Consider the following 57,671-nt stretch of genomic DNA (forward strand, 5'->3'; position numbering starts at 1 on the left):
TTATTCTACCTTTACATACAAACTGATTTTCGCAAACCTCTGGTGTTTCGAGGGACTATTTGACAGGATATGCAGGGCATCCGGCGGGGAGCTCAATGCCATGATGCGCACCACATGTGCCGTCACGAAAATGGAAGGTGGAAAAGCCTTCAATGTCATTCCTCCGAAAGCATCTGTGGGAATGAACCTGCGCCTGCTCGGCAGTGATACGGTGGAATCCGCAAGAGATTATCTGGAAAAGACCATTCACAATCCGAACATTGATGTGACGGTCTATGAAGGAAGGAATCCTTCCGCAGAATCAGACACCGGATGCGAGGAATACAAACGCCTCTGTCAGGCCGTTGTGGATACTTGGCAGGATGCCATTGTCTCTCCCTATCTGATGATGGCATGCAGTGATTCCTGGCATTACTGCCGGATCACCGACAGAGTGTATAAGTTCTCGGCCATGAAGCTTTCAAAAGAGGAGCGGGGTATGATCCACGGGAATAATGAGCGTGTCCCGGTCGATACACTCGTAAAAACTGTGGAATTCTATGTACGGCTTTTAAAGAAATGTTAGCATAAGGACGGTGTAAGGGACTGTCGTTAGCCATCTTTTTCTTTTTTTGCAGAAAGTTTCAGGGGAGACCGTGGCTTATGTGAGCCACGGTCTCCCCTGTTACAACTGTCTATTTCCTGACATCCCTTTATCCATGTTGTCTTTTTGTTCCTGTCTGCTTCTATTTATCCTCATACCCCACGAGTTCTTCAATATCTTTCTCGATTTCTTCCACAGGGGCCGTCGGCTCAAACCGTTTAATGACCGTTCCATCCCGGTTCAGCAGAAACTTGGTGAAATTCCATTTTATATCATTGCTTTTTTCATATTCCGGATTTTCCTCTGAGAGGATTTCATGAAGCTTGCCGCTTAGCGGATGATCCTTGTCAAAACCTTCGAATCCCTTTTTCTCTGTCAAATACCGGAACAGGGGGTGTATATGTTCTCCCTTTACTTCTGTTTTCGAGAATACCGGAAATGTCACTCCGTAATTTTTCCGGCAGAAGGTATCAATCTCCTTGTCATCCCCCGGTTCCTGCTCCTTAAACTGGTTGCAGGGAAACGCCAGTATTTCTACGCCTTTGTCCTGGTATTTTTTGTAGAGCGCCTCTAATTGGGCATACTGCGGGGTAAATCCACACTTGCTTGCTGTATTTACGATCAGGAGCACTTTCCCTGAATAGTCCTCCATTTTCTCCTTCGTACCGTCGATCCGCGTCAGTTCGATTTCTTTTAATTCCATCTGTTACTACTTCCTTTCCCGGCTTTTAAAGCGTTCTTCCTATACGCCTGCTCTGGAAAGTATTATATATCGTATGCATGAATTTTATACGGAAACAGAATATAAAACAACTGCCTCATAAGAACGTAAGGTGCCATCTTCCGGCCCGTCCCCATAATTGCCGAGTATTTTATCATATCCACCCGTGAGTGCCGCCAGTGCCTCTTTTGATTTTACCCTGACAGCTTCCGGCCGGAAATTGCACAGCACAAGAAGTTTCTCGGTTCCCAGACTTCTTTGGTATACCATCAGGCCGGGATCTTCCTCATCGATAAACTCAATATTTCCTTCTGCAATTACAGGTTTTTCTTTCCTGAGCCTGATTAGTTTTTTATAAAACGTCAGAATCGAGTCTTCATCTTTTTCTTCCTCCCGGACATTGATTACCCGGTAATTTTCAGGCAGTCCGATCCACGGCTCTGCGTCCGAAAACCCTGCATGGTCTTCCCCGCTCCACTGCATCGGCGTGCGGCCATTGTCTCTGGAACGCCCTGCCAGAATGTCCAGTGCCTCGTCCGTGGTTTTTCCTTCTTTTAACAGGATTTCATAATAATTCAGGCTCTCTACGTCCCTGTACTGTCCGATGGACCGGTACCCGGCATTCGTCATCCCGAGTTCTTCACCCTGATAAATATAGGGGGTCCCCCGCATCAGGTGGATTGCCGCGGCCAGCATTTTCGCCGATTCCTTCCAGTACTTCCTGTCATCCCCGAAGCGGGATACGACACGCGGCTGATCGTGATTACACCAGAAGACTGCATTCCAGCCGTCCGCATTCTGCATCCCGGTCTGCCACTGCCTGAACAGTTCCTTCAGGGCTGCGAAATCCGGTTCTGCCAGTTCCCATTTGTTTCCATTTTTATAATCCACCTTTAAGTGGTGGAAGTTAAAACACATAGACAGTTCTTTTTCCTTAGGATTGGAATACCGGATACAGTTTTCCAGCGATGTGGATGACATCTCGCCCACCGTCACCATGTCTTCAATCCCGGTATCACGCACCAGTTCCTTTAAAAATTCGTGTACATGCCGCCCATCTGTATAAAACCTTCTCCCGTCGCCCTCGTAATCATCTTCAAATACTTCCGGCTTCGATATCAGGTTCACGACGTCAAACCGGAACCCTTTGATTCCTTTTTCCTTCCAGAACCGGATCACATCCTTTAATGCACCGCGGACCTTCGGATTCTCCCAGTTGAGATCTGCCTGCGTTACGTCAAACAGATGGAGATACCATTTTTTCAGATGGGGGACATACTCCCATGCCGGCCCGCCGAATTTCGAAATCCAGTTTGTTGGCAGCCGGTCTTTCTCTCCATCCCGGAAGATATAATAGTCCATGTATTCCTCACTGCCCGCCAGTGCCTTCTGAAACCATTCATGCTCCGTCGAAGTATGATTGAATACCATATCCAGCATCAGGCCGATTCCTCTTTCGTCCGCCTTTTTGATCAGCTCCTCCAAATCCTCCATCGTACCGAACCGAGGATCGATCTTTAAGTAATCTGCCACATCGTATCCGTTATCATGCTGGGGGGAAATGAAAAACGGGGTCAGCCACAGGTAATCTACACCCAGTGATTCCAGATAATCCAGCTTTTCCGTGATTCCTCTTAAATCCCCGAATCCGTCCCCATTTGAGTCTTTGAATGATTTCGGGTAAATCTGATATACTACTTTATCTTTAAAACCGGCCATGCTCTGTTCCTCCTGCTTATTCAAATGTAATCACCGCCGTATCATTTGCCTCTGCACGGATACCCGTATGGAACTGGATACCGCGCGCCTCTCCTTCATCCGTAATAATGCACACCGTTGTATCTGGATGGCCTGCCTGTTTGATTTTTTTTCTGTCGAAACAGATGAGCGGATCTCCCGTACGGACTTTATCCCCCTCTTTCACGAGATATTCAAACCCGTCTCCTTTCATGTCGACCGTATCGATCCCAACATGGAGAAGCAGTTCCATGCCATTGGAAAGCGTCAGGCCGCAGGCGTGTCTGGACTCCTCCATCAGCACCGTCACGGTCCCGTCTGCCGGGGCGCACAGTGTTTCATTTTCCGGGATCACTGCCAGTCCGTCTCCCATGACTCCTTCGGAAAACACACCGTCTCCCACTTCTTTTAACGGAATGACTCTGCCGTCCAGAAAAGCCTTTAATTCTTTTACGGGTTCTTCTGTATCCTCTGGAATCATTTCAGTTTCTGATCTTTTCATACTTTTTTTCTTTCCTACAATTACGGTAAGCAGGAACGGGACTGCGATTGCCACTGCCATGCATATTGCAAAGGAGAGCATATATTTCGGCTGGATGGAAAGGATTCCGGGGAGTCCTCCGACGCCAATTGCATTTGCCGTTGTGCCTGTTGCCACACAGATGACTGCCGCACAAGCCGAGCCGATCATCCCGCACACAAACGGGTAGAGATGTTTCAGGTTGACGCCGAAGATGGCCGGTTCTGTGACCCCGAGGTAACAGGAGATGCAGGCCGGGACGTTCACCTCCTGTGCCGCAGCATTTTTCCTCTGCAGCGTAATCATTCCAAGAACAGCAGAGCCCTGTGCAATGTTTGACAGCGCGATCATCGGCCACAGCATCGTCCCGCTGTAATCCGCAATCAGCTGAAGGTCGATGGCATTGGTCATATGGTGCAGCCCGGTAATGACGAGAGGGGCATACACGAATCCGAAGACTGCGCCGAAAATAACTTTAAAGGAGCCCGTGATTCCTGCATATACGACACTGGAAATGGCAGAACCGATCTTCCACCCCACCGGCCCGAGGATAAAATGTGCCGCGATAACTGCCAGTACGAGGCTGCAGAATGGGACAACAATCATAGAGACTACCTGGGGTGTAATCTTCCGGAAAAACTTTTCCAGATATACGAGTGTAAATGCTGCAAGTATGGCCGGAATGACCTGTGCCTGATACCCGATCATGTTGATTTTAAAATATCCGAAGTCCCAGAATGGGATATCTGCTGCCGCCGTGGAAGCCACTGCATATGCGTTCAGAAGCTGTCCTGACACGAGTGTCAGTCCAAGGACGATTCCAAGCATCTGGGTCGTTCCCATTTTTTTCGTAACAGACCAGCAGATTCCGACCGGAAGCATGTGGAATACCGCTTCGCCGATCAGCCAGAGAAAGCTGTCGATACCGGACCAGAACTGGCTGATATCGCAGAGTGTCTTTGTTCCGTTCTCGAATAAATACAAGCTGTCAATACAATTACGGAAACCTAAGATCAGACCTCCGACAATGATTGCCGGAATCAATGGTGCGAAGATTTCGGCGATCGCCGTGACCGCCCGCTGCAGCAGATTCTGATTCTTCTTTGCCGCCTGCTTTACAGCGTCCTTTGATACCCCTTCAATCCCCGCGGCTGCCACGAAATCATTATAAAAATCTGCCACTGAATTCCCGATAATGACCTGGAACTGGCCGGACTGGGTAAAGCTGCCTTTCACTGCCTTCATCGCCTCAATCTTTTTCACATCCGCTATTGACGGGTCGCTAAGCACAAACCGCATTCTCGTCATACAATGTGAGACAGCTGCTATGTTCTGCCTTCCTCCTACCAGTTCCAGAAGCTCTTTTGCGTCCTCTGCATATTTGCCCATGACTTTTCCTCCCAAACTTTTCAATCAGACTATTCGCTCAGTATCTTGTTTAAACAAGTTCTGTAATTCTTTTATACCACACTTGTTTAAACAAGTCAACCTATATTTAGAAATTTCTTAGTTTTTTCTATAAATGCATTAGCGATAGATACTTTAATCCCCACGGCTTTCTTGACTTCTTTTTTTTATCAGCTATAATAAAATCAGATGTTTAAACAAGCAAAACGCTTTAGAAAGGTGATATTTATGCCAAAGGCCAAATTTGAAACGATATATAAAGATTTAAAAAAGAAAATTGAATCTCAGGAATATCCTTATCAGGAACTGCTTCCTTCGGAGAACACGATGGTAACGATCTATGACTGTTCCCGGAATACAATCCGCAGGGCCGTGTCCGAGCTGGCTGAACAGGGGTATGTCCAGTCTCTGCACGGGAAAGGGGTGCGCGTGATTTACCAGCCGGTCGATCAGGCTTCCTTTACTATCGGTGGGATCGAATCCTTTAAAGAATCTGCTGTCAGAAATCATAAAAGGACCCGCACGGACGTTGTCCGTTTTGCCGAAATCACGGCCGATGAACGGGTTGCCGCCAATACGGGATTTCCGGTCATGAGTGAGCTGTACTATATTCAGCGTGTCCGTTATCTGGAAGATAAGGCGCTGATTCTGGATATCAATATGTTTCTGAAATCCGAGGTTCCCGGACTGACAAAAGAAATTGCCGGGAATTCCATTTATGAATATATTGAAAATGAATTGGGAATGGCTATCGTTACAAGTAAACGAAAAATGACGGTGGAGCGCGCAACAGAGATTGATGAAAAATATCTGGAGCTCAATGACTATAACTGTCTTGCAGTGATCACGGGGCAGACTTATAATGCGGACGGTATTATGTTCGAATATACACAGTCCCGGCACCGGCCGGATTATTTCTGTTTTCAGGATACGGCTACAAGAAAGCGGTGATTGGTATCCATGCCGTCTCCGGACTTTTTTATTTTGAAAGGAGTACCTGTTATGTGTGGACGTTATTATATTGATGACGAGACAGCCAGAGAAATTGAACGACTCGTCCGCCATCTCGATCAGAAATTAACCGGGGCTGGGAAAAGGGATGTCTTTCCATCCGGGCAGGCACCGGTCATTACCGGACGGGAGAATGAATTTGCGGCGGAACTTTTCACGTGGGGATTCCCGGGTTTCGGCAAGTCAAACCTGATTATCAATGCCCGTTCTGAGACTGCACTCGATAAAAAGACTTTCCGCGACAGCATCCAGTCAAGACGGTGTGCCATTCCTGCCGCCGGTTTTTACGAATGGAACAGTGAAAAGGAAAAATACACCTTCCGGAAACCGGATGGCAGGACTTGTTACCTTGCCGGTTTCTATAAAAAATTTGACAAGGGCGTACGCTTCGTCATCCTGACGACTGATGCGAATGATTCCATGAAAAACGTTCATGACCGGATGCCTCTGGTTTTAAATCAAGAAGAATTGGATGCATGGATTTTTGATGATTCGCAGACAGAACTGATTCTGCATAAAGTGCCGGGGCCGTTAAAGAAAGAAGCGGAATATGAACAGCAGACACTGCCTCTTTTATGATCTTTAAGGCGATTACAATGAATCGGCAAATATGTTTTAGTGCAATTTACACATTTCGCCTGATTTTAGGATATACCCGCTAATCTTGTTTTTTACAAAGGAGAATTTCACTATGGAACAAATGACATTATTTGATGACCGCAAACTGACGGCTCCCCTCGCCAGCCGGCTCCGCCCGGACTCTCTGGAAAATTTCGTAGGACAGGAGCACCTGCTTGGAAAGGGGAAGATGCTCAAGCAGCTCATCGAACGGGACCAGATTTCCTCCATGATATTCTGGGGGCCGCCGGGCGTCGGGAAAACCACCCTCGCCAGTATCATTGCCGGACAGACAAAGGCCGACTTTATCAATTTCAGTGCCGTCACGAGCGGGATCAAAGAAATCAAGGAAGTCATGAACCAGGCCGAGAACAGCCGGCGCATGGGGATCCGGACCGTCCTCTTTGTGGACGAGATCCACCGTTTCAATAAGGCACAGCAGGATGCATTTCTTCCTTTTGTAGAAAAAGGCAGCATCATCCTGATCGGCGCCACCACGGAAAATCCGTCCTTTGAGATCAATGCCGCCCTGCTCTCCCGCTGCCGTGTCTTCGTTTTGAAAGCACTGGAAGAAAAAGATCTGGTCAGGCTCCTGAACAATGCACTTTCCCATCCATCCGGTTTTGGCAGCCAGAACGTACAGATTTCTCCCAAACAGGTACAGGCAATCGCTGCATTTGCAAACGGAGACGCACGAACTGCGCTGAATACGCTGGAGATGGCAGTCATCAACGGAGAAATCAGTGCAGAAGGCATTACCGTAACAAACGAAGGCCTTGAACAGTGCATCAGCAGGAAATCCCTCCTCTACGACAAAAACGGCGAGGAACACTATAACCTGATCTCCGCGCTGCACAAATCCATGCGCAACAGCGATCCAGACGCCGCCATCTACTGGATGATGCGGATGCTGGAAGGTGGAGAAAACCCACTCTATATTGCAAGGCGCCTGATCCGCTTTGCCAGCGAGGACGTAGGGATGGCCGACAGCCATGCACTCCAGGTAGCCGTAGCCGCCTATCAGGCCTGCCACTTCCTCGGAATGCCGGAATGCGACGTCCACCTGACCCACGCCGTCACCTACCTCTCAATGGCCCCGAAATCCAACGCACTATACAAAGCCTGCGAAGACTGCAAAAAAGACGTCCGCGAACTCCGGGCCGAACCGGTCCCCCTCCAGATCCGGAACGCCCCCACCCGTCTGATGAAAGAACTAGAATATGGCAAAGGCTACGAATACGCACACGATACCGAAGAAAAACTAACACATATGCAGTGCATGCCGGACTCACTGAAAGACCGGGAATACTACCACCCTACCGGGCAGGGAGAAGAACAAAAAATAAAAGAACGCTTAAAAGAAATACAAACATGGAAATTGGGGACGTAGTAAACCTCAACTTTACTACGTCCCCAATTAACTTTTGTGGTGTCACTTTTTGGGATCTGCCCTGTCACTTTTTGACCTTTTCCCCATATATTGTGTCCCCATCCGAAACTTCATACCAATTATGCCCTTTCTTTTTTAAACAGTTTTATCAAAAAGCTGTTCTTCCCCTCTTTGTACTGATATGTTATCTCTCCGCCCAGTTTTTCTACGATTTTCCGGGCTATGGCGAGACCGAGGCCGGTACCTCCTTTTGAGGATCTTGCCTGGTCACCCCGTACGAATGGGTCGAACATGATTGTGTGGATTTCTTGTGCAATGGCTTCTCCGTCATCCTGAATCTGGATTTCTACTGTTTCACTGTTTTCTTTTACTGATACCCATGCACCCAGTCCGGTCTGGTTGTATTTTATGATGTTGCCGAGCAGATTTTCTATAACCCTTTTCGTTTCTTTCTGATCAATGCCGGCCCAGATCGGGGTTTCCGGGATTTCTATGTGCATTTCGATTCCTTTTGCTTCGAGGTCCTCGTAATATCCGGCGCATATGGTACGCAGCAACTCGCAGATATCTGTCTTTTTTATTTCAAATTCGTACTCGGGATTGTCCAGTTTCAACATTAGGAACATTTCATTTACAAGTTCGTCGACCCTGACTGCCTTTTTATCGATGGTCTGGTAGTATCCTCTCAAGTCTTCTTCCCTGATTAGTCCCTCCTCGAGCACATTTGCATAACTTTTAATAGTTGAGACAGGGGTCTTGATGTCGTGGGAAAGTTCCAGCAGCATCCGGTTCTTTTTTTCTTCCAGTACGCGTTTCTCTCTTTTTTCATTCTCCAGCCATTCGGTCATGATGTTGAAGCTGTCGCGGATTTCCTCGAATTCCTTCTGCGCCCGGAAATCCAGACGCACCTGGTCGACACCGTGGTTGATGACCTGTTCCATCCCACCCGTGATCTCGCTGAGTGGTTTTTTTATTTTTCGGGACAGATAGCGGCTCATCAGGTAACAATTTCCAAAGAAGAACAATGTAAACACGACGAAAAATACAGCTACGATCCTTTGCCCTGCACCGCTGCCTGCTGCATTATAGTTATATGACAGGCTCAGTATATTTCTTTCTGCTTTTACGAAATAGTAATACTTCTCCCCGTCCAGTTTTATGGTATTGATAAACCCGCGGTACCGGGCGGCCGGTGTATCCGTGTCTACCATGTTGTCTGTGACCAGGTATTCATAAATCTCATCCTGAGTATAAGACTGCGGCTTATCCTGCTTCTGCCCGTACACCTCCAGTATATGATAGTCTTCATCCAGCTTTTCGATCCACATACCGTTTCGTTCCAAAGAGCCTAAGTCTTTCACCTGCCCATTCTCATCTACCATGTCATAAGGCGCAAGCGACTCAATAGTCCCACCGCCGAGGGACAGCAGAACTCCGAACAGGCACACATACAGTCCTGCCACCAGCAGGACGGCAAATAAAATATAACTCGTTACCAGCTGTCTGAAGACACTTCCCTGTTTCTTCCTCTGCTTCATTTTGTTTCCCTTTCTATCTTATATCCAAGCCCCTTCACCGTTTTAATCAGTGTTTCCTGTCCCGACGGCTGGTCAAGTTTACTCCTCAGATTGCTGATATGTACCATGACCGTGTTGTCATCACCAGCATAATCTTCCTCCCACACCTGTTCGAAGATCTGCTGTCTTGTAAAAATCCTTCCGGGATTACTAAGAAAGAGCCTGAGTATTTTAAATTCCGTGGATGTCAGCTCCAGCGCCTTCCCGTCAAGCGTCACAACACCTTCTCCGGCATTCAGAACTACCCCCTTCGCCTGCAGAATATCCGGCTTCTTTGCCGTATCTTCATGGTAATCATAATTCCGCCTAAGCTGCGCCTTTATCCTTGCCACCACTTCCAGTGGATTATAAGGTTTCGTCACATAATCATCGGCCCCCAGCTCCAGCCCAAGTATTTTGTCATAGTCCTCGCTCTTCGCAGTCAGCATAATCGCAGGGATTTTGCTCGTTTCCCTGATTTTCCGCAGCACTGAAAAACCATCAAGCCCGGGCATCATGATATCCAGAAGCGCCAGATGGATTCCCCCTGTGCGGAAAATCTCCATCGCCTCGATTCCGTCCTTCGCCTTTCTGATCCGGATATTCTCCCTGCCCAGATACAGCTCCAGTACATCTAAAAGCTCAATCTCATCATCTGCTGCCAAAATCGTGTATTCCATTGCATCCTCCCCCGGACCATATCCGCCCTCTCCTCTTATTTTACTGCACTGACGGCCTCATCCAGCATCTCGTCCAGACTCTTGGAAAAATCCATCGTTTCCTTCCAGTCCGGGGAGAGCTGATCGAGAATCAGACACTTTGCCATCCCGATCCGGTAATACTTTCCGCGTCCGTCCTCATATTTATCCAGTGTTTCCAGATACCGCTCCTTGTATGTCTGGCCGCCTTTGTCACTGCCATTTTCTGCCTTCAAAACAATTCCTTCTACATAATACGCAGTCCCTTCGGTCAATTCACAGCGCCGCTCGGCATCAGCCGCTTCCTGCGTCATCTTTTCCCTGCGTCCGTCTTCAAGCTTCCTATATTCTAATACAGCATTCCTGACTTCGTCAATCTTTCCTTTTTCCATTGCACTTCCGGTCACGATCTTCTTAAGAAGCCTCATCTCCTGTTCAAGCTCTTTTTTCACATCCTTTTTCTGGTCCACTTCCTTTTTAAAGAAATCCTCCTCCGTTTCTCCTGCCTGACCGGAAGCCGTCTCCATATCCTCCGTGAAATCCTCGGGCGTCATTCGTTCCCCCATTATCTGGTGGCTGCTAAGCTGCCATGCATGAAACGCCTCATGCCAGATCGTGGCAGTCTGTTCTTCTTCCCCGTATCCGCTGCCCGAAGCCATCCCTTCCACACCGCCTGCAAGAGACAGCAGGCTTTCAAACCGCTTCATCGTCGGGATGATGACTTCAAAATGGTCCCCCACCGGATAGGCGGTCCCGGCAAATGTCTCCAGAACCGGCTCTCTTTTTTCGATTTCCCCATTGTAGAATACATAGTCATGTTTTCCATCATACATCGCAACCGGATAATCTTCCAGTTTAAAATCCTGAAATCCAATCTCATCCACAACCGGCTGCAGACTCGCAGCTTCTTCATATATTTTCTTATCCTCGCTGGCAATTCCTGTGTTTCCCGTCAGAATCCAGCCTGCAAGAAGCGCCGCCCCTGACAGTACCGCCGCCCCCTTACACAGGAGCTGTTTTCCTGACAGCACAGTTTTTGTTTTCTTCATCCCTACGCCTCCTTCCTGCGGAGCACAAATAAGAGCAGGCCGCACACATACAGTACAAGAAGTCCCCCCAGTATACTGTGTATCTGAACCGTTTTCCCTGACAGCAGGTTCGCTGCCTGCGATTCTGCCGCATACAGGTCAGGTACAATAAATAAGATAGCCCTGACAAGCTGTCTGGACACCCCTGACACAATCCCGGATACCGTCTCCAGAATCGGGTGCATCGTCCCTGCCAGCATAAACGCCGCGCAGAGCACCCCCGCCGCCATCGAGGGGAGCACCAGGCTGACCGCACTGGTAAACAGGCTGACTGCCGCCGTACTCACCGAAAAAATAAGAAATGCCGGAACTCCTTTTGCCAAGACGCCAGTCTCCCCTCTCACTGCCGCAAATATCATCACGCCCGCATACAGGATAAACAGTGCACCGACTGAACTGACGATATTCGCCAGTGCCAGCTGTCCGTGGTACTTCCACTGGCTGACGCCGCGGATCCAGACAAGGTGGCTCGTTTTCCGCTCATATTCATTGGGAATCGTCCGCAGGCTGAGCGCAATCGCAATTCCGCCGCCGAGCACGGAAATGACATTCATAACAAGCGGCATGACCATCTGAAACTCCGTCACCGATACCCCGTTTATTGACAGCGTGGCCGCGCCGCTCATGCACATCATGACGATCAATATTCCAATCATAATCACAACATAGATATCCTTTCTCCTGATCCGTTCCCGCAAAGCATTTTTCATAATTCCCATCTCTACATTCCTCCGATTTTCTCTACAAAAATTTCTTCCAGACTTCTGTTTTCTTTCCCTTTTTCCCACTCATAGAGCAGGTTTCCTTTTTTAATAATAATCCCCCTGTCGCAGACCCGCTCGATATCACCGAGGATATGGGAATTGATGATAATCGTCTTGCCGTCCTCCTTAAGGCTCCTGATCGTCTGCATCATTTCCACGCGTCCCAGAGCATCCAGCCCTGCCGACGGTTCATCCAGAATCAGAAGTTTTGGGTCCCCGAGCAAAGCCTGCGCCAGCGCCAGACGCTGCAGCATTCCTTTGGAATAATTCTTAACCTTCGTCCTGCTGTCCTCCAGTCCTGCCCGATCAAGCAGTGCCGGAATCTGCTCTTTCAGTTCTTTCTTCGGAATATTCTGGAGGCTCCCGTAGAATTCCAACACCTCCCTGCCATTCAGAAACGGATGGAAGTATGGTGTTTCCGGGGAATACCCGATTCTGATATTCTCCTGCTTTTCTACGTCTCCCCCGTCTTTGGGAATCAGTCCCAGAATCATTTTAATCGTTGTCGTCTTCCCTGCCCCGTTGCTTCCCAGCAGGGCAAACGCCTCACCTTCCTGCACTGCAAAACTTAAGCCATTCACAACACATTGCTTCTGGTATATTTTTTTCAGATTTCTGCATGATAACATGTTCATAAACATTCTCTCCTTCTCTTAAGATGCTTTTATTGTAGTTCATTTACTTTAAGTGAAAATAAATCCAACCTAAAGATCACCTTAAGATACTGTTTTTCCCGGCATATTTCTTCACGCCCGCGCAATATACTGTAAAAACACCATCGAAAGAGGCCGCCATGCAGACCATATCCACAAACATATGCCAGCGCACCATGTATTCACGAGGCATCCCCGTCTTCCAATACAAAATCAGCTATCCCTGTTTCCACACCACATATAATATCGCCGCAGCGAGGAAAATCAATCAGTACTATTCTCAGTATGCACGTAAAACAGAGGAGTACTGCCGCACAATCCTGTTTCCACAGGCCGCGGATAATGCAAAATATATCCCTGATAACCAGCCGCCTTTTAACAGTTACCAGTTCCTGTCCGAGTACCAGACCACCTGTAACCGGGACTGCATCGTCAGCCTGTACACCGACAGGTACGAGTATCTGGGCGGCGCACACGGCTCCACAACGCGCCTGTCCGATACATGGAACTTTAAGACCTGTACCAGACTTACACTGGAACAGTTTTTTCCCTCCGATCCTTCTTTTACCCAAGCAATTTTTCAGGAGATCGAATCCCAGATATCCGGACGCCAAAAAGAGACCCCGTCCTCTTATTTCGACGATTACGCGGTCCTGCTTCGGAAAAACTTCCATCCGGAAAATTATTATCTGGATGACAATGGGATTGTTATCTATTACCAGCAGTATGATATTGCCCCCTATTCCACTGGAATACCAACGTTTTCCATCCCCTTTCAGGAAAACTTTCCCACTTGTGCATAGAACATACGTTCTGATATAATCAGTTTAAAGCCCAAAAACGGTAAAAGGGAGGTGCAACGCCATGCAGCCAGTCATCTATCACGTCGATGTAAACAATGCCTATCTTTCCTGGGAGGCCGCCTACCGCATCCACCATCTGGGTGGTACGCTGGACCTGCGCACGATTCCCTCTGCCATTTCCGGAGATGCGGCCGCAAGGCACGGCATCATCCTTGCGAAAAGCATCCCGGCCAAACAATACGGCATCCGCACGGGAGAGACTATTCTGGAGGCCCGGCAGAAATATCCCGCCCTTTACATGGCGCCGCCCAATTACGGGCTGTATCAGAAATGCTCCGACGCCTTTATGAAAATTTTGAAGGAATACACACCCACTGTGGAACAGTACAGCATCGATGAGGCGTTTATGGACATGACGGAAACGGTCAGTCTCTTCGGCACTCCGCTTGATACGGCACTGCATATCCAGTCCCGCATCAGAAATGAACTCGGCTTCACGGTCAATATCGGGATTTCCTGTAATAAGCTGCTCGCAAAGATGGCCAGTGAAATGCAGAAGCCCGACAGGGTGCACACACTCTTTCCCGAAGAAATCCCAGATAAAATGTGGCCCCTGCCTGTGTCAGACCTCTTTTTTGCAGGAAGGGCAACCACCGCAAAGCTGTTTCGTCTCGGAATCCATACGATCGGCGAGCTTGCACAAAGTGACCCTGATCTTCTCTCCCTCCACTTAAAAAAGCACGGGAAGACCATCTGGGCCTTTGCCAACGGCCTCGACAGCTCCCCCGTGGAGCCTGCGCCGCCTCCCCAGAAAGGATACGGCAATTCCACAACGATCGCTTTCGATGTAGAGGATGCCAATACAGCCCGCCTCGTGCTCCTCGGTCTGGCCGAAACAGTCGGGACGAGACTGCGGGAGGATGGCATGCAGGCCGAATTAATGTCGGTCGGTATCAAGAGTTACGACTTAAGCTATGCCAGCCATCAGATGATTCTGAAGAGTCCGACGAATATTACGACCGAACTCTACCGCTGCGCCTGCCGGCTCTTTGACCAGCTCTGGGATCAAAAAACACCGATCCGGCATCTCGGAATCCATACCGGCCGGCTTCATGAAGGGGGCACGCTCAGGCAGATGAGTCTGTTTGATACGACAGATTATGCGAAACTAGAACAATTAGACAGGACGATAGATTCTATCCGGAAAAGATACGGGATTGATTCCGTCAGGCGGGCCGCGTTTCTCGATGTGCCCCTCGATCATATGGAAGGAGGAGTCTCCCGCGAAAAACGAAGCGTGGACTACTCCCGCCTGTTGATCGAGTAGATTACGCCGGATACAGATAAAAAGACAGATCAGATAAGGAGGTGTATCATCATGGGTATGGGCATTGGCATCAACGTCCATTCACCGGATGCAGGTAAAATCAAGGGACATCAGGAGCCCGTCGCGTGCGGGGTCTGGTATACAAGCACAGGGACGGCCATTCCTAAGATGATAAAATTTCAGGATGCGGATGGTCACATCCGCACCCTGTCAAACCTGCATGTCCGTACTTTTGAAAAAAAGAATTACTGCGGCATCCCTACTCTGGAATACGAATGCGATGCCGTAGTAAACTCCCGCAAATATATCTTTCATTTACTATATTATGTAGAGCACCAGAAATGGACCGTACTCTGGAAATCACAGAGTTTCTTTAACGGCTAATCCTGATTCTGCCGGTAAACCCGTGCGAACTCCCTCACATGTGCCTCGAGTACGTTCAGTGCCTCCTCTTCCTTTTCAGGTTCCTGATCATACTTGTTCAGCAGGAAGAAAATCGGTGCATAAAAATGAAGTGCCATTACCTCCGGGGAACTGCTCCTGAATATCCCCTGCCGGCACATTTCTTCGAACAGAGCTGCCTGGTATGTGATGCCTGCCTCCATGAAAATCTGCCTGTATACCTCATAGATTTCTCTGTCCCGGTACTGTTCGATCGTCAGCATCCTGCGGAAACGGGCGGCAAACTCATCCTTCAGGTAAAACAGGAAAATCTTCTTACTCAGGTCAAGCAGGTCCCCGAGCGTCAGCGCTCCGTATAAGGCAGCCGCAGACTCCATCCCGGCCTCATCCGGCAGACCATACCCCAGTGACATCTGCTCCATGCGGGTGGACATCTCCTGTACGATCGTGTCAAAGATTTCCTTCTTGCTTTTAAAATGTTTATAAAGCGAACTGTCCTTAATCCCAACCGCATCCGCAATATTTTTCACACTGGTCCCCTGATACCCGTTCTCCGCAAACAGGGTCAGTGCCTTTTCTATAATCAGTTCCTTTGTCGTCATATGTAATCCTCTCTGTTACGCATCCCTCTCTGATTCGGATACCAGCGCCCTTACCGCCTTTTCCTGCCCGAACAACACGCATCCCCCACTGTGTTCCCCTGTCAGGAATTCTCCATCCCGCAGCTTCACGAACAGCCGGGACTTCAATGCCTCACGCAGTCTGGTTTCTTTCAGACTGGTATCGGAAAACGGTGAGAACGGGCAGGGCTCCGCACCTCCATTTGCATTGATATGGAAAAATCCCCTTCCTGCTGCCAGACATCCGCCGGATGCCTTCTCATCCCCTGGGAACGAAATATAAAGCATCGCCTGTTTTTTCTCCCGCAGCTTCCTGAGCCTTTGTTCCATTCTGGCACGGTCTTCTTCATCCGGCGCAAGCCCCTGTGTCATTGGATCCGCCGGCACATACTCCACATAAACCACCGCCTTACATCCAGCCCCTGCCAGCCGGCATGTAAATTCATCCGAAGTCACTTCGTCCAGATTTTCCTTCGTCACCGTAATCGAGGTTCCGAACAGAATCCCCTTTTCCCTCATGCATTCCATCGTCCCCATTAATGTATGGTATACCCCTGCCCCTCTTCTGTCATCCGTCCTCTGCTGATTCCCTTCCATGCTGAAAACCGGAATCAGGTTCCTATGATCTGAAAAAAGCTTTACATAATCCTGATCCATAAGCGTCCCGTTCGTAAATACAGGAAACAGTATCCGCTTGTGCCGGGCCGCCGTCTCAATCACATCCCGCCTGACAAGGGGTTCACCGCCCGCGAGCAGTATGAATCCGATTCCAAGTTCCTCCGCCTGCGAAAAAATATCTCCCCACTGCTCTTTGTCAAGCTGTCCGTTCCGTTCAAACTCCCCGCATGACTCATTCGCCCTTGCATAGCATCCTTTACAGTGCAGGTTGCACTGGCTGGTAATACTCGCAATCAAAAAGGGCGGAATATGTTCTCCCCGCGCCTCCGCTTCCCTGCGCAGTTCTCTGGCCTCCTTCGCTGCTTTCGAATACTGTATCATAAATGCACTTTCCCCTGGATTACTCAAAGAGGCCTTCAGAATCCCTTTTATAATACGGTCCGTACCCCTGCTTAAATACTCTTCTAATTGAAATGACTGCATATCCGCCTTCTTTCCGTGATATTCGATGGCCATACATCTTATTCACTGTCTCTACCAAATAGTATCAGGCTAGTAACCACTAGCTTATATACACAGTATAGCTAGTGATTACTAGCCTGTCAAGAAAGAAATCTATTAAAAACCTTTATAAATCGCAGATACCGTCCGTGTTCTCCTTGACATTTTAAACTGTTACTGCTATTATTACAGTATAAACTGTAATAATTAAAGTTGCAGTAAAAACATTTTCCTGCAGGTATCCAGTAAGCCTGATCACAGGCATACATTACAGAAAGTGAGGGGACACCATGAACAGTGAATTTATCGTAGCCGTACATGCTATGGTTTTTCTCCACCATAAAACCGGGACCATCTCCAGTGAAGTACTCGCACAGAATATCTGTACAAACCCGGTGCGGGTACGGCGTGTTATGGCGAAGTTGAAAAAGGCCGGACTGGCAGAGACACACGAGGGCCGGGCAAACGGAGGCTACGCTTATTACAAATCCAAAACAGTGACTCTGGGCGATATCAGCAGGGCTCTGGACGTGCAGTTTGCAGACTCGTCGTGGCACAGCGGGGACAGGGACAACGAATGTATGATCGCGTCAGGAATGTCAGACTATATGGACTCTTTATACGGAAAATTAAATGAGATGTGCAGTGACTATCTGAATACAATCACAATTGCTGATGTGGAAGAATATCTGAAAAAGAAAAAAGATCCTGTGCACACCCAAAACAGTGCACAGGATCCACATCTTTCATCAGTCACGATGGTAAATATCATGCAGCTTTGCATATAACGGGGCCAGTTTTCCATATATGTTCTGAAAAACATCTTGGTATAGTTCATAATAAATCTGGTGCTGGCCCATATCAGGTTCGAATGTATCCTTCAGATGCACCATCGCCTCCTGTGCCTCCTGATAGTTCTGAAATACTCCCAGGCCCACAAAGGCCGCCATTGCGCTCCCGATTCCGGTGGCCTCATGGGTAACCGTTCTCTTTACGGGTATCCCGAACATATCCGCCGTAATCTGGCATATCTCATCGCTCTGCGAGCCGCCCCCGGCAAGCCGGATCTCCTCGAATGCATGGCCGGAGCGCTTTTCTAAAAGCTTCATTCCTTCGATAAGTGCAAAGTTGATTCCCTCGATAATCGCCCGGTAAATATGGATTCTGGTATGCTGGTCCGAAAATCCGATGATCGCCCCTCTCGCCGATGGCATCGTAACATTCGGGGTAAAATACGGCTGGAACAAAAGCCCGTCGCAGCCTGCCGGAATCTCTTTTAAGCGCTTATTCAGCAGTTCCTCGGCCGATGTCCCCTGCAGCTTTGCCTGCTCCACCTCTTTTTCCGCAAACTCCTTTTTAAACCATGATATCAGCCAGTACCCTCTGAAAATCTCGATCTCCGGGTTGAAAAATCCCGGTATAACGGATGGGTATGGCGGGATAAACCGCTCCGGCTCCAGATACCGCTCTATATTAAATGTAATCGTGGCGGTCGTTCCGAATCCGATTGCCGCCTTCTCCTTCGACGTACAGCCCAGCCCCAGAATCTCACACGCTTTATCGGCACCTGAGGCAAGGACTGGAAGGCCCTCTTTTAACCCGGTATCCTCTGCCGCCTGTCTGGTAATCTTCCCCAGAAGCTCACCGGATTCCTTCACCTCACAGAGTTTATCCGGCTCCACATCAAACACCGGCCGGGTCAGGGCGCCTTTGTTCTGCCACCCCCGGCTCTGGCAGTCGATCGGCAGCCTTCCGACCAGGCTGGCCGCCGCATCCGCCATATTCCCTGTCAGCTTGAACGTCAGAAATCCGCTTAACAGCAGATATTTATAGGTTCTCTTCCAGATATCAGGCTCTTTCTGCATAATCCAGTTGCAGTGCGCCTTCCTGAACTGCATTTTCGCAGTCTCTTCCATTCCGACTGCCTTCAGCATCATACGCGTTACTTGGGAAAACTTCGGGGCCCCGTCTGCTTTCCGTTTGTCCAGCCAGATAATTGCGGGACGTAATGGAATTCCGTTCTCATCCACGCAGATGACCGTATCCCTGATCGTCGTGACGGAGACAGCCTCAATCCTGTCCCACAGCCCGTCTTCAGCCGACGACTTTAACTCCTGGGCCGCCTCACAGATATTCCTGTAGTAAAACAAGGCATCCTGCTCCGCCTGGTCCGCATCTTTTGAGAAATACGGCGGATCATGTTTTTTCTGTCCTTTTCCCAGTATGTCTCCCCGGTTATTGATTAATAAGGCACGGGAGCTCTGTGTCCCCACATCAAATGTCAGGACAATCCTTTCTTCGACCTCTTTCATGGCAATTCCTCACTGAATGTCCTCTCTCAAAAACCGTTTTTCCTCTTCCTTCAGGTCCAGTCCCAGCGTACCGCCCGGATTCATGTTATATCCCGGGTCAAAATAATTTTTCAGGGCACGGATCATGCCGTATTCCGTTCTGCCGATCTGCCCCTCCAGCCACGGTGCGAACATTTTGCCGATGCCGTGGTGATGGCTCAGCGCCGCCCCGGACTTCTGGATTGCATCCAGAATGGTGCTGTGGTATTTCCTGAATTCCTCCGCATCATCCATCCTTGTGATAAAAATGAAGTACAGGTTTGCACCCTGCGGATAGCAGTGTGACATATGCGTCGTGACAATCGTATTCGGCAGTGCATGGCAGACCTTACGCACCTCCTCGTGTACCTTGCCCATGTTGGACCAGTTCACGGAACACTCAAGAGTATCGGTCATAATTCCAAAGTCCAGAAGGGTATCTCTCAGATACGGGTCTGTGAAACGCCCTTTTTCCCAGCTCTTTGTCACAAATGAGGTCAGGCTCATGCCTCCGTATTCTTTGGCAATCCTGCGGATATTGCGGGCCACATTTTCAGAAAACCCTTTCTCCCCGTCCGTGAAACCAAGGAACAGGCATCTCTCCATATCCCGGTATCCTCTTGCATCCAGAAGCTTCCAAAGCGGAGTTTCATCCACATTATAAAGACGCAGCATCAGGTCCGTTTCCTCCGGGTCAGACAGGCGGAATACGGAAGAAAATCCCGCTTCACACTGCATCATCTCACGTGCCGCCTCCTGCGCGGTCTTCCAGTCTTTAAAAATATAGGAAAACCTCTGCCTGTTCTGCGGCATATAGCGGAATACTTTTAGTGTCACCTCTGTAAGTACACCAAAGGTTCCCTCACTTCCCATCATAATCTGGTTCAAATTCGGGCCGGTCGCCTCCCTCGGGTAATGGCTGGTCTGGATATTTCCAATCGGTGTGGCATACTTCTGTGACATAACAATATCTGTGATACAGCCATAATAGGTACTGTTCTGTCCGGCTCCCCTCGTTACGACCCAGCCTCCCACACTGCTATATTCAAAGGACTGAGGGAAATGGCCGCAGGTGTAGGCTCTTTTTGACCCCATAAGCTGCGGTGCATGGTTCAGGGCACGCTCCAGTTTTGGACCCGACATGCCACTCTGTACAGTAATTGTCTGGTCGGTTTCATTAAAAGAAACGATCTTATTATACCGTTTCCTCATATCCAGGGAAATCCCGCCCTTTACCGGTTCCACACCGCGCGTCACACTGCTTCCCCCGCCGTATACATAAAGAGGGATGCCGTGTTTTGTACTGTACGCCACGATTTCTTCGATCTGTTTCGTCGTTCCCGGATATACAACCACATCCGGCAGATTCTCGATGATCCGCTGGCGGAGTCTGGCCGCATCATACCCCGTCTTGCCGTAAGCAACAGCGAGTCTCGGATAATCCTCTGTCGTAACAAACTCATCCCCGACAATCTTTTTCAATGCCTCAATATGCTCCGGGGCAAGATTGCACGGTGCATCCAGCTTCACCGGGTCCATCCCGATATCGCCGTCATAGGACCTGAAATCCTCGTCTGTCATATTGAATTTTTCCTTCATCATCTTATATAAGGATTCCTTCGGGTATTTCACATACTCCGGGTCCCCCCAGCGGAAAATAGACCGGTAGCTATCTTTCGGTGCAGGTGTTTTCACCCATTTCGGTTCAAAATCTTTATACGGTTTATTGCTCATAATTCATCTTCTCCCTTCTGACATCCATTGCTGTACTTCTAAGAAACACTTTCTGCGTTCTCATACTCTTTTAATATATCACTTGTTACAATCACATCCACGCCCAGTCCGAGGACATTTTCGATGACAGGCTCCCCTGTTCCACATATCCTGTCAACCGTCACCTGATTGATCTGGTTCATCACGTCAAATATCCGTTCCTTTGGTATCTCCGCAGACACCCTCACCGGAATCACCGGAACCCCGGCAAATATGGTGCGGATCGTGGAACAGATCGTCCGCATGGGATGGGTCATTTCCTCCACTGCAAATGCTTCCCCCCGTTTACACTGGTTCCCGCTGACTTCCCACACACCATCCTTCTTTTCCACTTTCAGGCTGCACCCGTTGGGGCAGACAATACAAGTCATCTCTTTCAAATGTCTCCCTCCTTTCGGATCGCAATCTCAATCCGGCTGTCTTTCTCAATTTTAAATGTGCTTAAGTCCAGTTCTAGCCGTTCCATTTCCGGCGGTTTTAAGTTCCTGTACTTTTTATGGAAGATCGCCTTCCCGTTCAGCAGAAATACAAGCGTTCCCGCGCTTAGTACTTCCCTGCTGCGGAAATAGAACACCACCTGTTTCAGTTCATCCGACAGTGTCAGCTTCTGCGGGACAAGGTACTGTAAGGATGTATCCGGCTTTAATTCTACGGAAACTGCCCTGCTGTTTTTTCCCTGATTTGTAACCGTATCTGCCCCCCGCCGTGTAAATTCTGCTGCCGCTGCGCCTGCCAGTTCCCCGCTTTCGGATACATAATCCACCAGGTCATTCACATGCAGTGCATTCCCGCACGAAAAAACTCCTTCCGTCTCTGTCATAAATCGATTGTCGCAGACAGGTCCCTTCGTTCTGGCGTCCAGCCGTACACCCAGCTTTTCCGCCATTTCATTTTCCGGTATAAGCCCCACCGAGAGAATTAATGAGTCGCATGCGACCCTTTTTTTCGTGGCCTCCACAGGCTTCATGTTTGAATCCACTTCCGCCACTTCCACGGCGGTAAGTCTCTGTTCCCCAAAGACCCTCGTTACTGTGTGTGACAAATGAAGAGGAATCCCATAATCGTCCAGACACTGTACAATATTCCTTGTCAGGCCGGAAGGCGTCGGCTTTACCTCATAGACCCCCAATACCTCTGCGCCCTCCAGCGTAAGCCTTCTCGCCATGATCAAGCCAATGTCCCCGCTTCCGAGAATCACACACTTACCGGCAGGCATTTTCCCCTGCAGGTTCACAAAATGCTGTGCCGTCCCAGCAGTCATGATCCCGGCCGGTCTGGTTCCGTGGATCTGGACCTGTTTTGCCGTCCGCTCTCTGCACCCGGTGGCGAGCACGAGTGCCTTCGCCCGGTATTCCTGAACGCCGCGGCGGTTCACGGTTTTCAGCACAAAACCGCCGTCTGTACGCTTCATTTCCGTAACAAAAGTCAGCAGGCTATGATCGATTCCCCGCTCCCTGAACTCCTTAATAAACCGCTCTACATATTCCGGCCCCGAGAGCTTTTCACCGAAACGTATCAGCCCGAACCCGTCATGGATACACTGCTTGAGAATCCCTCCGAGTCTGGCCTCACGCTCAATCAGGAAAACCAACGCACCCTTTTTGTCCGCAGACACTGCCGCTGCAAGACCGGCCGGTCCCCCGCCTATTACAATGACATCATATGTTTTCACGATACCGCCTCCCCATTTCCAGGCTTCGTCTCACGAAGCAGAATTTCCGACCCTGCCCCGGCCTTTCGCACCTTTTCCTCAGGAATCTGCTCATATTCACTGATAATCTTCGTTACGAGAGGCATACAGAAACCACCCTGGCATCTGCCCATCCCGGGGCGCACCCTTTTCTTGATCCCGTCTATCGTCGGCACAGGAATCGGGGACTTCAGCGCATCCAGTATCTCTCCCTTGCTGATTTCCTCACAGCGGCACACAATCTCCCCGTAATCCGGGTTTTCCTGTATGAGCCGGTTCCGTTCTTCATCGGAAAGCCGGTTCAATACCGGTGCTGCCTTCCTGACCGGCTGGAAATCCCGGTTTCTCTCCACTTTTCTGCTCTTTGAAAGTTCTTTGACCACCATCTTCTCAATATCGAGGGCAACCGCCGGTGCCGTGGTAAGTCCCGGCGACTGGATTCCCGCACAGTGGATTAAGTTCTTTGTCCTCCTGCCCTTTTCAATCACAAAGTCCTCTTCAAATGTAGCCGGCCTGACACCTGTAAAATATGTAATGATATCTCTTTCGCTCAGTGCCCCGGCCGTCAGCTTCTGCTTCTCAAAAACGGCATCAATACTGCCCTGCTCTGTGGCAAAGTTTTCTTTCTCATACGTTTCCACCGCATTCGGACCGACAAGCAGATTATCGTGGACCGTATGCAGGATGCCTCCGCCTTTTGTATGCTTCGTATTTTGATTCAGTGTCTTGATCGATGCAATCCCCTTTACAAGACTGCCCGACTTTTTATCCAGAATAGAATTCGTACCTTTTCTCGGATGTATCGAATAAAAGCGGTCTCCCGCCATCTTTGCCACATCCTCCGCGAACACTCCGGCCGCATTGATCACGATCTTCGGATAGACCGTCCCCCGGTTCGTCGTCACGGAACGGATCTTTGCGTTCTTCACTTCCATGCCAAGCACCGCCGTATTCAACGATACTTTTGCTCCATTCTCCACCGCATTTTCCCCATAAGCAATTGTCAGTCCGTAAGGACATACACAGCCCGCAGACGGGTTGAATATGGCAAACTGAAACTCTGGGTTCAGGTTCGGCTCCCTCCTAAACAGTTCATCCCGTTTCAGAATCTGCGTATCCTTCACCTTGCAGATATGCCTGCGCTGCCAGACGTAAGCCCATATGAGGGGATACATCCATTTTCCGGTAAATCCCACATACTGCCCGCACCGGTCAAAGGGAACACTGAGCTCCTTGCAGACCCTGCCGAACATCCGGTTGCCTTTCAGCACATAATGCTGCTTTAAGCTGCCCCGGTTCAGATCGACTCCCGGATGCACTTCCCCGTCATTGCGGCCTGACGCCTGCACTGCAAGATCTGCCTCCTTATCCACGAGCAGGATATCCAGCTTCCATTTGGAAAGTTCTCTCGCAATGCTCGCTCCCGAGATCCCGCCTCCAATGATCAGGACATCCGGCTTCTTCTTATCAAGAGAATCATCCTTTACGTCCGGTATCCGCATCTCTGGTATCGTCACCCCATCCAGTCTGATATCATTCACAACATGCATACCCGGCTTCTTATTCACACACATGCTGCATGCCGCAACAATCTTATCCCAGCTGTCCAGATGCCCTGACACAATAATGCAGCGGTTCTCTATCCGGACCGAAACACTCTCTCCAAAATGCTTATGAAGCTTCTTTTGAAGCACATTTACATTCATGGAATCCCTTCTTTCTTCTAAAAGACATAATGATTCTATTTTTCCAACATTCAAACCATATGCATATTATACGATAAGTTATCAGACATTTCCACCCATAATTGGAAATTAGTGTACGATCTTTATATTTCTGAATGATTGAATGGTACGCCTGCTGAAAATCAGGCGGAAAGGCCCCTGCAAGCTGTGTGGCCTGTTCGCATGCTTTTCATTTACGAAGAACCACTAATGCCAAAAACGGCCCTCCAGCAGGGCACCGACCACATTTGCCGTCCAATCTTGATGATTGGACGGCAAATGTGGTCTGAAAATCTGTTTTGGAAAACAGATTTTCTCCCTTTGGAGGGCCGTTTTTGACATAAGTGGTTCTAACGTGCATTCTATGCATTTGAACAGGCCACACAGCTTGCAGGGGCCTTTCCGCCTGACTTTCAGCAGGCTTCGTTCATCCAGTGGGACGTGAAGATCGTCCGGGGTGGGGATTTCCGGTCAAAAGATACATTTTTTAAATGTACTTCTTTAACCCAGCCTATTTGTGGAACATGGACCAGTAACCTTGTATGAAGATGAAGAGTACGATTACTGGCAGTACGCAGGAGACGTATATTCTTGCCCATTGGGGGAATTTGAGGCCTTCTCCGGTATTGGCTTCTTTTTGGAAGTTTTTCCATCCCCATCCGATTTTGCTTGTGCAGAAGAGGAGGTAGATCAGGCTTCCGATTGGGAGGAGGTTGTTGCTTACGAAGAAGTCTTCCAGATCCAGGATGTTTTTGCCCTCTCCCAGTGGTGAGAATCCGCTCCATATGTTGAATCCTAAGATGCATGGAAGTGATAGGATGATGATTGCAGCCAGATTGATAAGTACTGCTTTCTTACGGCTGCATCCGGTCAGGTCCATAGCAAAGGATATAATATTTTCAAATACGGCAATGATCGTGGATGCCGCCGCGAAGAACATACACAGGAAAAACAGGGTTCCCCAGATTCTGCCACCGCTCATGGAGTTGAAAATATTCGGCAGTGTAATGAAGATCAGACTCGGTCCGCTGTCGGGATTGACTCCGAATGCAAAGCAGGCCGGGAAAATGATCATTCCTGCCACGAGTGCCACGCATGTATCTAACACAGTGACACAGACCGCCTCTCCAGTCAGTGTGCGTTTCTTGTCAATGTAGCTCCCGAAAATAGCAATTGCGCCGATTCCCAGACTCAATGTGAAGAAGGCCTGTCCCATCGCTGCAAACACAACATTCATGATACCGGCATCTTTTACCTTGGAAAAATCAGGGTAAAGATAGAATCGAAGGCCTTCAGAAGCCCCTGTCAGCGTCGCGGAGCGGACTGCGAGTATTACCATAAGTACAAGCAGGATCAGCATCATTACTTTTGTAATCTTCTCAACACCTTTCTGGAGTCCTATGCTGCAGATTGCGAAGCAAAGCGCAACAACAATTACCATGCAGACCGTCATAAGCACCGGCTGTGCGGTAAGTGAACCAAACTCCCCTGCGATCTCATCTGCATTCAGGCCTTCAAATTTACCGCCCGCCATCTTTACAAAGTATAACAGCATCCAGCCCCCAATGGTCGTATAGAACATCATCAGGAGATAATTTCCTGCCATCGCACCGTATTTATACCAGTGCCACTTTGTCCCCGCAGGCTCCAGCCTGTCAAATGACAGAGCCGCACTCACCTGGCTCGCCCTGCCTACAGAGAACTCCATAATCATAATTGGAAGCCCGAGTATTGCAAGGAAGAACAGGTAAATCAGCACAAAAGCCGCGCCCCCGTATACCCCTGTGATATAAGGGAACCGCCATACATTTCCAAGTCCGATGGCACATCCTGCCGAAATCAGGATGAACCCCAGTCTGGAACCAAATTTTTCTCTCTTCATATCTCTTTAGATCCTCTCTTTTATCGTTTAAAAATCTGGCCGGTTATTATAAACAAATTTGGCCAACAAGGTTTATCTTAAGACATTGCCATTTTCCTGTCAAGCAATTCCGGCGGCTTTATGTGCTCCCTACAGCTAAAGGCCCCGGGCAAGATGCCCGGGGCCTGATCATATCCTTATGTATAAACCGTTTCGCTTTCCTTAGTTTGCCTCCAGCGAACGCTTCTTTGTAATTGTGACCTTTTCGTCGTAGCACGTGAAGATCTCATCCACCTTCTCTTTTTTCACCTTCGGGGTCACAAGACTTACCACAGGCACAATAACCAGTCCGGCTATCATGGCGATCGCTCCCGCGTTAATCGGTGAAGCAATGTATCCGATAAACATATTTGAAACAGTGATTCCCACTCCTGCGATAAAACTTGCCCATACAGCGGCGCGTGTCACACCTTTCCAGTACAGTCCGTAGAGGAATGGAGCCAGAAATGCCCCGGCCAGCGCCCCCCATGAGATTCCCATTAGCTGTGCAATGAAGGTCGGCGGATTCAGCGCAATCACAACAGAAATTACGATGAAAAATACAATCAGCAGCTGCATGGTAATGACCTGTTTCTTCTCACTCATATTCTTCATCACATTATCCTTCAGCAGGTCCAGAGTCATTGTAGAGCTGGACGTCAGAACAAGTGAAGACAGTGTGGACATAGATGCCGATAAAACAAGTACGACTACGATGCCGATTAAGATGTCCGGCAGGCTCGAAAGCATAAACGGAATAATACTGTCATAGATTACCGAGCCTGTTGTCTGGTCATAGATGGCCGGGTCATCGAAGAGTCTTCCGAAACCGCCGAGGAAATAAGAACCTCCTGCAACTACGACTGCAAACAAAGTGGAAATGACTGTCCCTGTGTTGATCGCCTTCTCATCCTTAATCGCATAAAACTTATTGATCATCTGCGGCAGCCCCCACGTTCCCAGAGAGGTCAGGATTACAACCCCCAAAAGGTTCAGCGGGTCAGGGCCGAAGAAGGAAGTAAAAGCTCCCGGCTGTCCGGAAGTCACTGCCACATCACTCGGTATCTGCGCCATTGTCTGGATTGCCTGAAGGAATCCCCCTTTTCCGCTCAGTACCGCACCGATAACTACAACAATTCCTACCAGCATGATGATTCCCTGAATGAAATCGTTGATAGCCGTTGCCATGTAACCGCCAAGTATAACATAGACCGCTGTAAATAGCGCCATAACAACTACACAGGCTGTGTATGGAATATGGAACGCCATCCCGAACAGTCTGGATAATCCGTTGTATACAGAAGCCGTGTAAGGAATCAGGAAAATAAATACAATCACAGAAGCCGTGATTTTCAATGCCTTGCAGTCATAGCGTTCCCCGAAAAAATCCGGCATCGTCTTCGAACGCAGGTGCTGGGTCATAACCTTTGTCCTCCGTCCCAGCACTACCCATGCCAGAAGGCTTCCGATCACCGCGTTTCCAATGCCGATCCATGTGGATGCAATTCCGTATTTCCATCCGAACTGCCCGGCGTACCCTACAAATACAACCGCTGAAAAATAAGAGGTTCCATATGCGAATGCCGTCAGCCACGGTCCGACAGAACGCCCGCCCAGCACAAAACCATCTACACTTCTCGTGTGTCTTCTTGCATAGAAGCCCACACCTACCATTACAGCAAAAAATACAATCAGTAAAATTAACTTAACGCCCATCTCTCTTCCTCATCTCTCATATGCTTTCCTTTTTATGATGCCTCTGCTCTTGCTAATTCGCTTTAAAGCGTTACGCTTTAAAGTATTAAAGCACTATTGGTATAGTACCACGGGACATATCCCTGTGTCAATCGAAAAATGGTGCGAATACAAAATTATTACTGCCTATCGTTACCGTTCTCTCTCCGGGTACATACAGACATGCAAAATCCCCTGTAATATGAATCTGTTTCTTCATACTACAGGGGATTCCTGATAATAAATCATTATTTCATCTTCTCGACTCTGTCATGAATTGTCTTGTTAAAATTCTCAATCTGTCTGCAGTAAGGCTCATTCATGAACTTTGAATTCAGCATAAAATCTGCTGTCGCCAGATTGTTTGCAATCGGAATGTCATAGACAACTGCGATTCTAAGCAGCGCCTTTACATCCGGGTCGTGAGGCTGTGCTTCCAGAGGGTCCCAGAGAAAGATCATGAAATCAATCTGTCCTTCTACAATCTTTGCACCGATCTGCTGGTCACCGCCAAGAGGTCCGCTACAGTATCCCCTGACCGGAAGTCCGGTTCTCTCCGCAATCAATTTTGCAGTGGTGCCCGTCCCACATAAAAAGTGCCCTTTTAAAATCTCTTTATTCTTATCACACCAGTCTACCAGCTCTTTTTTCTTGCCGTCATGTGCGACCAGCGCGATATGCTTTGCCTTGCCAATTTCCAAAGTTACGTAATTGTCTTCCAGCATATGTACTACCTCCATTATTCTGTCAGCCCTTTTTAATTATACCAGCTGTTCCATAGAATGAAAACGTATGGATGCCAGCAGGCCTATGGCTACTGTTACTATCATACTATAAATGAGAATAATTGGAAAGACCAAATCTATACTAATTACCAGTCCTGCCACTACGGAAATTGCCGCACCGATTCCCAGAATCGTCATCTGGATCAGTGCCCTGACGATCCCCTGCCCCGTCTTTCCGAGGGATTCTCCCAACAGGCACTGCGATATTACCATCGTGTACATCCTGTTTGCCTGAAGGACAGCATATGTCAATATTGCAAGTACGATCTGCACAGGGCTGATTTTCCATGCCACACCGAGCGGGATACAGAAAATACAGCCGTCCACCAGCGCTTTAATATGCTCCATCAGCGTCGCATACCAGAGTTTTTTAACCGGGCTGTCCGGAATCAGGAAGAGATAAGGACTCTTAAGCTCATTCTCCCATTTTCCAACATACCCTGACAGGACCAGCGTCATATAAAGAATGATCCCCATTAGATACATTGCAGGCATGCCTGATTTCATCACACTCGCCCGCATCACTCTGGATAACAGGATTGCGATGGCAAGGCACATCACCGTCATTTTAGAGAAAATGAAATACTTTTCCTTCTTGTACTCCAGCAGCTGCCTGTAAAAAATCGCTTTTGCACCTGTTGCACGGAAAGATTCATTGACCCGGCGGAACTTCTTTTTCTTCTCACCGATACTCATCACCATCTCGCCATTGACCTTGCGTCTTCTCATCTCTGCATAGTCATCTGCAAACTTTGCTGCATCTTCATAATACCCGCCGTCACATTTCATCCTGCAAGCCGCCAGCAGCGCACCCGCTGCCGTTAAAAGGTATAAAACGGTACAGATCACATTCAGTGTATCCGGTCCCAGAAGGATCAGACGGTAGACAGAAATATTCCAGCCGGCCACCGGTATCATCTGAAGCCCCGGCCAGTCAATAAACGCCGATGCACTCTCAACAGACACTCCATATTTCTTAAAATAAAGAACAATAAAAACGGCAACTCCAACCAGAAATACCTTAATGCCCCTGCCGATCCAGATCTTCGCTTTTTCCGGAATCCTGTCATTCGTATACATCAGTACCATAATACTGATTTCAAACATAATTTCCACAACACATTCTACAAGGAAAAACAGAACCATCTTCCACAGTTCCACCCCGAATACAGCCAGTCCCCCGATGAAAAACAGAATACTGACGATTATCGAAACAAGATAATTCATCCATGCACTGTGAAGCAGAATCAGCTTTGGATTCACCGGCGCCGTAAAGATAAAGTGTGCATGTGAAGGTTTGAAAATAACCCCTTTTCTGGAAGCATATGATGCAAAATTAGCAAGGAAGATATAAAGCGTCCAGATTGTTATGATGACAATCAACCCTTTTACAGAGTCAAAATGTATGATATTCACAAGGTTGCCCAGCATCACTGCAACAAAAACTGCATACACGAAGCCCCCGATAATCAGAAGTAAAGATACCGGCTTTCTCAGCGCCTTCTTCATATTATTCATAAAGGTCCTCTTCGTTACATATAAAAGCGCTCTCATCTATTCATCACCGCCCGTTTCCCATCCGCCTGTCATCTCAAAGAACAGGTCGTCCAGATCCTTCTCGCCTACTTCTGACTTATGATAGGAACCGATAATATGACTCTTCTCCATAACAAACATAACATCCCAGAGCTCCTCCACCATCTCCAGCATATGCGTACTGATCAGCACGGTTACTCCCTGGTTCTTCAGCTCAATGACAACTTCCTTTAGCTCCTTAATCGCTTTTGGATCTAGCCCCACCATAGGTTCGTCCAGAAGAATCACTTTCGGCTTTATCGAAAGTGCACAACAGATGCTGACCTTCTGCATCATACCTTTCGACAACTCATTGCCAAGTTTATCCTGCTTATCATCCAGATCAAAACGTTTCAGCAGAGCCTCAATCTCCTCATCCGTGACAGTGCTGTCATAGGCTCTGCGCACATACTCGATATGCTCTCTGACAGTCAGTGCCTCGAACATGGACGGAATCTCCGGCACATAGGCAAACAGCCGCTTCGCATCCAGCTTCTTTGCATCAATCCCCTGAATACCGATTCGCCCCGTGTAGCGCAAAAGCCCCGCTATACTCTTAATAATGGTAGACTTTCCCGCCCCGTTAGGCCCTAACAAAACTCCGACCTGACCGTCCGGGATAAAAAAACTGACCCTGTCAACTGCCAGATACTTTCCATATGATTTACTTAACTCCTGTATTTCCAGCATGATTCCCCTCCTGCATATGTAATATAAAACTACATTCCCTGATACTTTTTGTATTATTCATTTAATACAATGATACATGTAATTCAAAATCTTGTCAATACTGTATTAAAAACACCCCGGAAGCATATGACTCATTGTTGCATATACTTTCGGGGCGTTCTGGTTCAAATTATTTTTTATGCTACATAGCTGCAATTACTTCCATCAGCTCCTTATTCGGGATGCAGACCTTCCCATTTTCATAACTCAGGAAACCATAAACAACCATAGCTGAAAAAATCTCATTCTTTGTCTGCAGGTTCATAGAAGTAGCCGCATACTCCTGGATTTTTGCCGGTACGGAAACACCGGATACCATAAGAGCCAGGTCATCCCGGACATCATCTACATTATGTTCGATGTAATAGTAAATCTCATCATAAGGCCCGGCACTGGTCCAATAATTCCCCAGATTATTATTCTGCAACGAGAGGACGACTGAGCGTGGGTTATAAACCCGCTCTCCCCCATAGGTATGGTAGCCATCATACCAGTTTTTCAGGTTCTTTCTTGTTACCCTTTCTCTTTTCTCTAATGCCTGATACTTTGCGTAAAGCTTATCCACTTCTGTTTCCGTAAAGCCAAAAGTCTCGCTGAACCGCTCTTCCGTTATCATCGTGTATTCCATGAACATATTCAGTTCTGAACCGCTCGAATACTTCGCGATAGGAAGGATGCCCGTCATATATGCCATAAGCACATAGGGCCTGTCTTTTAGCAGGCTTCGTAAGAACAGCAGATATTCTTTCTTATCTTCCTCTGTCACAAAATCCTGATGGAAAATATAATCCCATTCGTCCAATACAAAGATAAAACGTACGGAAGGATCTTTTCTGTAAATACTAAGCAGAATATCAATAACATCCTCTTCTTCATCTGTTTTCAAACTGGGATATTCCGCCCTCAAATCTTCTACCAGCCATCTTTCTATCCGTCCAATATACTCCTCATAGGAAGTGCATTTTCTCGAAATGTCATTAAAAGAAATATGAATGACGGAAAACTGGTTCCGGTATTTGCTTAAGTATCATTCCATTTCCGCGTCACTTCTGTATTTAAATCACATATAAATCGCTGCAAAAAGATACAAAAAGATACATTTCTCTGAGATCGTCTGATTCTATATTGCTTTTTATTTCAAAAACCTCTACAATAAAATCAGTAGTTCTCAGGAGGAAAGTCTATTGAAAAAGATGAAGAAACATACCTCGGGTTTTACCTTAATTGAATTAATTGTTGTTCTGGTAATACTTGGAATCCTTGTGGCTGTTTCCGTACCGGCCTTCTCTGGGTACCTCAACAGGCAGAAGGAAAAAGAAGCAATCTCGGAATGCAGATTGATTGTGGCTGCTACACAGAGCGCCTATATGGATATATATGCAAAGAATGACAGTACACTGAAGCCCAATACCGAAGAGATTTTAAAAGAAGTCGGGGTAGATGGGAAGATTATAGGTGCTGATTTCGATGAAAAGACGCGTAAGATCACAACACTTACCTATCTTGCAGAAAATAAGCTGTGTGTTCTGTATAGAAAAGATGAGGATGTGAAATATGTGATTACTGATGACCAGACCGGCGATATATTAAGTAATCTCGAAAAATTTATAAAAAGTTATCAGGATTTTACTGTGGATTGGTTATCATCTCCTAATAGTAATAAATACGCTGGAAGGGAAACTTTAACCCGCCTGCTAATAGAAAAATATGGCTTACTTCCTTCTGTAGATTCCACCTTAATCCCTGACCGTTATACCAATACATCCCTCTATTGGCAGCCATATTATATAGCCAACAATAAAACTGGTTTGCAAGGCTCTACATCTACACTTTTACTTGCAACACCTAATGATGGCAGCGGGAATCTTAGTAATATTCAAAATAGCTGGAAGGCATATATGATTTACTTTGAAGGTGTCGTCTATGTATTGCCTGAAGGTTCTGAAAATGCACCTATAGGAATGAGCGATATGCACACTGTGCCACAGACTTCGGAAGGAATTACACAGCATATTAAAGACCTTGGTTTTGTTCCTGCTAATTAATACCGCCTTCAAATTCAAAAATCCCGGAATGCATATTATAGTTATTTATATGCTTCCGGGATAATTTTTTATATTAGATTACAATAATGATATCAGTGAAAAACTCTGCTACAGATACTGCGTCAGGTCATGCACATCATTCGTGTACTTCTTGGCATTTTCTTTCGTAATAATCCCTGTCCGCACAAGTCTTGCGAGGTCCGTATTCAGTGTATGCATCCCGTGTGCCGCCCCGGACTGCATGACCGTATTGAGCTGGTGGCATTTGTTTTCCCGGATCAGGTTGCAGACTGCGTCCGTCCCGATCAGGACTTCTGTTGCAGCAACTCTCCTTTGCTGGTCCTGCGTTGGTATCAGGCACTGTGTCACGACACCGTTTAATATGGCGGAAAGCTGTGTCCGTATCTGGTTCTGGCTCTCGGAGGGGCATGCATCAATAATACGGTCTATTGTCTGGGCCGCCCCGGTTGTGTGCAGTGTAGACATGACCAGATGGCCTGTCTCGGCCGCTGTCAGTGCTGCTGAGATGGTCTCATAGTCCCTCATCTCCCCTACAAGAATTACGTCCGGGTCTTCACGTAGTACGGAGCGCAGGGCAGGAGCAAATCCTTTCGTATCTATGCCGACTTCTCTCTGGTGGATAATCGACTGATTCTCTTTGTATACATATTCTATCGGGTCCTCTATCGTAACGATATGTTCTGCCCGTCTCTCATTGATATAATTAATCATGGCCGCAAGTGTGGTAGATTTACCGCTTCCGGTCGGCCCTGTCACCAGTACAAGCCCCCTCGGCTGCCCGGCAAGCTGCCGGAGGACATCCGGGAGCTTCAGTTCTTCCAATGTAGGGATATGATTGTTCAGCAGCCTGATTGTAGCCGCCACCTTTCCCTGCTGGTGAAAAATATTGACACGCTGTCTGTTGCCGTCTTCTGTCTGGATGGCAATATCAATATCCTCCCCTTTTTCGAACAGCGTCCTGTTGTGTTCCGATAAGACAGACAGAATTGCCAGCCGTGTTTCTTCCGGCTGAGTGTCTTCTTCCATCTTCATGAGCCTTCCCTGTATGCGGAACCGAAGCGGCAGTCCCTCTGATATATGAATATCCGAGGCACCTTTCTCCCTTGCAGTTTCTATGATCTGAGCAATTGTATTCATACCCACCTCCAAATAAATCTATGCATAATAAGCTACTTTCCATAATTCTTCCATTGTAGTTACGCCTTCCCGTACAAGGTTAACCCCCTGTTCCTTCAGCGTGTGCATATCCTGATTCTGAATCAGATAATCTTCCATCTCCTCCATGCTTGCCCCGGCTGTAATCATGCGTCGGATCTCTTTTGTAATCACAGCGATCTCATGGATAGCAATTCGTCCGACATAGCCGGTATTATTGCATTTTTCACAGCCGCACGCCTGCTTTACATACATCACATCTTCACCCAGCACAGCCCTGTCTGCTGCTGTCGTTTCTACCACTTTCCCACAGTCCGGGCATACACGCCGCATCAGTCTCTGTGCAACAACCCCGACGAGTGAGTTCGCAATCATGTATGGTTCGATTCCCATATCGATCAAACGTACAATAGAAGAAACCGCGTTATTCGTATGGAGCGTAGAAAGTACAAGATGGCCTGTTATGGCGGCCCTGACAGAAATAGATGCCGTCTCAGAATCTCTTGTTTCCCCTACCATGATAATGTCCGGATCCTGCCGCAGCAGTGCCCTGAGTCCTACCTCGAATGTAAGGCCAGCCGTGTTATTTACCTGCATCTGGTTTAATTTCGGCATATTCTTCTCCACAGGGTCCTCGATCGTGGAGATATTCACGCTCCGCTTTGATAAATATGCCAGAATCATATATAACGTTGTTGTTTTTCCCGAACCGGTAGGCCCGGTCAGATAAAGGATTCCGTTAGGGGAATTCAATAGCGGCGCGAACTGTGCATAATCATGTTCGTTCATGCCAAACGTATCATTATGAAGTATCTTTGTATTGCCGCTCAAAAGTCTTAAAACGGCTTTCTCACCAAATACAGTCGGGATCACAGATACACGGATGTTTACATTTTCATTTTCCAGTTTAATCTTAAAATGTCCATCCTGCGGAACACGTTTTTCAGCAATATCCATTCCCCCCATGATCTTAATACGGGCAATGATGGATGCCTGCAAGGTACGTTTCAGGGTGACATATTCAGTAATTGTACCGTCCACACGCATGCGGACCACCGTCTTGTCTTCGAATGGTTCAATATGGATATCACTTGCATTGATATTATAGGCCCTTATGATTAATGTGTTCAAAAGGCGGATGGTAGGCGCTTCGCTGTCCATGTCACCGTCGATATCATAATCAGACAGTTCCAGTTCATCCAGATTCTCATCAGAGCTTTGATTTGCCTGTTTTGCCGCCTGCTTCGCGGAAACCTCTGTATAATAATATTCCAGCGATTTCATAAGCGGAGCCAGTTTGGACAGCTTGATATCCAGATGCATACCGGTCAGCTGACGAATATCCTCCAGAGCATAGAAGTTCAGCGGATCATTCACGATCACTGTAAGATTATTGCCGCTTATGGCAATGGCTAAAATATGATATTTCATTGCCAGCTGGCGGGGAATCTTTGAGACGGCTTCCACATCCACTGAGTACCGGGACAGATCAATCACATCCAGCTGAAGCCTTTCCCCCAGCGCCACAAGAACCTGTTCCTCCTGAACATAGCCCAGACTAATCAGAATTTCTCCCAGACGCCGGTCTTTATGTTCCTTCTGATAAGCAAGCGCCTCCTGTACCTGTTCTTCTGTTATGTAACCATACTCCTGCAAAACTTTACCAATCGGAATATTTTTCATCATCTGCCCTACTTTCCTGATTTTCTTTCCTATATTAAATCACCCGGTCATTATTTCTCACACATGTAGACTTCCAGTCTCAGGTCCAATGTAGTCATATCCACAGCTGCTCCTTCTGTAGTCTCGGCAGCCTCTGAGTCTATATGAAATGTCTGGATACGCACAGACGGATATTCCTGATTTACAACATCAATCAGGTGCTTTGCCTGCTTAAGTGTCCCTGTAACGGTCACATTCACCTGAGAAGCATATACCGTCGACTGCGTCTGCTCCACAGACTGCGCGCCATCTGACGAACCAGAGTCCGTGCTGCCGGCACCCTCCCCGCCTTCGGCAGTCATTGCCATTTCCAGTCCCATTGTTGATGCAAAATACGGATTCACCTCAGCCACATAAGACTTACTGCTGACTTCCAGATCCCGGGATTCCATCCCGTTATTCAGTATCATTTTGGTAATCAGTGCTTCTATCTCATAGGACTGCATCATCGGGTAATAATCGGCCGCCCTCTGTACAAATTCTTCGTCTGCATCTTTCAGTTTCTCTTCCAGAGTCCCTTTCGTATCAATTGCAAGCTTCATCTCCATCGCCTGTGTATCCACTTCAATGCTCTCTGACGCAAGGTCAGACTTCGCCTCCAGCTGCGGAATGATCAGGAACTTGATAAACAATGCGGTTATCAGAACTACCGCAAGTATACTGAGCAGCTTCTTATCTCTTTCTGTGATTGTAAATGTCATAGCCTACTCCTTCCCTTCTACATTCCTGCATGTTCACTCAAATATCCATTTATCTGAATGTCATATTTTCCGGCATCCTCTGTGTAATTATATCCGGAATATTCCAGATCTGCGAATACATCACTCTTTTCCAGCCTGTTGATAAATGCATGGATCTCGGTTACCTGGGCGGCCATCGCCGTGAATTCATAGGTCCCTGTCTCAGCATTATATGCATCTATCTGAATCGTCACCTTATCCTCGGCACAATTCAGAATCGCCTGCTCTACCTTGCTTCCCGGCAGAGGATAGGTCTCATTCACGTCACTGATCAGCTGCGCCTCCCTGATTTTCCCCTGTACCTCCTGCAGCTGGTTCTCCAGCTCCTTAGCCTCGGCAAAAGCACTTTGGTTTTCCTCCGATTCTATATATGCTTTCTGCTCATTAATCTGGCTGCGTTCCATATGATTCGTAATAAACAGCGGCACGGTAATGACCAGACAGACTGCCAGAGTAATGCCTCCCGGCAGTACATATTTCCATGCAGAAGCATTCTCTTCCTTCCCTTTATGCCCCATCCTTTTTAAAAGATTAATATCATTTTTCTCAGCCAGAAGATTACCGATGGTATAACAGTAATTTCCAAGAATATTATTCTGCTTTGCATACACAAGTTCTTCCCGCAAATTCTCACGGTCAACCGTCCCTATCATTTCCACACTGCCCGGATCAATTACTTCCAGGTCCAGTCCTTCCAGCATCCGTGCAGTTTCATCGTAGTCCTCCTGCTTAAAACCGCTGATACACACTTGCTTCATGTCTGCACGCTTCAGTTCTGACGCACTGAACTGCTGGACATTGCTGACACGCTGTGCAACTTCTGCCGCAAAATCACGAGTCCCGTGTTCGCTGAAAATCCGTGTTCTGTTAAAGAACCGGATATGCCCTTCTTCCATCAGACAGCAGAGCAGGCTGTCCCCGTCCAGATGAACGGCAATGAAATACTGCCTGCGCATCTGGGGGTGTCTCTGAATAACCTTCGCAATACCATTTATAGAAGTATCCATACTGTCAAGATCAACACCGATTCCCTTGAAGAGTTCCTGATACACTTCCACAAAATGCTGGTTTGCTGCAAGTCCGATCAGGTGGATCAGCCCCTTTTTATTCTCAACTTCCATCACTCTATAGTCGTAAACATAATTTTCAGGGTTCTCGAGTTCTGAGAACTCCTTTTTTACCATGTTCCGGATCTTTTTATCGGCCACCTTTGGTAATGTCAGAATCTTTGTATATAACTGGGTACTGTCCACAATAAGGCGGATCCCCTTCTTCGGAAGCTGGTACTCTTTCCAGATTCCTGCAAGCTCTGCCTTCAGCTCATCTTCCGCAATAATAACACCATTAAGAAGCAGGCCCTCCCCGATCTCAAGACTATAACATTTCTGTATCTTAATCTGGTTTTTACTCACATTTCCTACGATTATCTGGACATTACTGCCCGATAAATATACCGAAACTCCCATACCATACTCCTCCTAATATCCCTGCTCTATCGTCGAATAAGACTGATAAATCGGCAAAATCACCGCAACTACCACAAAACCGACTACCACTGCCATCAGGATAATCAGCACCGGCTCCAAAAGTGCAACCAGACGTTCCAGGGCTTTCTCTGCTTCATAATCCAGACTTTCAGCGATCGAATCCAGCATATCATCCAGACTTCCTGTCTCTTCCCCTACCATGATCGACGCAGCAAGCTTATTCTGAAATCCCTTTACATCCCTCAAAACACGGGAAAGTGGTTCCCCCATCCTGACGCGTCCTGAAACCTTTTCGAACTGGCTCTCTATATAGGCATTGCCGATCGTATCCGCTGCAATCGGAAGCGCATTCACGATCGTAATTCCGCTTCCATACAGCGAGCTTAATGTTCTCGCAAAGCGGGCAGTATAAATCTTCCTCAATAACTTTCCAACGATCGGGATATGGAGCTTGAACTGGTCCTTCAGCCGGGCTGCTGCCGGAATAGTAAACAGCCATTTAAACAGTCCGATGACCGCCACAATGACAATGATAATCAGGTACCAGTATTTCTGAAATGCATCACTCATTCCCATCAGCATCCGCGTAATCAGCGGGAGGCTCTCCATCTCCGCAAACATATCCTCGAACTGCGGCATAATAAAGATAAGGATAAATGCGGCCGCACCAAACAGCAGCACCATGAGTACTGCCGGATAGATCATCGCATTCTTCACCTTTGTATTGAGACGGTTTTCTTTCTCATAATGATTGGCCATACGGAGCGCCACTGCATCAATATTCCCGTTTGTTTCCGCAGAACGTATCATGTTGATCAGCAGAACCGGAAATGCCCTGCCCTGCTGTTCCATTGCTTCTGACAACGAAATCCCCTGAATAATCGCCTCCTGAACAGAGCGGTAAACTTTGGCATACTTTGGCTTCAGGTCCGCCTCCCCTGCTATGATATTCAGTGTACGCACCAAAGATACCCCGGCCGCCAGCAAGGTCCCGAGCTGCCTGCAGAAATCAGCGACAACGGGTGTCTTGATCTTACTGTACCCGTTCTTATCGCCGCCCTTTTTCCGGCAGTCGACCAGATACTTGCCCTCAGCGCGCAGTGTATCATAGAGGGCCTCTTCACTCGCGGCCTCCACTATGCCTTTCACTGTATTTCCATCCATATCTTTTGCTGTATATCTGTATTGAGCCATACTCTCTCCTCCGGCTTCTTAATCACCATTCATTCACAGCGCACCCGTTTTTATATAAGAAATCCCATGTACCACTGTATAATCGATTCCCCGGCAAATACTGCCGCTGCAATCCCGACACATAAAAACGGGCCAAATGCAAACTGGCCTTTCCTGTCCTTCTTCTTCGAAGCCAGCAGATAAATGCCATAAATCCCGCCTGTCAGCACAGCCACTAAAAAAGCGACAATGACACACCGCCAGCCCAGAAACAGTCCCGCCGCAGCCATCAGCTTGATATCACCACCGCCGAAAGCCCCAGCGATAACAAGTGCAAGAATCATCATCGGCAGACTGACTGCCAGAGCGCCAATGATTCTCGGCACAATCCCTAATTCCGGGAATAAAACTATGGACACTATACCACAGGACAGAACCGCGATAACCAGTCCATTCGGTATCTCCAATGTATCTATATCAATAAACGAAATTGCAGTCAGGACTGCAAGCAGGACAAAAACAAGTACCGCCCGCAGAATCCCCTCCAGACTGCCATCCTCTAATTTTCCAAACCAATAAAACGAAAAAACCGCCAGACCCCCGCCAAGCACTTCGACCAGCGGATATCTCACAGATATTTTTGCTTTACAAAACCGGCATCTGCCGCCTAAAATCAGGTAACTGAACACCGGAATCATATCGTATCCATTTAAGACATGCTTACATGCAGGACAGATACTCCTGTCATTACCAAAAGGCATCTGTGCCGGTATCCTGTAAATTAGAACATTTACGAAGGAAAACACGGACGCCCCCATAAAAAATATAATAATATAAAAAATCCACATCACTGTTGTCATTGACATTACTCATCCTGTCGTTTCATCTTAATAACTTCAAAAATGTCCTTTGCAGACATCGCCGCAAAGGACATTGTGATTGCTCTTGCATCGTGTACGTTAGCCTTCAATCATGCTGTTCAATTGATACACGTTCCATGTTCCAGATTCATCATCTGTATCCTCATATATAACAAGACAATTATTCTCTCTATATACAAGCTTCTTTACCCGGAAGGAATTTGAATCGAATATGATGTAGTCTATCTCGCCCTCGCATTCGGAGAGTTCTTCCACCTCACGAATCGCATCCTCTGCAATCCCCCGGTCTTTTCTGTTAATCGTAATATCGCTGGTATTCCCCTTGTAGTCATATGCAACTACCGTGACCGCCAGCCTCACATTCTTTGCATGGCGCAGTGCCCAGCGGGCATCGCTCTTATGTATGTAGTGGAATGTAACTGGGAAGATGATGGAAATTAGTATGAGTATGATTAAAAGGATAATTGCTATATCCAGTTTCACATTTGACTTCTTTTTTAACTTTTCATCTTCCACTCTTTATACCTTGCCTTATTTTCTAATTACACAGCCCTCATCATTGACTCTAACCCTGATCTGGTGTAGATGGAGTATTAGTTGTCTTTACGAGAGTTGTTTCATCCCACTTATCATTCTGATATGTTATAGTATATTTATCGCCTACATACGTCATTGTTTTAATCTTATTAGTAGTTCCATCTAATGTCACATTCGTAATAGATGCAGCCTCTACATCCGCAAGTTCTGCTGCCTTCGCTATATCGTCTGCTGACATTGTCACATCAGCAGCATCATCTGCCTGTGTTGAATCATAACTTTCTGATGCAATCGTCTGAACAGCCATCTGGGCATTTCTTGCCTCTGCCATAACCACCTTCTGATCTGCTTTCTTAATATACCCTGTCAATGAAGGCACCAGCAGTGCAATCAGTATACCAAGGATAACCAGTACTACAATCAGTTCTACCAGTGTAAAACCTTTTTTGTTTTTTCTTAACTCTTTCAATTTCTGAACCATGAGAATCGTCTCCCTTTTCTTTAATTATAAGCTCTTGCCTATTTATTCTTATTATATTTTTATTCTGAGCAAAAGTCAAGAACTAAGCCTACTTTGTCGTTTTTTGTTGAATTTGCCATGCACCCCTTCAAAATGCCGTGTTTTCGGGCATTTCCTTGTGCACTTTTACTATTCAACAGCCGGAAATTCATCGCTTTTGAACCCATCAACATTTACTTTATAACATTCTATAATCTTATCACGGTCATATGTATACCCAGTTTTTTTGTTTTCTAATTTCAAATGTACTTTAATGCATGATGTTCCGTCTTCTCTTGAAAATGAAAGTTCCTGTATACTGTTATTCATATATGCTTTATCTGTAAAATACCAGTCTACAGCATCTTCCAGAATCTCTGTCTTATCTGCCGAGTGCACAGACTGATAATGGAGCAGAAGTTTGTTTATTTCGCCGCTTTCATCTGTCATCATGATGACCTGATGCCCGGTCTGGTCGTCGTAAGCGATTTGGCTGCCGTCATTACTAATGTAGACATTTCCCGTGGCTGCTCCCAGTTCCCCAGTGATTTTTTCGATCAGGATATCACTGACGCTTTGTGCGCGGCTCATGCCCGAGACTTTGACAAAGACATTCAAAGCAGGCGAAAGGGTTGCAACAGTCGCTGTGACGAGAATCAGAAGCACAACAAAAGAAACAATCAGCTCTACAAGCGTTGTCCCACTCACCTGACTCTTCCATTTTCCATAATACTTCTTGCACAGTGCCTTCATCCCGTCTCACCTCTTTCCTGTTAAAGCTGCTCAAACACTGCGGGCCGGACTTTTTATTCTCCTGTAGGAATGAACGAATATATGTGATAGCCGTCATTCTCGTAATCCGCTGTGTAGAATTTTAAACTTCCTGCACTTTTCCCATCAATCTCAATCGCAGCATTCTGGGGGGCGGCAGACTTTCCTTCGTCTTGGTTTAAATAGTACCCATTCAACAGTTCATCTACTTCTGACTGGATTTTATCCGCCTTTTGAATCTGCTGCAGGGAGAATACTGTTGTTTTATAAAGCATACTCAATCCGATTAAAAGTATGGCAAATGCAACTATGATTTCTACCATAGTCATTCCCTTTTTGTCTTTTAACATTATGATTCCTCCCCGCTATAATCCCTGCCATGTGACTACCCATTTCCATGTGTCGAGATTCCATTCCTCGTCGCCTGCATCTTCAGGCTTCTTAAGCTCATATCTGGTCGTCACACTGTATTTCTGGTTATGCTGCTCACTCGTCACAATCATTACAAGCACGATTTCACCGTAATCTCCATCCATTTCCCAGTACATGACTGAACTCATATCGCCGAATTTCGTGGTTGCCAGTGAATCCAGATGTGTCGTCAGATGCCGGTAGGCGTCTTCCTTCTCATGCCCGCTTTTACCCTGGCTGTAATATGGCCACGTATTTCCGTGTATTTCATTATAAAGATAGTTTTTTATTTCCGTGGTCTTCTCAGATGTAATTTCCTGCTCCAGCACCTGGCTGTATGTAATCGCCGATATCCGGCATTGTTCCTTTGTTGCCGACTGTTGTGACTGGCTCAGCGTCTGATAGGCCATGACTGTCATTGACAGCGAGAGTGCCGCGAAAACGCACAGAAGGCAGACTACCATTATCAATGCGCTTCCGTCTTGCTTTTTCTGCTTTTCTTTCATAGTCTGCCCCCTTTCCTTATTCTTTCTCCGGCTCCACTAATCCTCTGGTTTTTGTTCCTCAATTTTTGTTTCCCAGTTTCCGGTTTCTTCATTCTGTTTTCTCTGCCATTTCATCTGGTTTGCATCCGTATACCGCTGTGCGTCATTTGTCAAGGCTGTAATTGTAACTTCGGATGTAAACAGATATGCATATGGATCATTCTCGTAGTCACCTGCCACCTCATTGAACCCACCTTCTGTTGTTATATCTGGCAGAATAATCTGGAATGTATACCAGCTCTCAGCATCCTTTGTATACTGAATGAATTCTACAAAGCCTTTCACTTTTGTCTCGTATTTCATCACAGATTGATTAATAATATCATGTTCATAACCAAATGCAAAGGAGTAGGTTGTCTTGACCGTTCCATTCTCCGTTTGTTCAGATTCAGCACTTATAAGATCCTGCTCTTCCCAGTATTCCTTACCTGTATTATCATCTATCCTCTTCTTTGACAGCATATAAGGTTTGTCATCCCCCTTAACCAGACGTAGATCATAATTCTTCCCGTCTTTGGTTGAAGTCAAGATCGAATACCCTTCCGAAAATTCAATATCGCTCCATGTAAGCGCATTTTGCTCCACTGAAATCTCTGTATCGTCGACCATACCACCAACCATCGTTACTTTCTGGCTGCATTTCCGGAGAATCTGTTCTTCTGTCAGCTGCACCGCATCCAGTCTCATCTTTGGAAGAGGGAACCGTTTTTCTGCGGACCATTTGGAACTGATTTCATTATCAGAAATAGTCCTCACCTTCACGCCCAGATAATAACCTGCATACTCTTTCAGCAGACCGGAATCTCTATTCAGGTTAAATGAACTGTCTTTCAAGGAACCATTCATCACAAAATCGCCTAAGGCCGCTGTCTCTTCCTGTTGACCGGACTTCTCATACAATGCCAGTCTGATTTCATATTTTCCGGCCCCCGTCCGGTCAGGGTCTGCTGCCAGAATCCGGACTCCCTCGTCTTCGAACGCAGCAGAGTCTAAAATATCGGATGCCGATTTATCCAGACTGATGATATTTTCAGATGGTCCTGCCTTTCTTGTCGGGACATCAAAGGAATAACTGATTCCATCAAACGAATTTCTGTAATGTTCTGCGTCTGCCTTTACCAATCCATTCACATAGATCTCCACGGTACATCCTGCGAATGCTTCAAGATCAATCACTGCTGAGGTATCTGAACTTTTCCACGCCGCTGTTTTCACCTTGTTCTCTTCTGCTTTGCCTTCAGTTACATCCTTCGCATAAATCACGTAGGTATCCAGATCCTTCAGCATATTCTCATCCTGATATCCCCGCCATGCTACGGAATAACGCAATTCGTTTTTATTTGTTTCCCCGTGCTCATCCTTCTCCAGTTCCACAGACGGCTGCGTAATCTTCGAAAGCCGGAGTGTCATCTGGTAAGACTTCATGGAGCGGTTACTGAATTTAGTGATCTTATCACCGTCTTTTGTTCCCAGCCTCGTGACGGACACTTTTATTTCTGAATAGTTCCATGTGCTTCCATCCATTTCGATCGAATGTTTTGTAGTATCTTCTGTTTTTAATTGGACTTCTTTATTCGAGCCAAACGGAATTCCTATTATCAGAACATTGTACGATCCCCCGCTGCTGCCCTCATCCCAGCTGAATGTATATATTCCTTCCTCTTCCTTATAGGACCCTGAAAGTACAGGTGCCGGCTGTCTGTCTGGTTTCTTCTTATTAGGCACTGTAAGTTCTGATGATTTCACCTGTTTTGTAAAACCATATGCAACAAGTGGACTGTAAATCACTTCGTATTTCCCATCCTCAGTCCGTTCAATAACGTATCCGCCCTTTAAGTTTCCGCTTGTGTCATAAATAGCCTTCATATTACGGACTTCTTCTGCTGTTAGGTTTCCTGCAACTTTGTCTGCATAAAACGCAACATTGTTCTGGCTTCTCCAGGGATAACACCGCACGGTTACATTCGTCCCCGGTTCTTGTATCTCATCTGGCAGATTTGTCAATTGAATGACAGATAATCCTTCCGTCAGACGAGCCACTGCAGAGGAGACTGCCACCTGCATGTTTAAATCTGCATCATAAGCAAGCATTTCCGCACGATAGATTACCTGCGTGCCGTTCTTTTCTTTTGCCTTCAAATCATATGCAACAGATCCGGTCAGGCTGCCGCTGAAATTGCTGAATGTTATCTCTGCAGTCTCTTTATTATTTAGTTCTGTATAGGACATCGGCCAAGTCTGCCTTGAATACTTGATGGAATTACTGTACTTTCCATCTTCATGTATGTACTCCGCATAGTTTATGACAATCGTATTCGCTCCCAGATCTTTATTATACAGAGTATCAGATTCTCCCTGTTCAGCAGTAAATGTATAGTCTATCCCTCCTACTGTTGTATGAATCACTATATTTTTTTGCACTTCCTGCGGATAATCATCTTTATTTTCCAGTACAAAACGATATCCACCTTTCTGGGCACCCTCCAACTCAAGTGCCATGTGAACCTGTGGTGTTGCCAAAAATGGTGCTACTGGTAATTTACTTTCCCCATTCTTTTTATACAGCACCCAGTCAGAGTTGTATTCTTCTTTTCCACTCACTGCCCTTACCGACAACTGCAGATATTTGCCATCCCAGTCATCTTCTATTGATATATTATAACTGTTTGCACCATATACCTGATAAACCTGAGTAACCGGATTCGTGCTTTCCCCTGAATCAAAAAGTTCTGCCTTCACCTCGTAATAATATGCTGACGCATCCTTGTTCCATGAGAGCTGATAGGAACCGCCTTCATCTGTTCTGTTAACGTTCGTCGGATTATTCAGCTTTGCATTGCCATATTTTTGCTCATAATAGGCCAACAACTGGCTGTCTATAGTATTATACAGCTCCAGACGTTTCACACCTGTATCCGTCTTATCATTATAAACGGAGGAAGTTGGATCCGCCCTAAGACCTGTCAGTACATTTCCTGATTTTGCATTATAAGCTGTATAAACATCCCCCTCCTTTTTCACATATAATCTGCTGCTTTTGTCGCCCAACACCCCTATCAGTGAATTGTCGAAATAATAACTACTATTTACGCTTTTAACACTGGCTTTTGTTACCGGTGCACTGCAGTCTGCAACTCCAAAACAATCTTTAATGACTGTATTTTCAGCACTGGTTGCTCCTACAATTCCTGACATCTTTTTCTCAGACAGTCCATAGTTCCTGCACTGTATGATATTATATTCTGCTTTGGTATTTGCCAGATTTCCAGCAATACCACCGGCCCCGGTTTCAGATGATGCCTGTATTAAACCAATATTCACACACTGATAAAAATTCATGTATATTTCCACACTAGGTACTGCTGTAGCCATTCCAATCATACCCCCGATGTCTTCTGTACCGGCAAGAACCCCCTGGTTTTTACACTGTATCATATCCAATGTCTGACCACTGTCTATCGCATAGCAGTCGCCAACCATACCGCCGACTCTGGATTGACGCGCGCTAATTCTGCCATAGTTCTCACAGTTTAAAATCGTACCGCCCTTATACTTCCAGCGCCCTATCATTCCCCCCACTGCAATCGGGCCCTTTATATCACCATAATTCACGCATTCTTTCATAACCCATGAATCGGAAAGCTGATTTTCCTGTCTTCCAACCAAACCTCCAATGCCGGAAATGTTATTGCCTGAAATATCTTTATTAACATCCGCATAGTTTACAAGCTTATCCAATGATTTTGACGAATGGTTGTACCCTATGATACCTCCAATTGCATTATCAGTGGCATGTGATGTAGCACTTACGTTCCATTCATTACCATCTTTCTCTTTCCCGCCAGTACTGCTTTCCGCTACTAGGGCTGATGATTCGTTGACACCAACAAGACCGCCTATATTTCCCTGCGAAATAGTCAGTGAAACAGTGCCTCCCATGCATTTATTCTCCGAGACAGTTCCCTGATTGGTTCCGGCCATACCTCCTACATGCCCGTATACCTTTGCTTTGATCTCACCAGATTTGAAGTTGCAATGGCTGATTCGGGCATCTAAACCATTCTGTCCGGCAATCCCCCCTGCACTAACAGGATCGTTTGCGGCGCCGTTAGTAGTAATCTTCACGCCCTCTGCCATACAATCCGTAATACTGTTCTCATTACTGCCTGCGATTCCACCATATCCATAAACACTTCCACCATCACCTGTAATTGTTCCAGAGTAACTATAGAAGCTGATCGTGCCCTCATTCAATCCTGTGATCCCGCCCATGTATGCAGATATCGCGGAATCCGAAGTATCCGCGTTAATATCCGCACTGACTTTTGTATAGAGATTTCCGGCACTGCTTCCTTTGACTGTCCCCCGGTTAATTCCCGCAAGGCCTCCATAATATCCTCCCGCTGCTTTTGCAGAGATAGCAACTTTTCCGTCTTTTCCGACCGTACAGTTTTCAATCACTCCGTTTTCTGTATTTAACGCTGTGGTCCCGCCTATCCGGCTGTTGGAGCTGCCTGCAACAGATGTGTATGTAAGTCGGCTCACATCGGATTCTTTTATGACATGGTCATTTATGGCTGCAATTCCACCAACATCATTTAACGCTGTGATTGTTCCACTTGCACTGGCAGCTGTAATCTCTCCATAATTAAGTGCCGCAATTCCCGCTGCATTTCCGTTCGAGCTGATTACATTTCCCGTACTTTTCGTAGTATTTATTCTTGCACCCTGTTCTAATATGGCTGTGATTCCGCCGGCATCTCCGGAACGTTCCGCGCGAATATCTCCGGTATTTGTACAGGAATCGACCAGACTGTCATTGATTATCTCGCCTGCAATTCCACCGGAATACCCTTGTTCAGCTGTTGCGGATGCCCCGTTCACGGATTCCGTTATGACACCGCTCTGCTGACTCCCGACAAGACCGCCGACATACTGATCCCCCCGGACCATTGCAGAGGATTTTATGGAGCAGTTATTTAAATCCCCCTCGTTCAGTCCAATCAGGCCGCCTGCATAATTTCCTTCTGATTCAAGCCTGTATCCACTATCAAAAATATGCTCCTGTATGACTGCACCTTTGTGGTTCCATCCTGCCACGCCTCCTGCGTAATTCCCAGAAACCTGAACTGTAAAATTGTACTGTGAATTATTCTTGCCTCTAATCGTGCCAAAGTTCTCCGCTGCCATACCGCCGACATAATCATGTCCTGTCACTGTATTTAATATAACATTACTTGCAAGAGAGCCCTCTGTATCATTGCGTCCTACGATTCCACCTACATAGTCTCTGTCACTACTTCCTACTGCGCTTACTGTACATTCATTAACAGCCCCTTTGCACCGCTCCGCAATTCCACCCAGATAAGTCCCCTCTGAAGATATCCTCGCTGATGAATCATTTGAGCATCTCATAATCCATGTTTTCTCTGTTACCAGACCGGTGATTCCGCCTGCGTAGGAATACGCTTTCCCATCTTCCTGTATAACGGACTCAGCAGTTACAGGTGTCTTATTCACTGCATCGACAATATATAATGCCGACCCACTCGCATTATATCCCAGTATTCCGCCGACATGAATCTGTCCTGTAATGCTTCCCAGCCTGTTTACGGTTATTATTTTGTCACTTCCGATAAACAATTCACCAGCAGAAGCTATATCATCATATGATTTCACTTTTTCATATAGTAAGTTATAATCTGCACATGCATAAGGATCACTACTCTCCTCTTCTGAATAGTATATCTTTGCCATATCTGCCAAATCTCCGCCGTCATTTCCGTCTGCCACATTGCGGTTATACCCGACAAATCCGCCCACAAAGGCCGTTCCGGTCACGCCTCCGAGGAAATTATCTGTATTACATAACATATTCACATAAAGATTTTGCAAAGCTGAAAGATTGCCTCCCAATATACCACCGATATATAATTCACCCTTTACCAGATTAGGATTCGCCTCAAGAGATTCTCTGCAGAGCTGCACGGAACGGTTTACCCCGGCATATCCGCCCACGAAATTATTTCCCTTTATGAAACCTCCGGCCAGCATATAGTTTGTTACTACTGCATCTGTGTCGTTATATCCTATGATTCCTCCCACATAATTCTGCCCTGCCACGATACTTACGACCGGGATACTGTTTACTCCGCTGATTGTTCCGTTGTTATAACCTGCCACGCCTCCGGCATAGTCCCCATTCACGGCAATATCATAAGCATTTTCCATTGCACTTGCGCCTGACAGGCTGCCTGCATCTGAGGATGTACGGCAGTCCAGAATACTACCGGCATTATACCCGGTAATACCTCCTGCATATTTTTCTGCTGCAACTACAATTCCTGTATTTTCCCAATTACTTATATTAGAAGAAACATGCTGCTTTGCCGGGACAATCTCATCAATTGTACCTTCTCCCTGCAGATACTTCTGTATATCCCCTTCCAGAGTGGCGTTTGCCCCTACAATACCGCCAACATATCCCTTACCCATTACATAAGTGCGGCTGACTGCGCCATCCCCGTCAAGACCGGACGCCGTGCCTGCTGTCGTCGTATTGATTCCGGCTATGCCGCCCACATAGTAGCGTCCTGTCACATACCCTTTTGCTGTCCCGGCACCTGTACTGCATCCGGTAATCGCTGCGTTTTCGTTGAGTCCTATAATACCGCCCACAAAATCTCCGGTCCATGTATCCGCTTCTGCCATTTCTTCAATTTCCGCCATCTTTTCGCCAGATGGTATTGGGTTACTTGTGCAGTCTTTGATCATAGTCAGCTTGTTATAGCCTGCAATCCCGCCTATACAGGAGCCGCTTCCTTCTACATATCCTGTGTTTTTGCAGTCCTGAATAAGAAGTGTTCTCTCTGCGTTTATAACCCTGTACCGCCCGTACATATATCCAGTAATTCCGCCCACATAGGACTGCCCGGACACACTGGCTCCATTTTTCAGGTTTTCATATATTCTTTCAGTGCCTACTAAGCTGACTTCCTCACCATTTGCAGTCTGTTTTTTGCCGGTGATATCGCTTCCGGCTATACCACCCACATAATCTTTACCCTTTACGACACCTGTAGTCGTAATATCCCGTAAAACGCCCTTGTTCAGTCCACATATGGTACCGACGTAGTCTTTGCCCTCTGCCTGAACCTTCTTTAGGGATACATATTCGACCGTCCCCGCATTATTGCGGAAAATTCCCAATGGTTTTGATTCGGCCTTTGAAGACACAGGCACTTCATACAGAAGCATATTCTGAATCTGGTAAACCTTGCCGCTTTTCTCATCTTTCGCTGTGTACTTACAATCCTCACCGAATTCTTCAATTGGGGGAAATGCCTTCTCTTTTCCTTCTTTCTCAGCACTTACGATTTTCCCCTTATTGAAAACCGATTTCCGGCTGATTATGCCATTTTCCCCGTCCCAGCTGAAGTCTGCCTTTTGCAGGAATATAGTTTCATTTACCCTGCCCTTGTCATTTTTATTTGTTTCTGCAAAACGGATGTTGCTTAAATGTCTTGCATTCTTAACTCCATAAGTTACCGTCTTGCCATCGTCCGTGGTTTTTGTATCTGCAAACAGGGCATTTTCTGTATTCGTCTGTTTCCATGCGCTGGACTTATAAAAAGAACCGCCTGCCTGAACTCTGGCATACAGATTCATCCCTTCCAGACCAAGCCTTTTAATACTGTATGTATCTCCATAATCGGCATCTTTCTTTTCCGACAGCGATGCGGCTTCCAGATCGACTGCATCCAGTACAAGATACATCACACTGTTCTCAGAGGCATACGCACGAAAACGCACATCCTTTAAAACAGCCTTTGTCTTTCCGTCTTCTTCATAGATCGTCACATTGCACTGGATATACAGCTCATCTTCACCCACGTTGGATGCATTCTGCCTTTTCACGATGTTTTTCGCATCGGGAATATTATTCACTTCCAGTGATGCGGCCATTTTCTTCGTATCTGCATTATATAACTGGATCTTATACTTGAGCTGGTTCGTCATATATTTGTATTTTGAAGTCAGACTCCATTTCACATATAATGTATCGCCATTTACCAGTTCTGCGTTGCTTAACGCTGTCTTTTTCAATGAACTTGGCGCCCGGTCGGATACATCATCCAGCCCATAGTACCCCAACAGCATCTTCTTCCGCGCCTCCACAGAACGGTCACTGATATCATTGGATGTGCCTTTTCCCGGCGCCTGGCCTGCCATGCCATAATAGAAGGAATCCGCCTTGTCGTTATAGCAGACTCCGAGAATAATCCCATCGATCGGGTCAAATTCTACGCAAAAAACGGCATCTAAAATTGTGGCATCATAGACGTAATCGTCTATCATGTCATACACAATTTTATATGCACTCTCTTCTCCTTCTGCAGTCTGCGGAGCCTCCGGCCCCAGAAACAGATAGTAAGCCCTGCCGGTCCCGAAACCGGACGCTCCGTTTTCTATCATATTTTCGGAAAACTGATTGACTTTATATTCACTTTTTTCCATCAGCTCTGCGAGCGCATCCAGCTGCCCGCCCGCCTTCGCCCTTGTGAATGCCGATTGCGCCGCTGTATAAATGGTCTGGGCATATTCGTTATTTTTCTTGAATGTGGCATATCTCTGGTAGGCAATCACCCCTCCTATGACTACACCTGCCAGTATCGCTGTTATGATGAGTGTCACAATCATCTCTACCAGTGTAAAACCTTTTGTATTGTTCTTTATTTTCACGTGATCCATATGTACTCCCTCTTATTTCCCACGACGATCTTTCCCCCGCTTACTTACTTGTTATTATCATACCCCGTTACCCCATTAAAAGCAACAAAAAAAGACGTGCAGACCGCGTTTTCTGGCTGTTTTTGTATTCAGCCATCACTCGCATATCACACGCCTTTTTATTACGTTTCAATGGTATAACTTATTGTATATTTCTTATATTCCCAGCCATCTGCACTTCAAACACATCCCCATCGTCCGGCACATACAGATTCCCCCTGTAATACTCTTGCCCTTCCTTCGTATACAGTTTCTTCCGCTCTGCCAGATGTGTTTCTTCGGTATGGTAAAGGATCAGGTTCGGGACTTTCAGCTCCTCCGCCAATTGGCACGCTTCTTTCACCGTGCTGTGGTGCTTTTCATAAGGCTTAAATTTATCCGCCTCACCAAACAGGCAGAAAGCCTCATGCATGAGCCAGTCGCTGCCTTTTACATACTCCTCTTCACACGGATTATACGGCTCATCCCCGCAGCAGGAAAGTTTGACACCTTCTTTTGTTGTCAGGGTAAAACCAAACTGCTTTGCCTTTGTTGAGCCGATATCAAAGAAAGTCACATCACAGTCCAGAATCTTCTTCGTATCCCCGCTCTCAAGGGGGATCAACTGAATCCGCTCCCCGATATGCTTTGTCACCTTTTTCTGGATGGTCAGTCCTGTAATTGTCGTGATGACTGGCACAAGGTCACTATGGCAGTAAATCCGTACATCCCCCTCGTATTTTCCCTGATTCATTTTCTGCCCGATCATACGGATGAGCCAGATCAGCCCCAGCAGATGGTCGATATGTTCATGGGTAATAAAAATATCATGGATATCCTGAAGCGGCACGTCTACCTTGTCCAGAATCCCCAGTATCTGGTTTCCTCCTCCTGCATCTACCAGAAAATGTCTGTCCCCGTCAGACAAAACGAAGCAGGTATTATAGCATTTTGTTACTGTGGCATTTCCGGTGCCTAAAATTGTCAGTTTCATGTCTTCCTCCTGATGCTTTGTTTCCGTCCTTCTAAGCTGCTTTCCTTTATTCGTAGTATTTCATCAGTGCCTGTGTCCCGAGTTCCCCATAGCCCTCTGCCTCCAGTTCCTCACAGTTGGCAAGCACCTGGCTTAACACATCAAGACTCAGTTCACTCATATTCGCCTCGATCAGCGCCAGCTTCATGTCCTTGATAAAGTGTTTCATGAAGAATCCCGGCTCGTAGTCCCCTTCCAGAATCTTTGGTCCGAACGTATCCAGCTGTTTGCTTCCGGCCGCACCCGTCGCAACCGACTTCAAAACGGTATCCAGATCCAGACCTTTTGCCTTCGCGTAAGTGAGGGCCTCGCATACCCCGGAAAGTGTTCCCGCTATCATGATCTGGTTGGCCAATTTGCAGTGCTGGCCGCAGCCTGCTTTTCCCTGATAATTGATGTTCTTCCCCATTGCCTCAAACAGCGGCATACATGCTTCGTAGTCTTCCTGATCTCCCCCCACAAGAATTGAGAGTGTCCCGTTTTTGGCGCCTGTGTCACCGCCCGTAACCGGAGCGTCCAGCACGTGGAATCCCTTTTTCTTCCCTTCTGCATAAATCTTCTCCGCAATCTGCGGGCTGGTCGTTGTCATGTCTATCAGATAAGTCTCCGCCTCTGCACTGTCCAGAATATTTCCTTCGTCAAAATAAACTTCCTCTACGTCTTTCGGGAAGCCAACGATCGTGATGACCGCTTCACAGCCTGACACACAGCTCTTGATGCTGTCATGGAAAAATGCGCCTTCCGCGATCACATCTTCCACCTTTGTCTTATTCCTTGCATAGATGTGGAGTTCAAATCCCGCCTTCATCAGGTTGCGCACCATTGATTTTCCCATAATACCGACACCGATAAATCCAATTTTTTTCATTTTATTCTTTCTCCTTATCTTTTTTATATTTAAGCCATAAGCTGCATGACCATCTGTATCAGCCAGAAGGCAGTAAACAACAGCATCCCGGCATTGAGTGCCACAACCGCAAACCGCCTTCCCTGCGGAATCATCTTTTCTCCCGGCAGCAGCCGGAAACTTTTCCTGTAGGCAATTAGAAGTGTAATTCCCGCAGCGGCAGTCCCAATCACAGCCAGACTGTATAACGTTATAAGCACGATACCCGGCATCAGTTCCCTGATTTTCGCCATCCCCTCAGCCACATTTGTCTGAAGCAGGCTCGTAGCCCCCGGAAGCTCACTGAAACGTGATGCATTCAGAATCCATACTGAGACAACACTCCCCACAAAGTTCACCGCCATATGGAGGATGACCGTATATCTGAGCCGGCCAGTTTTTACATAAATAAAAGCCAGAAACAGGCCTAAGAAGAATGCATATGCAAACTGGTTCAGGTTTCCGTGGAACAGCCCGAACATGATTCCTGAAAGTACCACCGCCGTGCCTTCTCCGTACACCACCGCACGGTCAATAATCAGTTTCCTGAAAATGACCTCTTCATACACCGGGGCACATAGAACTGTAAGGAAAAACACGGCCCACTGCGCGTTCCCCGCCACCATTGAAGCCACTTCGTTTGTGACCGCCGAACCCTTGAATAATCCGATGAGCATCGTCAGGAAATTCCCCGCCAGATTGCCTGCGTACATGATCCCATAACACATGATTGCAGCCATAATTAACTTTCCCACTGACATCTTATGCACGGCAATCTTTTTCTCTGTTTTCATGCGGCTGACCAGAAAAATCAGCATCAGCATTCCCAGTATATACATCGACAGCATTGGCAGCATCATGAAAAGGGTATTATTCTGCAGTAGTTCAGGCTTCATATAGTGGACCATACCGATGGTCAGGTCCTGCACAATCCATATAATGACCGATCCTGCCAGATACAAAAATCCGATTGTTGAAAAAAAGCGTTTTCCTTCCTTTACTGTATCTATCCCCAAATGTTCCTGCATCCGTATCCTCCTGCTCACTTTTGCTTTCATTTTGTCTTCTTTATTATAACGTCTCACTGCAAAATTAACAATATACATTCCGTGTTATCGATTTTTATGGATTGTAGTCTTTTTTTATGGTACGATGACCATATATTTGTTACGGAGGTGATATTCATGGAACTATCCAGACAGCTTGCATCACAGATTGTTAAAGCAGTCTATGAGGTTGTTGGAAACGACATTAACTTAATCAACGCATCCGGCATTATTATAGGAAGCACGGATTCCAAGCGGATCGGAACTTTCCATGAAGCCGGATGCGAAGCCATAAGAAGGGGGACCCCCGTCTTTGTCGGTGACGGCCATGATTTCAAGGGTGCCCGAAATGGTATTAACTATCCGATTTTTCTCGAAGGTACCCCGGTTGCGGTGATCGGGATCACGGGAAATCCGGACGACCTGAAACAATTTGGCTTCCTAATCACCAAGATTACAGAGGTTTTCCTGAAAGAACAGCAGCTGAACGAGGAACTTTTGTCTGAAAACCGTTCCATCCATTTCCTCATCACTTCACTGATCTATGACAATGTGCAGAACCAGAAGCAGTTGGATATTCTGTTGGAAAAATATGAGATAGATTCCTCCAAAGAATATGCGGTGCTGTCCATTAAGATGAAGGATACGACGTTGGAACCTTCGCTGCGTTTCTATTTTTCTGCCATCAGCTGCCGGCTTTCTGTCTACCTTTACCCGAATGAATGGGTGGTAGTCTTTGACCGTGAGACATGGCAAGGCTTTTCGCCCGATGAATTCGGTTCGAAATACAAAGACCGTGTGCACGCCGGCATGGGGCCCTTCGGGCCGCTTTATCAGCTCAGCCAGTCCTACCACAGCGCACAGACTGCCCGCAGACACGCACGGCAGCTGAATACTGTATTCTGCAGCATTGATGACATTTCCATTGAATTCGTACTGGAGAGCCTGCCGGATCAAATCCAGAAGCTCTATGCCGGACGCATTCTCAGTTCTCTCAATGATAAGGAATTAAAGATTCTGAACATCTATTTTTCCTGCAATTTATCACTGAAGGATGCTTCGGAAGCACTTTTTATCCACAAAAACACGCTCCAGTACCAGCTGGACAGAATTACCGAAAAAACAGGACTGAATCCCCGTCTGTTTCAGGATGCTTTTTTACTACAGTTCGCACTATTCTGTAACCATTAGGATACCAGTTTTTTCCTGGATCGTGTTTGGTACAGGTGATAATTTTATGGATAAATGCCTATATTTTTTATTACCTGTACCATACTCATTTATCGCCCATCTGTTATACTGAATTCAGATAATGTGTTACTGTTCGATTCATCACGGAGGTATTGAATATGAAAGTCGTTGCAGCAATTGATTCATTAAAAGGAAGTCTGAGTTCTATGGAGGCAGGGCTTGCAGCCCGCGAGGGGATTCTCCGCGCCCATCCTGAGGCGCAGGTTGTCGTAAAGCCTCTGGCAGACGGCGGGGAAGGTACCGTTGATGCTTTGATTGAAGGGATGGGAGGCGAACGGATCGACCTCACCGTGACAGGACCGCTCGGTGAACCAGTCCCAGCTTATTATGGATATCTGAAAGAAACTGACACCGCAATCATGGAGATGGCCTCGGCGGCCGGAATCACGCTTGTGTCAGGGAAAGAAAAAAATCCGCTTGCCGCTACAACTTACGGCGTCGGGGAAATGATCCGTGACGCGGCACAAAAAGGGTGCCGGAACTTCATCATCGGCATCGGCGGGAGCGCCACCAATGATGGTGGAATTGGAATGCTGCAGGCTCTGGGGTATTTATTCATAGATCAGGACGGGCAGGATGTCGGACAGGGTGCACAGGCTCTCGGACGGATTGCTGCAGTCTGCACCAGCAATGCTTACCCGAAACTGTCTGAATGCCGTTTTCAGGTTGCCTGTGACGTAACCAACCCCCTCTGCGGGGAAAATGGCGCCACTTATATATACGGCCCCCAGAAAGGGGTCACGGATGACATGAAGGCACAGTTGGACGCAGATATGGCCAGCTACGCAAGGGTGACAAAAGAAACACTCGGGAACGATTTTGCAGAAGCGGAAGGGGCTGGCGCTGCCGGCGGGCTTGGCTTCGCGCTGCTCAGTTACCTGCATGCCGAACTCACACCGGGAATTGACCTGATTCTGGATGCGGTCGGTCTGGAGGACGAACTTAAAGATGCCGATATTGTCGTAACCGGGGAAGGGCGTCTGGACCATCAGACAGCGATGGGAAAGGCTCCAGTCGGTGTGGCAAAACTGGCGAAGAAGCATGGGGCGAAAGTTCTCGCATTCGCAGGCGGCGTCACGAAAGGTGCACGGGTATGCAATGAAGCCGGGATTGATGCATTCTTCCCGATTGTGCGGGGAGTTACAACACTGGAGGATGCAATGACGCCGGAACACGCGCGGGAGAATATGGCCGACAGCGTGGAGCAGGTATTCCGGCTGCTGTGATTATAAATACTTCACCACAACCATAGCAATCCCCAGAATGGACAGTACAACACCTGTCGCCCTGTTCAACGTCTTGGCTGGTGCTTTGTTTGCAAATCTCGCAGCAACCCTTGCACCGGCCAGTGTGAAGAGAACACAGAGTACCAGCGCCGGCATATCAGGCAGGCTTCCGCTGATCGAGAAATGTGATACTGCTCCTGTAAATGCTGTAAATGA

At 47.0% G+C, this 57,671-nt stretch carries 47 protein-coding genes and 1 pseudogene (2 of these 48 running past the window's edge); 11 read left to right on the forward strand and 37 right to left on the reverse strand.

Annotated features, from left to right (window positions below; translation table 11 throughout):
* On the forward strand, window positions 1–565 hold the end of the coding sequence (locus tag DWX43_RS14890) for a M20 family peptidase (RefSeq protein WP_118620837.1). 872 nt of this gene lie to the left of the window's left edge; the window shows 565 of its 1,437 coding nt (coding positions 873–1,437); its start codon lies beyond the left edge, outside the window; its stop codon occupies window positions 563–565.
* A 160-nt stretch (window positions 566–725) separates the two neighbouring features.
* Here the strand turns inward: DWX43_RS14890 and DWX43_RS14895 are convergent, their stop codons facing one another.
* From DWX43_RS14895 to treP, 3 genes are all read right to left on the reverse strand, one after another.
* Window positions 726–1,286 (reverse strand): glutathione peroxidase, encoded by a 561-nt coding sequence (locus DWX43_RS14895; protein ID WP_118620838.1) that lies wholly within the window; start codon window positions 1,284–1,286, stop codon window positions 726–728.
* 84 nt (window positions 1,287–1,370) lie between these two features.
* Window positions 1,371–3,023, reverse strand: a complete 1,653-nt coding sequence (gene treC / locus DWX43_RS14900) for an alpha,alpha-phosphotrehalase (protein ID WP_118620839.1) — start codon at window positions 3,021–3,023, stop codon at window positions 1,371–1,373.
* A 16-nt stretch (window positions 3,024–3,039) separates the two neighbouring features.
* The gene (treP, locus tag DWX43_RS14905) at window positions 3,040–4,950 is read right to left on the reverse strand and encodes a PTS system trehalose-specific EIIBC component (protein ID WP_109732089.1); all 1,911 of its coding nucleotides are present in this window, start codon (window positions 4,948–4,950) and stop codon (window positions 3,040–3,042) included.
* Window positions 4,951–5,196: 246 nt separating this feature from the next.
* Here treP and treR point away from each other — a divergent pair, with 246 nt between their 5' ends.
* From treR to DWX43_RS14920, 3 genes are all read left to right on the forward strand, one after another.
* Window positions 5,197–5,919, forward strand: a complete 723-nt coding sequence (treR, locus tag DWX43_RS14910) for a trehalose operon repressor (RefSeq protein WP_109732088.1) — start codon at window positions 5,197–5,199, stop codon at window positions 5,917–5,919.
* Window positions 5,920–5,970: 51 nt separating this feature from the next.
* On the forward strand, window positions 5,971–6,558 hold the full coding sequence (locus tag DWX43_RS14915; protein ID WP_118620840.1) for an SOS response-associated peptidase: 588 nt from the start codon (window positions 5,971–5,973) through the stop codon (window positions 6,556–6,558).
* Window positions 6,559–6,670: 112 nt separating this feature from the next.
* Window positions 6,671–7,987, forward strand: a complete 1,317-nt coding sequence (locus tag DWX43_RS14920) for a replication-associated recombination protein A (RefSeq protein ID WP_118620841.1) — start codon at window positions 6,671–6,673, stop codon at window positions 7,985–7,987.
* A gap of 119 nt (window positions 7,988–8,106) precedes the next feature.
* On the opposite strand, the gene DWX43_RS14925 is transcribed toward DWX43_RS14920, so the two are convergent.
* From DWX43_RS14925 to DWX43_RS14945, 5 genes are read right to left on the reverse strand one after another with little or no spacing between them, the layout of a single operon-like run.
* Window positions 8,107–9,525 carry a HAMP domain-containing sensor histidine kinase gene (locus DWX43_RS14925; RefSeq protein ID WP_118620842.1) on the reverse strand — a complete coding sequence of 473 codons (1,419 nt, stop codon included), beginning with the start codon at window positions 9,523–9,525 and terminating at the stop codon, window positions 8,107–8,109.
* The gene (locus DWX43_RS14930; protein ID WP_109732084.1) at window positions 9,522–10,223 is read right to left on the reverse strand and encodes a response regulator transcription factor; all 702 of its coding nucleotides are present in this window, start codon (window positions 10,221–10,223) and stop codon (window positions 9,522–9,524) included. The genes DWX43_RS14925 and DWX43_RS14930 overlap by 4 nt, the downstream gene beginning before the upstream one ends.
* 35 nt (window positions 10,224–10,258) lie before the next feature.
* Entirely contained in the window at window positions 10,259–11,290 is a 1,032-nt protein-coding gene (locus tag DWX43_RS14935; RefSeq protein ID WP_118620843.1) for a hypothetical protein, read from the reverse strand.
* Window positions 11,291–11,292: 2 nt separating this feature from the next.
* Window positions 11,293–12,048 (reverse strand): hypothetical protein, encoded by a 756-nt coding sequence (locus tag DWX43_RS14940; protein WP_109732082.1) that lies wholly within the window; start codon window positions 12,046–12,048, stop codon window positions 11,293–11,295.
* A gap of 2 nt (window positions 12,049–12,050) precedes the next feature.
* Window positions 12,051–12,728: an ABC transporter ATP-binding protein gene (locus DWX43_RS14945; RefSeq protein WP_181368749.1), complete on the reverse strand. Its 678-nt coding sequence runs from the start codon at window positions 12,726–12,728 to the stop codon at window positions 12,051–12,053.
* A 158-nt stretch (window positions 12,729–12,886) separates the two neighbouring features.
* Here DWX43_RS14945 and DWX43_RS14950 point away from each other — a divergent pair, with 158 nt between their 5' ends.
* The 3 genes from DWX43_RS14950 (at window position 12,887) to DWX43_RS14960 (ending at window position 15,260) form a co-directional block, all read left to right on the forward strand.
* Window positions 12,887–13,549 (forward strand): DUF3298 and DUF4163 domain-containing protein, encoded by a 663-nt coding sequence (locus tag DWX43_RS14950; protein ID WP_109732080.1) that lies wholly within the window; start codon window positions 12,887–12,889, stop codon window positions 13,547–13,549.
* Between the two features lie 61 nt (window positions 13,550–13,610).
* Window positions 13,611–14,876: a DNA polymerase IV gene (locus DWX43_RS14955; RefSeq protein ID WP_109732079.1), complete on the forward strand. Its 1,266-nt coding sequence runs from the start codon at window positions 13,611–13,613 to the stop codon at window positions 14,874–14,876.
* Window positions 14,877–14,927: 51 nt separating this feature from the next.
* On the forward strand, window positions 14,928–15,260 hold the full coding sequence (locus tag DWX43_RS14960; RefSeq protein ID WP_109732078.1) for a hypothetical protein: 333 nt from the start codon (window positions 14,928–14,930) through the stop codon (window positions 15,258–15,260).
* Here the strand turns inward: DWX43_RS14960 and DWX43_RS14965 are convergent.
* Together DWX43_RS14965 and DWX43_RS14970 are read right to left on the reverse strand one after the other, a co-directional pair.
* Window positions 15,257–15,880, reverse strand: coding sequence for a TetR/AcrR family transcriptional regulator (locus DWX43_RS14965; RefSeq protein ID WP_109732077.1), 624 nt, complete (start codon window positions 15,878–15,880; stop codon window positions 15,257–15,259). The two genes, DWX43_RS14960 and DWX43_RS14965, sit on opposite strands and share 4 nt — an antisense overlap.
* Window positions 15,881–15,895: 15 nt before the next feature.
* A complete protein-coding gene (locus tag DWX43_RS14970) occupies window positions 15,896–16,999 on the reverse strand; it encodes a radical SAM protein (RefSeq protein WP_109732188.1) in 1,104 nt (367 codons plus the stop codon).
* Between the two features lie 308 nt (window positions 17,000–17,307).
* Here DWX43_RS14970 and DWX43_RS14975 point away from each other — a divergent pair, with 308 nt between their 5' ends.
* Window positions 17,308–17,805, forward strand: coding sequence for an Rrf2 family transcriptional regulator (locus DWX43_RS14975; protein WP_118620844.1), 498 nt, complete (start codon window positions 17,308–17,310; stop codon window positions 17,803–17,805).
* On the opposite strand, the gene DWX43_RS14980 is transcribed toward DWX43_RS14975, so the two are convergent.
* From DWX43_RS14980 to DWX43_RS15030, 11 genes and pseudogenes are all read right to left on the reverse strand, one after another.
* On the reverse strand, window positions 17,767–19,329 hold the full coding sequence (locus DWX43_RS14980) for an FGGY-family carbohydrate kinase (RefSeq protein WP_118620845.1): 1,563 nt from the start codon (window positions 19,327–19,329) through the stop codon (window positions 17,767–17,769). The genes DWX43_RS14975 and DWX43_RS14980 overlap by 39 nt on opposite strands.
* A 9-nt stretch (window positions 19,330–19,338) precedes the next feature.
* The gene (locus tag DWX43_RS14985; protein WP_118620846.1) at window positions 19,339–21,081 is read right to left on the reverse strand and encodes an FAD-binding oxidoreductase; all 1,743 of its coding nucleotides are present in this window, start codon (window positions 21,079–21,081) and stop codon (window positions 19,339–19,341) included.
* A gap of 38 nt (window positions 21,082–21,119) precedes the next feature.
* A complete protein-coding gene (locus tag DWX43_RS14990) occupies window positions 21,120–21,491 on the reverse strand; it encodes a DUF1667 domain-containing protein (protein ID WP_243099323.1) in 372 nt (123 codons plus the stop codon).
* 5 nt (window positions 21,492–21,496) lie between these two features.
* Window positions 21,497–22,792, reverse strand: a complete 1,296-nt coding sequence (locus DWX43_RS14995) for an FAD-dependent oxidoreductase (RefSeq protein WP_118620848.1) — start codon at window positions 22,790–22,792, stop codon at window positions 21,497–21,499.
* Entirely contained in the window at window positions 22,789–24,516 is a 1,728-nt protein-coding gene (locus DWX43_RS15000; RefSeq protein ID WP_118620849.1) for an NAD(P)/FAD-dependent oxidoreductase, read from the reverse strand. Before DWX43_RS15000 ends, DWX43_RS14995 begins: the two co-directional genes overlap by 4 nt.
* Before the next feature lie 529 nt (window positions 24,517–25,045).
* On the reverse strand, window positions 25,046–26,416 hold the full coding sequence (locus tag DWX43_RS15005) for a sodium-dependent transporter (RefSeq protein WP_118620850.1): 1,371 nt from the start codon (window positions 26,414–26,416) through the stop codon (window positions 25,046–25,048).
* Between the two features lie 201 nt (window positions 26,417–26,617).
* A complete protein-coding gene (locus tag DWX43_RS15010) occupies window positions 26,618–28,150 on the reverse strand; it encodes a sodium/solute symporter (RefSeq protein ID WP_109732067.1) in 1,533 nt (510 codons plus the stop codon).
* A 266-nt stretch (window positions 28,151–28,416) separates the two neighbouring features.
* Window positions 28,417–28,893, reverse strand: coding sequence for a methylglyoxal synthase (locus DWX43_RS15015; protein WP_118620851.1), 477 nt, complete (start codon window positions 28,891–28,893; stop codon window positions 28,417–28,419).
* A 36-nt stretch (window positions 28,894–28,929) separates the two neighbouring features.
* A complete protein-coding gene (locus DWX43_RS15020; protein WP_118620852.1) occupies window positions 28,930–30,507 on the reverse strand; it encodes a putative ABC exporter domain-containing protein in 1,578 nt (525 codons plus the stop codon).
* A complete protein-coding gene (locus tag DWX43_RS15025; RefSeq protein WP_109732064.1) occupies window positions 30,508–31,218 on the reverse strand; it encodes an ABC transporter ATP-binding protein in 711 nt (236 codons plus the stop codon).
* Between the two features lie 181 nt (window positions 31,219–31,399).
* A pseudogene (locus DWX43_RS15030) lies at window positions 31,400–32,260 on the reverse strand (AAA family ATPase); the annotation flags it as partial.
* Window positions 32,261–32,450: 190 nt separating this feature from the next.
* Here DWX43_RS15030 and DWX43_RS15035 point away from each other — a divergent pair.
* Window positions 32,451–33,302 (forward strand): prepilin-type N-terminal cleavage/methylation domain-containing protein, encoded by an 852-nt coding sequence (locus DWX43_RS15035; protein WP_243099325.1) that lies wholly within the window; start codon window positions 32,451–32,453, stop codon window positions 33,300–33,302.
* A 108-nt stretch (window positions 33,303–33,410) separates the two neighbouring features.
* On the opposite strand, the gene DWX43_RS15040 is transcribed toward DWX43_RS15035, so the two are convergent.
* The 15 genes from DWX43_RS15040 to DWX43_RS15110 all read right to left on the reverse strand — a co-directional run bounded on the left by DWX43_RS15040 (window position 33,411) and on the right by DWX43_RS15110 (window position 54,960).
* Window positions 33,411–34,460: a type IV pilus twitching motility protein PilT gene (locus DWX43_RS15040; protein ID WP_118620854.1), complete on the reverse strand. Its 1,050-nt coding sequence runs from the start codon at window positions 34,458–34,460 to the stop codon at window positions 33,411–33,413.
* Between the two features lie 18 nt (window positions 34,461–34,478).
* Window positions 34,479–36,164 (reverse strand): GspE/PulE family protein, encoded by a 1,686-nt coding sequence (locus DWX43_RS15045; RefSeq protein WP_330582260.1) that lies wholly within the window; start codon window positions 36,162–36,164, stop codon window positions 34,479–34,481.
* A gap of 47 nt (window positions 36,165–36,211) precedes the next feature.
* Window positions 36,212–36,901 (reverse strand): hypothetical protein, encoded by a 690-nt coding sequence (locus DWX43_RS15050; RefSeq protein WP_118620855.1) that lies wholly within the window; start codon window positions 36,899–36,901, stop codon window positions 36,212–36,214.
* 17 nt (window positions 36,902–36,918) lie between these two features.
* Entirely contained in the window at window positions 36,919–38,406 is a 1,488-nt protein-coding gene (locus DWX43_RS15055; RefSeq protein ID WP_109732060.1) for a hypothetical protein, read from the reverse strand.
* Between the two features lie 12 nt (window positions 38,407–38,418).
* Window positions 38,419–39,621: a type II secretion system F family protein gene (locus DWX43_RS15060; RefSeq protein WP_109732059.1), complete on the reverse strand. Its 1,203-nt coding sequence runs from the start codon at window positions 39,619–39,621 to the stop codon at window positions 38,419–38,421.
* 50 nt (window positions 39,622–39,671) lie between these two features.
* On the reverse strand, window positions 39,672–40,460 hold the full coding sequence (locus DWX43_RS15065; protein WP_243099322.1) for an A24 family peptidase: 789 nt from the start codon (window positions 40,458–40,460) through the stop codon (window positions 39,672–39,674).
* A gap of 99 nt (window positions 40,461–40,559) precedes the next feature.
* The gene (locus DWX43_RS15070; RefSeq protein ID WP_118620856.1) at window positions 40,560–40,997 is read right to left on the reverse strand and encodes a hypothetical protein; all 438 of its coding nucleotides are present in this window, start codon (window positions 40,995–40,997) and stop codon (window positions 40,560–40,562) included.
* A gap of 49 nt (window positions 40,998–41,046) precedes the next feature.
* Window positions 41,047–41,499, reverse strand: a complete 453-nt coding sequence (locus DWX43_RS15075; RefSeq protein WP_118620857.1) for a type II secretion system protein — start codon at window positions 41,497–41,499, stop codon at window positions 41,047–41,049.
* Window positions 41,500–41,667: 168 nt separating this feature from the next.
* The gene (locus DWX43_RS15080) at window positions 41,668–42,270 is read right to left on the reverse strand and encodes a type II secretion system protein (RefSeq protein WP_118620858.1); all 603 of its coding nucleotides are present in this window, start codon (window positions 42,268–42,270) and stop codon (window positions 41,668–41,670) included.
* 53 nt (window positions 42,271–42,323) lie between these two features.
* A complete protein-coding gene (locus DWX43_RS15085) occupies window positions 42,324–42,638 on the reverse strand; it encodes a type II secretion system protein (protein WP_109732055.1) in 315 nt (104 codons plus the stop codon).
* Between the two features lie 15 nt (window positions 42,639–42,653).
* Window positions 42,654–43,205, reverse strand: a complete 552-nt coding sequence (locus DWX43_RS15090) for a hypothetical protein (protein WP_118620859.1) — start codon at window positions 43,203–43,205, stop codon at window positions 42,654–42,656.
* A gap of 36 nt (window positions 43,206–43,241) precedes the next feature.
* Entirely contained in the window at window positions 43,242–51,995 is an 8,754-nt protein-coding gene (locus DWX43_RS15095) for a prepilin-type N-terminal cleavage/methylation domain-containing protein (protein WP_118620860.1), read from the reverse strand.
* Between the two features lie 181 nt (window positions 51,996–52,176).
* Window positions 52,177–53,007: an MBL fold metallo-hydrolase gene (locus DWX43_RS15100; RefSeq protein WP_118620861.1), complete on the reverse strand. Its 831-nt coding sequence runs from the start codon at window positions 53,005–53,007 to the stop codon at window positions 52,177–52,179.
* Between the two features lie 46 nt (window positions 53,008–53,053).
* Entirely contained in the window at window positions 53,054–53,914 is an 861-nt protein-coding gene (locus tag DWX43_RS15105) for an NAD(P)-dependent oxidoreductase (protein WP_118620862.1), read from the reverse strand.
* A 29-nt stretch (window positions 53,915–53,943) separates the two neighbouring features.
* Window positions 53,944–54,960, reverse strand: coding sequence for a type II CAAX endopeptidase family protein (locus DWX43_RS15110; protein WP_182440717.1), 1,017 nt, complete (start codon window positions 54,958–54,960; stop codon window positions 53,944–53,946).
* A 156-nt stretch (window positions 54,961–55,116) separates the two neighbouring features.
* Between DWX43_RS15110 and DWX43_RS26800 the strand changes: the two genes are divergently transcribed.
* The gene (locus tag DWX43_RS26800; protein ID WP_182440718.1) at window positions 55,117–56,169 is read left to right on the forward strand and encodes a sugar diacid recognition domain-containing protein; all 1,053 of its coding nucleotides are present in this window, start codon (window positions 55,117–55,119) and stop codon (window positions 56,167–56,169) included.
* Window positions 56,170–56,327: 158 nt separating this feature from the next.
* Window positions 56,328–57,455 (forward strand): glycerate kinase, encoded by a 1,128-nt coding sequence (locus DWX43_RS15125; RefSeq protein ID WP_118620864.1) that lies wholly within the window; start codon window positions 56,328–56,330, stop codon window positions 57,453–57,455.
* On the opposite strand, the gene DWX43_RS15130 is transcribed toward DWX43_RS15125, so the two are convergent.
* Window positions 57,456–57,671: the 3' end of a sulfite exporter TauE/SafE family protein gene (locus DWX43_RS15130; RefSeq protein ID WP_118620865.1), read on the reverse strand. Its footprint extends 555 nt past the window's final position; only the last 216 of its 771 coding nucleotides appear in the window; its start codon lies beyond the right edge, outside the window; its stop codon occupies window positions 57,456–57,458.

Origin of the sequence: Clostridium sp. AF19-22AC, from assembly GCF_003479085.1 — a bacterium.
GTDB classification, from domain to species: Bacteria; Bacillota; Clostridia; order Lachnospirales; family Lachnospiraceae; genus Faecalicatena_A; species Faecalicatena_A orotica.

What these genes read in the sequence shown, in the direction of transcription:
- treP (WP_109732089.1), bottom strand. Translation starts at nt 4,950, where the DNA reads ATGGGCAAATATGCAGAGGACGCAAAAGAGCTTCTGGAACTGGTAGGA.
- DWX43_RS15040 (WP_118620854.1), bottom strand. Translation starts at nt 34,460, where the DNA reads ATGAATACAATTGCTCAGATCATAGAAACTGCAAGGGAGAAAGGTGCC.
- treC (WP_118620839.1), bottom strand. Translation starts at nt 3,023, where the DNA reads ATGGCCGGTTTTAAAGATAAAGTAGTATATCAGATTTACCCGAAATCA.
- DWX43_RS14940 (WP_109732082.1), bottom strand. Translation starts at nt 12,048, where the DNA reads ATGGGAATTATGAAAAATGCTTTGCGGGAACGGATCAGGAGAAAGGAT.
- DWX43_RS15050 (WP_118620855.1), bottom strand. Translation starts at nt 36,901, where the DNA reads ATGACATTTACAATCACAGAAAGAGATAAGAAGCTGCTCAGTATACTT.
- DWX43_RS14925 (WP_118620842.1), bottom strand. Translation starts at nt 9,525, where the DNA reads ATGAAGCAGAGGAAGAAACAGGGAAGTGTCTTCAGACAGCTGGTAACG.
- DWX43_RS26800 (WP_182440718.1), top strand. Translation starts at nt 55,117, where the DNA reads ATGGAACTATCCAGACAGCTTGCATCACAGATTGTTAAAGCAGTCTAT.
- DWX43_RS14945 (WP_181368749.1), bottom strand. Translation starts at nt 12,728, where the DNA reads ATGAACATGTTATCATGCAGAAATCTGAAAAAAATATACCAGAAGCAA.
- DWX43_RS15060 (WP_109732059.1), bottom strand. Translation starts at nt 39,621, where the DNA reads ATGGCTCAATACAGATATACAGCAAAAGATATGGATGGAAATACAGTG.
- DWX43_RS15105 (WP_118620862.1), bottom strand. Translation starts at nt 53,914, where the DNA reads ATGAAAAAAATTGGATTTATCGGTGTCGGTATTATGGGAAAATCAATG.
- DWX43_RS15035 (WP_243099325.1), top strand. Translation starts at nt 32,451, where the DNA reads ATGAAGAAACATACCTCGGGTTTTACCTTAATTGAATTAATTGTTGTT.
- DWX43_RS14990 (WP_243099323.1), bottom strand. Translation starts at nt 21,491, where the DNA reads ATGACTTGTATTGTCTGCCCCAACGGGTGCAGCCTGAAAGTGGAAAAG.
- DWX43_RS14980 (WP_118620845.1), bottom strand. Translation starts at nt 19,329, where the DNA reads ATGAAAGAGGTCGAAGAAAGGATTGTCCTGACATTTGATGTGGGGACA.
- DWX43_RS15095 (WP_118620860.1), bottom strand. Translation starts at nt 51,995, where the DNA reads ATGGATCACGTGAAAATAAAGAACAATACAAAAGGTTTTACACTGGTA.
- DWX43_RS14985 (WP_118620846.1), bottom strand. Translation starts at nt 21,081, where the DNA reads ATGAGCAATAAACCGTATAAAGATTTTGAACCGAAATGGGTGAAAACA.
- DWX43_RS15075 (WP_118620857.1), bottom strand. Translation starts at nt 41,499, where the DNA reads ATGGTTCAGAAATTGAAAGAGTTAAGAAAAAACAAAAAAGGTTTTACA.
- DWX43_RS14950 (WP_109732080.1), top strand. Translation starts at nt 12,887, where the DNA reads ATGCAGACCATATCCACAAACATATGCCAGCGCACCATGTATTCACGA.
- DWX43_RS15025 (WP_109732064.1), bottom strand. Translation starts at nt 31,218, where the DNA reads ATGCTGGAAATACAGGAGTTAAGTAAATCATATGGAAAGTATCTGGCA.
- DWX43_RS14930 (WP_109732084.1), bottom strand. Translation starts at nt 10,223, where the DNA reads ATGGAATACACGATTTTGGCAGCAGATGATGAGATTGAGCTTTTAGAT.
- DWX43_RS15065 (WP_243099322.1), bottom strand. Translation starts at nt 40,460, where the DNA reads ATGACAACAGTGATGTGGATTTTTTATATTATTATATTTTTTATGGGG.
- DWX43_RS14915 (WP_118620840.1), top strand. Translation starts at nt 5,971, where the DNA reads ATGTGTGGACGTTATTATATTGATGACGAGACAGCCAGAGAAATTGAA.
- DWX43_RS15085 (WP_109732055.1), bottom strand. Translation starts at nt 42,638, where the DNA reads ATGTTAAAAGACAAAAAGGGAATGACTATGGTAGAAATCATAGTTGCA.
- DWX43_RS14895 (WP_118620838.1), bottom strand. Translation starts at nt 1,286, where the DNA reads ATGGAATTAAAAGAAATCGAACTGACGCGGATCGACGGTACGAAGGAG.
- DWX43_RS14955 (WP_109732079.1), top strand. Translation starts at nt 13,611, where the DNA reads ATGCAGCCAGTCATCTATCACGTCGATGTAAACAATGCCTATCTTTCC.
- DWX43_RS15015 (WP_118620851.1), bottom strand. Translation starts at nt 28,893, where the DNA reads ATGCTGGAAGACAATTACGTAACTTTGGAAATTGGCAAGGCAAAGCAT.
- DWX43_RS14970 (WP_109732188.1), bottom strand. Translation starts at nt 16,999, where the DNA reads ATGCAGTCATTTCAATTAGAAGAGTATTTAAGCAGGGGTACGGACCGT.
- DWX43_RS15010 (WP_109732067.1), bottom strand. Translation starts at nt 28,150, where the DNA reads ATGGGCGTTAAGTTAATTTTACTGATTGTATTTTTTGCTGTAATGGTA.
- DWX43_RS15055 (WP_109732060.1), bottom strand. Translation starts at nt 38,406, where the DNA reads ATGGGAGTTTCGGTATATTTATCGGGCAGTAATGTCCAGATAATCGTA.
- DWX43_RS15020 (WP_118620852.1), bottom strand. Translation starts at nt 30,507, where the DNA reads ATGAGAGCGCTTTTATATGTAACGAAGAGGACCTTTATGAATAATATG.
- DWX43_RS14935 (WP_118620843.1), bottom strand. Translation starts at nt 11,290, where the DNA reads ATGAAGAAAACAAAAACTGTGCTGTCAGGAAAACAGCTCCTGTGTAAG.
- DWX43_RS15000 (WP_118620849.1), bottom strand. Translation starts at nt 24,516, where the DNA reads ATGAATGTAAATGTGCTTCAAAAGAAGCTTCATAAGCATTTTGGAGAG.
- DWX43_RS14965 (WP_109732077.1), bottom strand. Translation starts at nt 15,880, where the DNA reads ATGACGACAAAGGAACTGATTATAGAAAAGGCACTGACCCTGTTTGCG.
- DWX43_RS15110 (WP_182440717.1), bottom strand. Translation starts at nt 54,960, where the DNA reads ATGCAGGAACATTTGGGGATAGATACAGTAAAGGAAGGAAAACGCTTT.
- DWX43_RS15080 (WP_118620858.1), bottom strand. Translation starts at nt 42,270, where the DNA reads ATGAAGGCACTGTGCAAGAAGTATTATGGAAAATGGAAGAGTCAGGTG.
- DWX43_RS14975 (WP_118620844.1), top strand. Translation starts at nt 17,308, where the DNA reads ATGAACAGTGAATTTATCGTAGCCGTACATGCTATGGTTTTTCTCCAC.
- DWX43_RS15100 (WP_118620861.1), bottom strand. Translation starts at nt 53,007, where the DNA reads ATGAAACTGACAATTTTAGGCACCGGAAATGCCACAGTAACAAAATGC.
- DWX43_RS15090 (WP_118620859.1), bottom strand. Translation starts at nt 43,205, where the DNA reads ATGAAAGAAAAGCAGAAAAAGCAAGACGGAAGCGCATTGATAATGGTA.
- DWX43_RS15005 (WP_118620850.1), bottom strand. Translation starts at nt 26,416, where the DNA reads ATGAAGAGAGAAAAATTTGGTTCCAGACTGGGGTTCATCCTGATTTCG.
- DWX43_RS15125 (WP_118620864.1), top strand. Translation starts at nt 56,328, where the DNA reads ATGAAAGTCGTTGCAGCAATTGATTCATTAAAAGGAAGTCTGAGTTCT.
- treR (WP_109732088.1), top strand. Translation starts at nt 5,197, where the DNA reads ATGCCAAAGGCCAAATTTGAAACGATATATAAAGATTTAAAAAAGAAA.
- DWX43_RS15045 (WP_330582260.1), bottom strand. Translation starts at nt 36,164, where the DNA reads ATGATGAAAAATATTCCGATTGGTAAAGTTTTGCAGGAGTATGGTTAC.
- DWX43_RS14960 (WP_109732078.1), top strand. Translation starts at nt 14,928, where the DNA reads ATGGGTATGGGCATTGGCATCAACGTCCATTCACCGGATGCAGGTAAA.
- DWX43_RS14920 (WP_118620841.1), top strand. Translation starts at nt 6,671, where the DNA reads ATGGAACAAATGACATTATTTGATGACCGCAAACTGACGGCTCCCCTC.